The following is a 53,474-nucleotide window of genomic DNA, read 5'->3' as shown; positions in this document are numbered from 1 at the left end:
ATCGGCTACCTGGTCGGCACCCACCTGCACGGCGCCCCGGAGCAGCAGCCGGAGACGCCCCGGCCGGGCCACACCATGCCCGCGTCGACCACGCCCTGAGAGCACCCCACGCGCACGGCCCACGCCTCGCCGCATAGCCCAGCCGCACCACCTGCCGCGCCCGCCGACACCAGCACGACGTCGGCGGGGTGCAGCGCTGTCCACCGACGACTGGAGGAACTGCTCGTGCTCATTCCCCGCCCGCGCCGCCGGATCGCCCGGCCCCGCCCGCAGCGTCCCGGGCCCCGCTACCCGCACCGCCCCGACCGGCTGCCCGGCGCCTGGAACAGGTAATGCCGCGCCCCCGGAAGAAGCGGCCTCCCCGCGAGGTGAAGCGGGTGCCGCGCAGCGACGCAATCCTGCCGGAGCATGACCGCGGCGCTGTCCCGGAGGGCTTGGTCACCCGGCGCCAGTTACGGGACATGAACCTCAGTCCGGGCGGCAACGACGGTCCGGTCGCGATCCTGCGCTGCAAGTGGTGCTCGTACCGGCCGCAGTGGTCGTGCATTCACCCCACCCGCGGCTTCCTGCTCCGCGTCGACCTGGCCGTGCCCAAGCGTGTTCCGACGCTCGCTCAGGAATGGGCACTGGACCGGGCGATGGCCGCAAGATCCACCTGCCCCGAATGCAGGCGCCGGTACTGGTTCTGCCTCCCGCTGCGCACCCAGGGCTGCTGCGACCCCTGCGCCAGGGGCTTCGAGCCCAGCCCCGACACCTACCTCGCTTCCACGGCCCCGGTCATCCACCGGCTCGCCGCCTGATCAACGAACCCCTCGAAGGAGAGTCACCATGGCTCTGTTCACCCGCCCCGCCCCCACCGCCGCGCCCGAGACCTGGACGCCGGAGGGCACGCTCGTCTCTCAGCGCTATCGGGCGATGGAGGGCGCGACCGTCCTCGTCTACACCGCCGACGCCGACCGGGGCACCGCGCGCTACGCCGCGGCTTGCCTGGGCTGCACCTACCGCGAGGACCGGAACGCTTCCGGCAACGTGATGACGGAGCCGGACGCCGCCCAGGCCGCCAACGCGCACGCCACGGCCTGCCGGGCGGTGCCGCGCGGCATCCCCGCCCGGCCCACCGACGCCGCGGCCGCGAAGCTGATCCGCACCCGGCTGTGGGCACGCCGCTACGGCAAGGCCCCGCACCCGGTGCACATCTCCGACTTCAACGCGATCCGGATCGAGCTCCAGCGCCCCACCGACTGGATCAAGGCGCTGCTGACCGATCTCGCGCAGGCCGACCCCGGCTTCCTCACCGCGACGCCCGTCAGCTCCGGCAAGGGCACCCGCTTCACCGTCCAGCCCTTCGACCGGCCTTGACCGTGCGCGCCCGAACCGCCGCCCTGGTCGCGGCCGTCGTGCCCGTCACGGTCGCCGCGGCCGCGGTCGTGCTCAAGGCCAGCCACTGGGAGCTGTACGCCGACCGGCACCGCATCCACCTCGCCCCCGTCGCCCGCCGCTCCTGCCCCGACTGCCGGGGCGCGGGCGGCTGGTGGGTCGGTGGCGCGAACCCGGAGATGGAGCCGTGCGGCTGCTGGGCAGAGCGGCGCGAGCTGACGCTTCGGCTCCTGCCGCGCCCCACCGTCCCGTACGACGAACCCCCGTTCTGACGGATCCCCGTGCTGCCCCGACCAGCTGACAAGCGCTGGCCGGGGCGGTGCGGAGGACCGGACAGCCCGGTCGCTCCGAAAACCCCGAAGGAGCCGCACATGACCGAGACCCTCACCCCGCCCACCGTCGCCGCCGGCGCGGACTCACCGCTCGCCCTCCTCTTCGACATCGCCCTTGAGATCGGCGTGCAGGGCGAGGACGAACAGCGCGACAACGCCGAAACAGCCGCCCTGGACCACGTCTGGAACGCCTACCCCGACACCCTCGGCAAGGCCCTGGACGACGACGACTGGTCCGGCCGGCCCGCCGTGCCGGGCGCCGTGCTGGAGCCGAGCGCCGTCGCCTACCTGGACGGCGGCCTGTGGCTGCACCACTCCAGCGACGACGACCAGGAGCAGGACGTCCTCACCCTCATCGCGCCCTGCACCTGCGGAAACGGATACGTCGACACCGTCCTGGACGGCGAGCGCGACCTCCTGCAGGTCCTCACCGACCTGCGCGCCACCGGCGGCCGCTTCCCGCACGACAGCGGCTGGCCCGACTGCGACAGCCAGCGCCGTCTGCGCGCCTGGGGCGACGCCCGACCGTGACAGCGCGAAGGGGCGGCTGGCGCGCTCGTACCGCGCCAGCCGCCCCAACTCCCCTTCACTCTCTACGAGATCAGGAGAACTCCAGCATGCCCCGTCTGCCCCTCACCACCGAGCGCCTGGCCCTGTTCGGCACGCTGCTGGCCACCTTCGGCGAGCTGCACCCCGCCTGTGACCACTGGGTCCAGGGATCGAAAACGGCGTCGCGGAAGCGGCTGTACGGCGAGGACCTGGTCCACGCCGACGGCACCCCCGCCGACCCGGACTCCACCCGCCCGACCATGACCGCCAGCGCCCTCGGCAGGCGTGCCGTGGCCTGCCACGTCGCGTCCTACACCGCTGTGCAGCTCGGGGCGACCATCGCGATCACCCGCGCGTTCGGCTACCGCGTCACGCCCACCGCGCTGCTCGCCGGCGCGGCCATCAACGCCGGGACGCACGCCGCGATCGACCGCGGCGCGCTGCTGCTGTGGCTGGCGAAGAAGACCAACAAGACCGGCTACATCGAGCACTGCAAGGCCGCCCGCGTCGACGACGACGGCAAGGCCACCTCGGAGCTCACCGGGCCGGGCAGCGCGTGGATGGAGCTGGACGCGGCCCTGCACCGGGGCATCGGTGTCGGCGCCGCCGCCGTCACCACGTGGCTCACCACCCGCCCCGGCGGCCGCCGGTGACCGCGCAGACCCGTACGCGCATCGACCGCGTCCGTGCCTCCGCCGCGATCGCCCAGCTCGCCCTCCAGCAGATCGAGGACGACCTGAGCGCCGACGACGTCGACCCGGCGGAGCTCGCCGAGATCCTGCGCGAGTTGAGCGAGGACACCGACCCGCCCGGCGGGTTCATGGCGTCCGTCGCGCAGCTGCTCACCGCCGCCGCGAAGCGAGCCGAACGCATCGAGCCCGACCGCGACGGCGACGCCTCATGCCCGCTGCACGAGGCCGCCACCCTGATCACCGACAACGCCGGGCAGCGCCTCATCTGGGCTGCCAACTCCCTCCACCCGCAAGGAGACTTCGAATGACCGCGCCGATGCCGCAGTACCCGGAGCTGCCGGACAACGCCCTGATCGTGCTGATCGGTGCCTCTGGAGCGGGGAAGACGACGCTGGCCAGCACCTGGCCCGCCTCCCAGGTCCTCTCGCTCGATGGCCTGCGCGGCGTTATCAGCGACGATCCGGGCTGCCAGGACGCCACAGGCGACGCCGCTGACGTTCTCAAGCTCATCCTGGAACGCCGGATGGCCCGGAAGCTGAACACGGTGATCGACGCGACCAATCTCGAACAGCCGGTACGGGTCGACCTGGTCATGGCCGCGAAGCGGCACGGGATGCCGACCATCGCGGTCATCGTCGCGACGCCCCTCTCGCTCTGCATCGCCCGGCAGGACGGCCGCCCGGACAACCGGCGCGTGCCCGAGGACACCGTCCGCACCCAGCACAAGGCGATGGTCCACTCGGTCCAGTCGCTGCGGGCTGAGGGCTTCAACGAGACTTTCTTCGTTGGGGGCCTCAACCGGCTGGAGCCGTACCTGCGCCGCCTGAGCGAGGCCCGCAGCGCCGACCTTGGACTGGACGGCGGCGACGGCCTGGGCGACCTGCTCCTGGTCCGCCGCGTCTTCGGCCCCGAGATCCTGCCCCTGTGGCAGTGGAAGGACGGCTCCGACGTCGCGGGCGGCGACCGGGTCGCGGAGATCCGCCTCGGTCAGCTGTACCTCACCCTCGCCCTGCGCACCGACGTCGACGGAGAGGGCGACTACGGCTTCGACGTCATGGTGCCCTGCCCGTTCGACCCCGAGTGCGGCGGCTATGCGTGGGCGCCGGCCTGGAGCATCGGCTGCCTGCACCGCGCGCTCACCGGCCAGTTGGACAACCACGAGGACATCGTCTGCACCGTCCACGGCAGCTTCGACGACGTCGACCAGGAGGCCGACGACCACGCCGCACAGGCGCTGGAGGCCGCCCGCGGATGACCACCGAGCCCACTCTCGGATCTGCTTCCGGCTGGGACCAGGCCACCTACCGGTGCGGCCGGTGTGGAGCCACGTACACCGTCACCACGGAAGAGGCCTACCTCCAGGCCGTAGGCGTCCACACCGACGCACACGCCGTGTGGGACCGCCTCAACCCCATCGAGCGCGACGGCTTCGCCTCGATCCTCCGCACGATCCTGTCCGCGCCGGACCTCGGATTCGAATTCCTGGCCCTCGCCGACCGGCAGCACCGCACGGGAGGCGACACACAGTCAGTCCCGCCCCCGGCCGTACCCGGCAAGAACACCCCACAGCCCGACTCTTCGCCGTCGAACGCGACGGCCCGAGCTCCCGAGTAGGAGAACCCAGATGACCACCGCCACGATCACCGCCGACGACCTCATCCGCCGCTACGCCGCCGACACCGCCTACGTCGCAGAGAAGGACAAGGACCAGGCCACCGACATCGGCACCCTCGCCGATCAGCTCGGCACTGCGGCCCGCAACTTCTCATTGGCCGGCATCGACGGTCACGAAGACGTGAGGACCGCTTCGGCCTTCCTCCACGAGGCCCACCTCTCAACCGACGACAACGAGCGCACCGTGTTCCTGCGCAAGGCCGACAAACTCCTCGCGCCCGTCGTCCAGGAGATGACGCAGGAGTTCCGCGGCATGGTCGGCGACTGACCCCGCGGCGACGACCGAGCAGCACCGTCCACACGGCCGCCGGGCCCCAGGCGGCCCATCACCCTCCAGCTCGACTACCAAGGAGGCCTTGTGGCCGTTCCCGCCCAGCCCACCAAGAACACGTTCGCCGCGCTCAGCGCCTGCTTCACCCGGGATCTCGCCGCCCTCATCTCCGAGGACGCACCACACGACCCGTCGCCGAACGAGTTCATCGACCTGGTCGCACGCGTCCGTGACGTCCTCAACCCCGCCGGCGTGGACCTGGACGACGCAGTCGTCCACCTCACCGAGGCGCTGAACGGCCCCGGAGACGACCAGCGTGAGCTGCTGGCGCAGGCGCGCACCCATCTGCGCAACGCCGTCGAAGCCACTCGCTGACCCCGCGCGTTGAGCGCACTCTGTGCCGCCCCGGACCCCGCAATCGCCGGGGCCGGGGCGGTCGCAGTGGCCCCTCAACCACGAGATGAACGAAGGGAGATGGACGTCATGGGCCTGCCTTACTTCGAGGTCGACGTCCCGATAAGGAGCACCGTCCAGCCCGGCCTGAGCGGTGTGCACGTCTTCGCCGGCCCCGCCGACAGCCGCAGCGCCGCCGTACGGATCGCGCACGAGGTCTACGACGCGGCACGCGCCACGCAGGAGGCCGGACTCGAGATTCCCGGCAACCGGCCGGACGGCTGGGGAGCCCGCGGCTACCGGCCCGGCTGGGAGCTCGACTGGCCCGCCGCGACTGTCGGCCAATGGAACACCCCGTACAGCTTGAGCCGCCTCGCCGACGACGGTGACTTCGAGCTGTAGCTACACCCCGGGACGGACGACAAGGCGTCCAAACCAACCGCCCGCCCCGGGCCATCCATCCCGTACGAGACGAGAGGGAGATCCCAAGTATGGACTCCGTCCTGCGCGTTCAGGCCCGAATCGGGCAGCGCGCACTGTGGGGGCGAGCCACGTGAGCATCGCCACCCTGCCCGAGGGCGACTGGATCCGCGGCATCACGATCCGCCAGCCCTGGGCGACCTGCATCCTCGCCGGGAAGAACCCGGAGAACAGGCCCGTGAACTGGCCGTGGCAAGGCGGCTGGATCCTGATCCACGCCGGGCTGAAGCTGGAGCGCCCCGCCCTGCGCGACCCGCTGGTCGCCACCGCGATCCGAGGCCGCGAACTGCACCTGGGCGCGGTCATCGGCGTCGCCCGCCTCACCGGCTGCCACCCCGACCAGGGGCCCGAGAAATGCACCAGTCCCTGGGCGCAGCGCGGCGGGCACCACCTGGTCTTCGCCGACGTCCAGGAGCTCGCCCTGCCCGTGCCCGCCACGGGCGCGCTCCCGGCCTGGAAGCCGAAGCCGGACCTGCTGACGCACGTCTTCCAGCAGCTGCCCGACTTCCGGCCGTGACCCGCACGGGACGCAAGAAAGAGAAGCCACAGTTCGAGCCGGGCCTGATCCCGGCTCCCGGTGAACTTCTCGACTGGCGCGACAACCAGCACTTCGACCGCTGGCAGGACCGCTCCTGCGCACTGTGCGGCAGGCCCACGCCCATGCGCTCCCACTCCGGGGAGCCCGTGCACAAGGCGTGCGCCGAGGACTGGATCACCGCCAACCCCGTTGAGGCCCGCCTCGGGCGGTTCGCCTCCGACGCCAAGCCCAAGTCCAAGGGCCAAGGCGACGACCACGCCTGAACTCCCTCCATCTGGAGGCTCCTTTGAGCAGCACCCCACGCGAGGTCGACCACGCCCTCGCCTACCCCGAGCCGCCCGCGTCCCCGCTCTGGCATCGCCACGGCGCGAAGGCCCGGCCGCTCACCGACGCCCAGAAGAAGCGCAACCGCGAGCTCCTGGACCTCGCGCAACGCAAGCCCCGCACCACCGCCGCGTAGGAGGGCCGGTCATGTTCACCGACCAGAAAGAGGCCCTCGAAGCCGAGGCCCTCGAACTCACCCCCCTCGGCAGCGGACAGAGCGCTGCTGCCTCCCTGGTGGTCGCCCACCAGGCCCGCGACAAGGACGACCTCGCCGACCTCTTGGGCGCGCTCGGACTGCCCTGCGACGAAGACGACCTCGTACGCCTACTCCCCCACCTCACCACCCCCGACGACACCCCGACGCCCGGAGACCCGATGCCCGCCAACGCCTTCACCGCCACCGCCGCCTCCATGCTCAACAACGGCGACAGCCCCGAGCGCGTCCGCGACACCCTCGGACTGTCGGAGAGCGAACTCGCCGACGCCGTCCAGCACGCCGGAATCGCCGACGCCCTCCAGAACGCCGGACTGCCCGCCACCGACGCGGACACGCAGGACAGCACCGGCACCCCGGAGACGGACGTCCCGGCACCCGACAACACGATGGACGCCGACCAGATCGAGGCCCTGCTCGCGTGGGCGGAGAACCACCCGGCCGCCACCATCCGCAACCGGGCCGCCCGCGTCCGCAGCGACCTCACCGAGCTGACCGAACGCCGTACCGCCGACGCCGCACAACGCGCGGCAGAGCAGCGAGTCGCCAACGCCAGGGCCGAACTGGAGGCCGCGCAGGCACAGCTGCGCCAGGTGAAGACCGGCGGCCGCGCCGCCACCGAGGACCAGGCCACCACCACCGCCGTGGCCGCTGCCCCGGAGCCCAACGGCAAGCGCAGCTCGGAGGAACTGGCCGCGATCCGGACCTGGGCACGGGCCAACGGCCACCAGGTCGCCGACCGGGGCAACCCGGCCAAGAAGGTCATGGACGCGTACGACGCCGCCCACCGCACCACCAACCTGGCGGCGGCGAGCTGATGGACACCAAGCCCCTCACCATCGACGGCTTCCTCTACGCCGTCCCCACCCCCGGCACCTGCCCGGGAACTGCCCGGTTCGAGGTGATCTCCTCACCCACCGACGACCCCGAGGACGACACGGTGTTCTCCTGCACGACTGAAGAGCCCCGCATCGCCTATGCGCTCCTCACCGAGATACAGCCCGGCGACCTGCTGCACCTCTCCGGAACCCTGGTCCAGCCCTCCGACACAGGCGAAGCCGCGCAGCTCACCGTCGACGCCCTGGAGGTCCTGGCCACCGCACCGGCGCGGGCACTGCAGGAGATGGTCCTCGACAGGTACGGCGACTACGTCGTGGTGTTCGACGCCGACACCGACGCCGTGCCCGTCTTCACCGCCCTAGGGCAGTGGGTCGGCATCGCGGAGAACCCCGACGCCATCGGCACGCTGATCGAGATCCACGAGAGCGGGAACGGCGGTGACGCGTGATGACCACGACCACCGCGCAGTCCCGCACCGTCTTGGAGCGGTTCCCCGCCGGAGCACCCCGCGGTTCGTGGCCGGCGGAAGAGTACGCCGCCGCCCAACGAGCTCAGGGCACGGACGTCCAGGTCGTGATGGACCTCGTCGGTGACCAGTTCCTCGTGGTCACCGACGACACCCCACCCCAGTAACACCACCCCGAGCGCCGTGCCCGCCTTCCACACGGGTGCGGCGCTCCTTTGGCCTGCGACAAGGAGGAACCCTTCATGGCCGGCCCCCGTACGAACATCCCCGCAAGCACCCTTGAATCTCTTGCGGCAGAAGCGCCCGGCGACGACGGCCACCGCCAGATCATCCGGCTCGCGGTGAACACGGTCGCCGCCGCCCGCGGGTTCGCCGAACCCTGGCCCGTCGACCTGCCCGTCGACACCGCGCACCGGATCCGCAAGCTCCTCCAGGACCTCGACGGCATCACCACCTGGGGTGCGGCGGAACTCGGCAGCCTGCGCGAGCAGTTACTCGCCTCCGAGACCCGCAGCGCGTCCGGCACCTGGTACACCCCGCCCCAGATCGCCCACCCCCTGACCCGCGCCGCCCTGAGCACCATCACCGACCTGCACCTGGACGACGACCCCGCCGACGTCCTCAACCTTTCGGTGCTGGACCCGGCGTGCGGCGGCGGAGTGTTCCTCATCGCCGCAGCACGCATCCTCGCCTCCGCCTACGTCGGCCTGCTGTACGGCACCCACAATCCCGCCCGCCTCACCGTCCAGGCCGTCACGGCCGACGTCATGCGCTCCTGCGTCTACGGCATCGACACCGACCCGGTCGCTGTCGACCTCGCCAAGTCCGCGTGCTGGCTGGAGGCCGGCGGCTTCCCGCCGATCGGCTGGCTCGACAACAACATCATCGTCGGTGACGCGCTCGCCGGAGACGTCCCTCCCGCACTGGCGGGACGCCTCAACTCGCCTCGCCCGCTGGCGATCGTCGGCAACCCCCCGTACAAGGACAAGGCCAAAGGAGCCGCCCCCTGGATCGAGGCCCGCAGGCCCCGCCGGGGCCAGGCACGAGCCGCGGACGAACTGTGGCGGCCCAGCCTCGACGAGTTCCGCTATCCCGGGCGGGGCCGTCTGGAGTACGCCCTTTCCAACCTGCACGTCTACTTCTGGCGCTGGGCTCTGTGGCGTGTCTTCGAAACCCGCCTGCACACCGGCGTCGTCGCCTTCCTCTCCCCCGCCGCCTGGCTCGACTCCCAAGCCTTCGACGGCATGCGCGCCGCACTGCGCCGGACCGCCGACCAGGGACTGGTCATCGAACTGACACCGGAGGGGATGCAGCCGACCGTGCCGACCCGCGTGTTCCCCGGGGTCGCACAGCCGCTGTGCGCGGCGGTGTTCTCACGCAAGGCCGGACCCGACCCCAACCAGCCAGCCCAGGTGATGCACGCGACCGTCACCGGCACCCGCGAAGAGAAATTCCAGCAGTTCGACGACCTCCTCATGCCAGGCCGCCCTGCCAGCTGAACCACCCCTCATACCTGCGGGGCGGCCGTCGACACCGACTCCGGCCGCCCCGCAGCACCCCTTTGACCAGCCCCACCACCTATTCCGGCACGTCAGACCCAGGCATCCCACAGAAGAGGAATCACATGAGTGCCCGCGAATTCTGGAAGACCGTCTGCCACATCACTGCCCGCGGCATCGACGGATACGTACGCGACCGGGAGGCCGCACGCCGCCCGAAGATCGTTGTTCTGTGCGGATCCACCAGGTACTGGGAGCAGCTTCAAGAGGCCAACCTGTACGAGACTGCGGCCGGCCGGATCGTCCTCGCACCCGGCTGCAACATGAAGGCCACCCACCCGTTGTGGGCCGATCCGCAGCGGGCCGACCAGCTCAAGCAGGTGCTGGACACCCTGCACCTGCGGAAGATCGACATGGCGGACGAGGTCCTGGTCGTCAACCCGGGCGGCTACATCGGCGACAGCACCCGCCGTGAGATCGACTACGCCCGCAGCGTCGGCAAGCCCATCCGCTACACCCACACCACACCCGAGACGGCGCCCTGCCCGTGAGCGGCATGACCGGCCGGATGTACCTCGAACGAGGCCAGCCAGTCACCGTGGTCATCCCGTACTGCGCCCGCCGCGCTCCTGACGTCACCGGCAACTGGCTGCACTTCCAGTGGCCTGGTCGGCGACCGGCCGCCGGGCCGCGCAACGTGGCCATCCGCCGCGCCGACGGATCGATCGTCGTCCGGCCGTTCCGGGGCCTCACTCGGGGTGCTCCGGCCGACGGCGCGGTCATCGAACAGGACTAGCGCGCTGCCCTCACGGCCCGCTGACCACGCCCGGCCCGGCCGGGATCGCCCTTCATGCCTGCGGGGCAGCCGTCGACACCGACTCCGGCCGCAACGCAGCACCAGCCCCTCACCCGAAAGTGAGCCCCCATGACGGACACCACCAGCAGCCTCACCCGCCTGCGCACCCGGCTGCTGAGTGCCGCCTACGCCAACGCGGACATGTGGACGCAGCGTTCGGCGCTCCTCACCGACCAGGCCCTGGCCGCACTCGCCGACCGCGACCCGGCCGCCGCCGAAGACCTCGCCCACCGCCAGCAGTCCCCGGACTTCCTCAACGACACCCGGGTCCTGGGCGCGGCCATCCAAGCCGGAATCGACACCAGCCACTGGGAGGAACGGCGCGAGAAGCTCCGCGCCTACGCCCGGGAGGCCGACTGGCTGAATGCGGCGACCGACCCGGACACCGAGGCCAAACGGCTGTGGGCATCGCTGTACGACCACTACCCCGCCATCGCGCAAGCCCTCGCCGCCTTCCTCACCGGGCTGCCGCCCACCTGGCGCGAGGACCTCTTCACCCGCACCTACCTCTTCCCCGCCCCCAACGGCCCGGCCACGCCGCAGCTCCCCGGACCGGAGACCGCGCCCTACGACGAACAGAGCTGGGAGGACTGCCCGGCCTGCGCCGAAGCCCAGGACTCCTGCCGCTTCCACAAGGGCGTCAGCGCCGGCATGGACTACCAGGCCGACCTGATCAAGACCCTCCTGGCCGACCACCAGGCCACCGAGTACGTCCAGCAGCGCCACGCCGAACTCGAGGCGAGCGCTGCCCAGCCAGCGACGACCGACACGGACACCTCCACCCACCAGTGAACGCCCGGGGCGGCCGTCGACCTTGAGCCCGGCCGCCCCGGCGCCCCAACTCGCCCCGCTGAAACGGAGCTCCGCATGCCCAAGCCCGTCATCAAGCTGACGTCGTTCGGCTACCTCCACCTGCCCCGCGACACCGACGGCCGTCCCGTTCCGCCACAGGCCGACCGCATCGAGGACGTCCGCGACCGGCTCCGCGACCCAGCCGCCGCCCGCGACATCCTCGACCTGGACGGCCTCGACCCCCGCGTCCAGGACATCGTCCGCAACACCCCCGGCGCCCGCGAACTCCTCGCCAACCTCGCCGACTACGCTGACCTCCCCGCCGGCCCCCGCCACATCGCGATCGGATGCGCAGGCGGCAAGCACCGTGCATGCGCCCTCACGGAACTCCTGGCCCACGCGCTGAACGGCCGCGGCCGCCAAGTCGAAGTCGAGCACCTTCACCGCCACCTGCCGCGCGTGCTCACCACGCACGGCGGCACCCACACCACCACCCCCGAGCAGGAGCCCACCCGATGAAGCGCTTCTTCCGCCGCTGCGGCCACGCGCCCGGCGCCCTCTCCCCCGAGGACCAGGCCGTCGTCGACGCGTTCCGTGCGATGCTCGCCGCCCGCAAGAACCCGCAGCCCTGGACACCGGGCTGCAACCAGGACATCGCCGTACGGGTCGGCCCGTTCATCGAGCGCGCCCACCCCATCCCCGGCGACGACCACGGCCCCGACCTGATCGCCGTCACCCTGGTCCACCCCGACACCCCGCACGCCGCGGCCTACCTCCACGGCCACCAGCTCGGCTACACCGACCGCGGCTGGCTCCGCTGCGAGACAGCCGCGATCCTCGGCATCTGGCAGCCGGCCTACACGATGCTCACCCACGCCGCGGCGGACCTGCCCCTCCCCGACGACGTCGGCATGGCCCCCGCCCACTACGGCGTCCACGTCGAAGCCCGCCGCAGCGACAACACCGGCCACACGCTGCTCCGCCTCGGTCCCTACTTCCAGACCTGGCTCGCCTCCCGCGACGCCGACCGCCTCAACACCGAGTTGGCAGGCCGGGCGGCCACCGTGATCCCCGGCTTCACGGTCACTGCGAAGAACGCGCCGTTCCATGTCAGCGACCACGCTTCCTACCGCGACCCATACGAGACCGACGTCGCCGCGCTCCTGGCCGACGCCATCGCGGGGGCGAGCGCGTGACCACGACTCTGTACGAGATCACGACCAGCGAGGGCGACGACGGCACCATGCACCCCGCCGCACCGGTGACCGCCGCCGGCATCCCCAACCCCGACCACGGAGCCGTGCCAGCAACTTGGGCACCCTGATCTGTAGCGCCCGCCGCCAAGAAGGCCCGTACTCCCCGCGATCCATCGGCGGGGAGTACGGGCCTTTTTGTGTTTCAGGGCGCTGCGATCAGTTGGAGTGCGCCCGGCGTTCCTCACGGTCCCGAAGGAGCATCTCCAAGACCTTGTCGCGTTCTTCCGGTGGCATCTCCTGCAGGAGCAGGATCGCTGCCTCCGCCCCGTCGTGGTACGGGAACTCCTTCAGCGCGGTACGACCTTCCTGGCCCGCGCCAGCGTCCGTGTCCCGCTGCTCCGGGATGGTCTCCTCGGGCGCGCCATGCCTGTTGGTGGCGACCGGCGGTGCACCCTGCGCATTGACCGTTACCGCGCCGTTATTTTTCACGCCGTGAAAATCTGTGGTCTTAGCGACCGGTGTGTGCCGGGTTCGTGACCTGCGCTGTGACGCCTCGGCTCGCTCGTTCGCCTTGGCCTTCTGAGCTTCCGGCGGCAGCTTGCTCAGGTTGCGGACGTGCTCGGTCTTCCGCTCCCCTGTCATCAGGTCTTTCTGCAACTCAGGGGACAGTTTCAGAAGCGACAGCTTGCTTGAGAGCGTAGAAGCAGACATGGACAGCCGTTTGCATGCCTTCGTCTGTGAGCCTCCGTAGTAATCGACCAGTTGCTTCAGCGCATGGGCTTCCTCGAGGTCTGTCATGCCCTCGCGGTGGTAGTTCGCGATGAACGCGGACTCCAGCAGCTTCTCGTCAGTGCTCAGCCGTGCGTCGTCCACCCGTACGGGGATGGTGGCCAGGCCGACCTGGCGTGCAGCTTCCAGACGCCGGTGGCCGTCGATGACCACGTACTGGGAACCAGAAGCCAGATCATCGGTGCGGTCAGGTCGGCTGCGGACATATGCGTCGACAGTGCCCACCACAATCGGCAGGATGACACCGACCTCGCGTACCGACTCAACGGTGTTTTCCAGGTTGCGGAGATGATTGCGCGGGTTGTCCGGGTTGTCGCTGATCGCCGGGACCGGTAGGTCGGTCAGGGCCGAAGTGTCGGCCGGATCACCGCTGCGGATGGTCCGGTCGATGGCGGTCCGGCGGGCGCTGCGCTCGGACGTGCCCCGGAACGAAGCACCACGTCCCAGCTGATCCTTCTTGCTCACTTACCGGCTCCTGCCACGATCAGCCGCATGACGTTGGCCTGCTTGCTCTCCGGCACGTAGGACAACAGCGGTCTCTTGAGCCGGACGCTCTCGCGCTGCTCCTTGAGATCGTCCACCACGGCGATTACGTTCTGGTCCTCCACGTTGTGCCATTCCTCAAGCGACGACGTGGCGATGTAGCCGCGACGGCTGTCGAAGAGGTTCACCACGATGCCAAGTCGGTCGATCTCAAGATGCAGGTCGGCCTCCAGGTCACCGATCTGGTCGACGAGCATCTCGTAGGCGTCGGCGGAACTGTCCTCGGACTGCACGGGGATAAGCACCCCGGAACGTCCCACCTTCTCGTTCGGTCGCCTGCGCCCGTAGTAGAGGCCGGCGTCCATGCTGAGTCCGAGGCTGGGCGGAGAGTCGATGACGATGACGTCATAGTCGGCCTCAAGCGGGTGCAGGGCACGCTCGAGCGCTGACTCCTTCTGGAATCCCCGGGACTGAGCAGCCGTGAGCGCCAGCTTAGAGTCGAGCAGAAAACCCTCCCGGGTGCCCGGCAGGACGTGAAGCCGGCCTGCGAATCGGGGATCGTCGATAGTGACGACCAGATCCCTGATGTCTCCCTTGGGATCTCCGGTCATGTGCGTGACCAGACTGTCTTCCCCCACGGCAATGGGTGGGATGCCGAGCTGGTTGCTGAGGTGCAGCTGTGGGTCGTAGTCGACGAGGAGGACTCGCTGACCGCCCGCCATGTAGTCGGCGATGACCGCCAGAAGCTGCTCGCGAGTGCGGTTCAGCCGCTCAAGCTCGGTTTCGGTGAGAGCGCCCACGAAATTCTGGAGGCATTTGGCTCCGATACCTGCGGTCTCGGCGTGAGCCTCTGCGATGCCTGCGGAGATCGTGGTCTTGCCGACACCGCCCTTCTGATTGCACACGATGATCCGGCGCGGGGCGGTGGGAAGGCCGACCTGCTTAGGGGACGGGTTGTCCTCCAGCCAGGCCCGGATGCTCTGCGCGAGGCCCTGGATGAACGACAGATCGCGTTCGGTACAGGTCCCCTTGAAGTCGTCGTACAAGCCGGTCGGCAGCCACGTGGAGAACGACCTTGCGCCTGTGGTGTCTACCTCGGGGACGGGACTGCTACCGCTGCGCCAGTTGATGATGGCCGTGGTGGCGGCGTCCTGAATGTCCAAGCCGAGTTCGGCACAGCGGATCTTGAGTTCTTGCTGGAGGGCCGGAGGGAGCTTGGACGCCACCTTTTCCCGGTCCCCGTCAGGGTATGGAGAGGCCATGACGTCACCATACTGACTCTGCCGCGAACGGCGACGTCCGGTCTGTGAACTTTGACGCTGCTTCACTCGATCGATGTGCCCGATCTCGCCGTAGGTGAGCCAGTCCCGCTAGACCCGAGCCATCTGCCCTTGATGGCCCAGGTTGACTGAGACGCCGCAGGTCGGCGGCTCACCGCTTCGGGCGGATCCGCCCGAAGCGGTTCAGGTTGAGCGGGACGGTACGCGCCTGGCTGTCCCGCTCAACCTGAGGCATGCAGCTCAGGGAGCCGGTGTGCCTCACCGCGGGTCAAGGGCTGGTGAGGATCGAGTGGGTGCCAATGCGGCGCCAGATGACGTGCGGGGCGCCTGGAACTATCGGCCGGCCGTAAGACCACGTGGCGCGGCCGTTGCCGTCCCAGGTGAGTTCGAAGACGCCGGGCGCGCGCCGTACGCCCTTCACGCGGAGGCCGGTGCGGAATGGGCCGCCAGTGCGGAGGTCGTCGACGAAGGCGTTGACGGCCTGGCGGAACGCGTGGCGCTGTACGGGCGTGAGCCGGTGGTGGTCGGTGGTGAAGCGGGGCAGGGCTTCGTACGTCGGCACGTCGGTCCTCCGGGAAACACGAAGCCCCCGGGGTTGCCGGGGGCGGTGGGTGTCTTGCTCGGGGTGAGGGGAGTCGGTGACGTGGTGCGGGGCGGGACGTCGTTGGTCGTTGTGTGGGGGAGTGGTACGTGGGTGTGCGCTCTTTGGCGGTGGAGTCGGTTGTCTGTCGTTTGTTGGTGTGTGTGAGGCGTAGGCGGTTGTCCGCTGCGCAGCATTTGCATGGGCCGTGAGGCGGGCGCGGGAGTGCGTTCGGTGCCCGCCGTACGGGAGCGGCCGTGAAGTTCCGGTGAACCCTCCCGCCCCACGGGATCGGGTCTTTTTCGCAGGTCAGAGCCGGTGTTCCCTGCCTGGATGCTCAGTGTTGCGAAGGTTCAAAGGCGGAACGCGTGGCGGTACTTCGTGCGTGGGGTGGCCTTCGGCGACGGCCGCCGTCCGGCCCGCCAGGCGCTGAAGGACGCTCAGGAGATGGCCGGGCTCCCGCCCGGGGTGTGGATGGGGCGGGGGCTCGCTGCTCTCGGTCTCACCGCGGGTTCGGTCGTGACGGAACGGCAGCTGGAGCTGATGTACGGCGAGCTCCGGCATCCGGACGCCGACCGCATGGAGCGCAAGCTCCTGGACGACGGCGCCAGCCCGGAGACGGCACGGCTGGCCACCGTCCTCGGGCAGCCGATCGAAGAGATCGAGCAGCGCGGGCAGACCCCACTGCTCGCTGTCGAGTTCGTCTTCCGGGCGCAGGCGTCCCTGATCGTGCTGTGGGCGCTGGGAGACGACCACACCCGGCAGGTCATCGAGCGGGCGCATGAGCGGGCCATCGCCACCGTGCTGCGCTGGCTGGAGGATGAGGTCGCGGAGACCCGGTGGTCCTCCGGCCGCCAGCGCGCCAAGGCCCCCGCCCTGGTCGTTGCCGCGTTCCGTCACTTCGACAACCGGGACGGATTCCCCCTGCTCCATGAGCACTGCCTGATCCTGAACCGCGTGCAGCGCCCGGACGGCTCCTGGTACGCGATAGACACGGTCCGCCTCTATCAGCACGTGGTGGCGGCCGGGACGCTGTACACGCTCGCCATGACCACCGAGGTGTGCGAGGAACTGGGGCTGGCGACCGTGCCGCGCGAGGTGACGCCGGGACTGCGCCCGGTCATGGAAATAGCCGGCGTGGACCAGGAACTCATCGACTGGTCCTCCACCCGCCGCCGACGGATCGAGGACGAACTGGAGGGCCTCACCGCCCGGTACGTCGCCAAGCACGGGCGGCTGCCCGACGAACGTGCCCGCCACGGACTCGGCTGGTGGGCGGCGCAGGAGACCCGCCCGGACAAGAAGACCCCGCGCCCCCTGGCGCAGCTGCTGGCGTGGTGGCGCGCGTCCGCGCTCCTACGCTTCGGCAAACAGATGGTCGAAGGGCTCCTGGAGCGGTGCCGGGCGGCCGGTGCGGCGATCCGGGCCCGGGTGAGCCCGCGGGTGGACACCGCGCTCGCCGCCGTCGACGTCGCCGCGATCGTCTTCACCGTGCGCCGCACCTTCGCCCGCCGCCACGTCCTGGCCGAAGCCCGCCGACACCTCCTGGAGACCCTGCGCGGCCGCGCATTCGAGCCCGGCCTGGACGACTCCATCGCCGACCTGGCCCTGACCCGCCACAGCCGTCAGCTCACCGTGCCCCAGAAGGGCCGGCGGGCCCCGTCGCCGGACCAGCTCTCCTACACGGCCGACTTCGCCTGGCCCATCCGGTGGTGGATCGCCGGGACCGACGGCATGCCACCCCGGGAGTCGAGCAGGTACGAGCGGGCCAGGGTCGCCAGCCTCGCCCTGCGGAACGCGATCCGCGCCGCCCGCACCGCACCCCCGGCGCGGGACGAAGCCCCCGCCGCGCCCGCATCGGCCACCGGGCACACCGACGACCACAACCAAAACCACGACCAGGAGGCGGCCGCGCCGCACGCCGTCGACCACCCGGGCCGGGACGCCGCCCTCACCCCGGCACAGCGGGCCGACGCGATCCAGGCCCACCAGCAAGCCGCGATGCCCGAGTTGCTGGAGGGCCGCACGACCGACCCACTGGAAGGCCGCACGACCGACTCGGAGACGTGGATGAGCTCGCCGACGTACCTCGCCCGGATCGCCGCCCTCAAGCTCGAGTCCGACGCCCGTGGCCGCGCCGTCGCCGAACAGCAGCGCAAGCACTCCGGGCAGCCCGAGCTGTCGGAGCAGCCTGCCGCGGACGCGGCCGGTCCCGCCGACCAGCAGCAGCACAGGCCCCGGCCCGACCAGGGCAGTGGGCCGGGCCGTGGCCGCTGAAGGGGATACCAACCGGCCAGGGCGTGGCCGATCTCCGCCTTCACCCGCGCGCCCTGGCGGCCCGGACTGAGAATCAGGGGCGTTGGCACCCGGCACGGGAGGAACCCTTGACCGACCTGCACGAACCGCTGGAACCGCTCGACAGTTACCCCGACGAACTGCCCCCGCCCCGCCGACGCGGCGACGTCAACCTGGTGGGCCTGCTCAGCGTCGCCGACGACCTCGCCCGGAGCCTGGCGGCGCTGAGGATCCGGGTACAGCCCTACGACCCGAAGACCTCGCTCGTCAGCCCCGAGAAGGCACGGGAGAACACGGCGAAGGAAGTCGACCGGCTCCTGGGCACGGCCGTCCACCTCCAGCGCCACGCGCACGCCGCGATGCTCGGACGGTGCGTGCTCGGCGCGGACTCCAAGGAGGACTGCTCCACCGAGGGCGCCAACCTCCAGCTCAACGTCTGGGACGACAAGACGCGTCGGGACATCGTCGAAGACGGCACCACTGGCTGCGTCGCCCACACCGTCGAAGCCGCCCGCCGGGTCATGGCCGACCCCGCCAGCCGCAAGATCCTGCTCGCTTTCGTCCGCGACGACGAAGGCACAGCCGTCTCCCGCGCTCTTGGACTCGGACCGGAGGACACCGCGCAGTTCTTCGACCGAGGCCTGACCCTGCGTCCCGAGCACCGCGTCTCCTGACCCCACCGCCCAGCACCGCCCGCATTGGAGCGCCACGTTGACCTTCGAGCCAGTCGACCTGAACCTGACCGACCCGACCACGGGCTACCTGCACTTCGTCCTCTACACCGAGGCCCGCCTTGGCGTCGCTTCGTCGTCGCTGAATGCCGAGCTGGACATCGAGGCGTCCCAGACCGTGACACCTCACTTTCAGGAGTGGCTGAGCAGGCTGGAGCGCTGCGAGCCGAACGCGATGCACTGCACGCTCGTGGAGCCGACGAAGATCCCGTCCCTGTTCCACCCGTGCGTCACGGAGGACAAGAACAGCCCGGCGGCCGTCTCCGGATCGGGCTGTACCTGCCGCCGGGCCTTCTACGACCCCGAGTTCGGGCTGCCCGTCGTCGGCGCGCACTTCAAGCACGTGGGCACCGGCGGCACGGACCAGTGGAGCTACAAGACCTACGCCCCGCTCGAACTGCGCCCCGACGACATCTTCAGCAGCTTCCACACAGGCCGCGGCCTGTTCTGGGCCCGGACCGACAAGGGCGATCTGTCGATCCTGCCGCAGAAGCACGCCCTCGGTTACAACATCGGCTACAACGGCGGCGGCCCGCACGCCCTGGCCGCCTACCTCACCCAGCTCGCCAGAAACGACGGAGGGACCACGCCCGCCGGCACCCCGTACGAGGACGCGCACCCGGCGATCGTCGCCTGGACGCAGAGCAAGGCCGCGGATCGCGGCACGAACGAGCTGACGCTGAGCGACCTCCAGGCCATGCTGGAGAGCTGACCGCCGCCACACCCCGGACGCCCCACGGACCAGACCGCCGTGGGGCGTCCGCGTGTCCGCCACCCAGCACGCCGGGCCGGCGGCGCGCTCCGCCTCACGGGACGGAGCGCGAAGTCACCGGAGCACCCGCCGGGACGCGGACGACGCGCACGCCCTGGAGGCGGCCGGGGAGGCGAAGGTGCGGGGACCGACCCCTTTGAGCGCGGAGGCCCGCATGGTTGACCCGATCCCGCCGCACATCTCACCGGAACGACTGGAGCGCCTGAAGCAGCTCGCCGACGCGTCCCGGCTGCGCGTGGCGCTGTACCCGGCACCGAAGCCGGCGCCGGTCCGGCGCCGTTCACGGCAGTACCCCGGTGGCCGGCCGAACTCGTGGAGCACCGCGCGCCCGCGCCGCCGCCACCGGTGAGTGCGGGACATCCCCGGCGCCCAGTGCGCGCACCCGATGTCGGCGGTGAACTTCATCGCGCGCACCGACGATGACGATGAACTTCATCGGGCGCACCGGTGCGCGCACCGACGATGCCGTTCACTCCCGGACGTGCGCACCGGTGCGCATCGTGGTGCGCCGCATGCCCGGCCACCGCACCGCGGCGCGCGCACGGGAGGCGATGAGTGCGCGCACCGGTGCGGTCAAGTGCGGCGCACCACCACCTCGGCACGCCGCACCCGCGCACCCGACCCGGCCGCTGCGCACCCGTCCGACCTGAGCACCGCGCCCGCCCTTCGGTGCCGCCCGCACACCAATTTCGTGTGACCTGCCGCACAATCGAGGATCGGTCAAGGTAGCGGACAAGGGGTCGTGTGATATAGGAACCCGGCTCGATCAGCCCCCTTCCTGGCGGCGGCATCACGCACCACCCGGACCGCGCCGCGCGCCACGACGCGGGCCGCTGAATGGCCGGTGCGCGCACCGACCGCACCACCGCACCGACGATGCACGCACCGACCCGCACCGCGATGCGCACCACTGCACCGACGATGCGCACCACTGATGCGGGAGTGAACGACACCGCGGTGAATGAACGGCCCTCGGTGCGTGCCATCGCATCCGATGCCCGGACGGTTCACTCCCGTCCGATGCACGACATCGGCCGGGAGTGAACGACATCGGGGGCGGGGGAGTGCACAGCATCCGATGTCCACCGCCGGGACCAGGCCGGTGCGTCGTTCCTTGACCAGGTTCGCTACGTGCGACATCTCGCCCGAACAGGACAGCGCCCGGGGCGGGAGAAATCTCCGTCCCCGTGCCCTGCCCCGGCGTACCGCTCCGCTCCGGCCGCTGCTGAGTTCGGGGGCCCGGCGCCTACTGCGCCCGGCCGGTCGCCCTACGGTGCGTGCCCCTCTCCTGTGGACAGAGGACCAGCTCCGCGACAGGCACACCGCCGTGACGTCGGTCACGGACAAACCCGTCCGGTCGACCAACAGTCCAGGTCAAATCGGACAGCTCGGGGCCGGGAACGTCAGGTCGCGGACAAGGGGGGCCTTCTCACGGTGGCTTCGGCCCGCACGTCCTTGTGCGTGCGGGCCGGACCTGTCACCGATCCGGCCCTCACCGGCCGGGGAGATCCGAGGACGAGATGACCACCGCCCCCGTTCCGCCGACCCAGCCGACCCAGCCGACGCCGCCGACCCCGGCGGACACCGCCGCGACAGCCGGCCCCGCGGCGAGCCACACGGCAAGCCACGCTGTAAGCCCCGTAGCTTTTGGCCGCCGTCTGACGGTTGTTGCTGATCAGACCCCTTGTCGAGCGGCCACGGCCGATTGCAACTCCTCTATCTCCTCTATTAATAACTTCAAGGAGATAGCGTCCCGGCCGCAGAAGCCCGCCGCCCGGGCCGGAGCCGAGATCCGGGGCGACGTCCTCCTGGCGCTCGCCCAGCTGCGCCTGGCCACGCCCCACCAGCTCAAGGCCCTGCTGCTGCCGGACCATCAGGGCACCGACTACGTACGCCGCGCGCTGCGCAACCTGCACGCGGACTCTCTGGTCGGCCGGACCAACCGTGCCCAGCAGAGCTACTGGTACTGCACCCCCGCAGGCCTGGCCGAAGCGGCCGCATCCGGGCAGCTCCCGCCGAAGGCCGGACGGACCACCGGGCGGCGCGCGGCCGCGAAGACGGGCCTGCGCGAGCACGGCCTCGCCCTGGTCGACACCGTCGTCGCCTTCCACCAGGCGAAGGCGGCCGACCACACGGACTGGCGCCTCGAAGCCGCCCACCCCACCCCGGCCGGCTCCCTGGTCCCCGACGCTGTCGTCCTCCTGTGGAACGGCCTCAGCGCGTTCGTGGAGATCGACCGCACCATGTCGTACGCCCGGCTGGTCGCCAAGCTGGAGCGCTACGACGCCTACCGCAGCGCCCCGGCGACCGGACGCGGCAACGCCGCCCGTCTCCCGCGTGCCCACTGGCAGGAGACGTACAGTCCGTACCTCGAGGAGCGGGGCTTCCCGCCGCTGCTGTTCGTGTTCGCTCCCGCCCCGCGCCGCGCGGCCCCGGCCACCCGGGAAGCGGTCTTCCACCAGCGTGTCCAGCACGTCCACGGGTTGAACTACCGGATCATCGTGGCGACCACGACGCTGGCGCAGCTGACCCAGCACGGCCCCGTTGAGCCGGTGTGGCGAGTGGCCGGCCGCGGCGAGGGAGAGGAACGCCGCTCTCTGGCCGCTTTGCCGAAGGCACGGTGAGCACGGCGGGTCCGGCCCGGCCTGGGTGAACTCGGGCGCGGGCCGGACCCGCTGCCCCGCGGGGTGCTGTCAGTGGCGGCTGCGACGCTCGGGGGATGAACGGAGACGAGCAACTGCTGAACCGCCGTGTCTACGGCGCGGACCACGACGCCCCCAACCCCGGCCCGCTCCCGCACCGGACCTACGCCGAACTGGTCGGCGGGCCGCTGGACGGCCTGCTGCTGGACATCCACGGATGGCGGCCCGTGGAAGTCGACGACGGGGTGGCCCTGTCGACCGAGCTCGGGCGCTTCCCCGAGGGCCGTGTCCTGTACGACCCGCACCCCGGCGAACCCCGCACACCCGGCCCGGGTGTGAGCTGCCGTTTCTACTTCACCGGCGACACACCCTGACCGTCACCCGACCACGAGCCCGACCCGGCCCGGACCACGGCCCTGGGTGCCCCGGCCACAGGCCCGACCACGGCCGGTCAGCGGGCGTCACATCGCTACGCGCCCTCCGGGGCGGGAAGCTGGATTCCCCTGGTGCGCGAGACCCAGTGGATGCGCTGCCGTGACGGCAGCAGGCTGTAGTCCAGGGTGCGCAGCCCCGATCCCTCGGTCAGGTGCCACGGCGCGATCCTCCACAGGCCCTCCCGGTCGGGGACCGGCTCGACCGGGCAGCCGGTCAGCACCAGTTCCCAGCGATCCGTGCTCCCGTTGTCGCGGTCGTCCTCCGCCGTCACCGTGCCGAGCACCTTGTGTGGCAGCTCCTGCCCGGCCTGCTTCGCCGTGAAGTTCTCCGAGAGTTCCTTGATGGTGAATTCGCGCTGCAGGTAGACCTCGCGGCTTGTCTCGCCGGGTTCCAGGAGGATGACGCCGGCGGCAGTGGGCCGCCTGTCCTCATCGGCCACGACCAGGTCGCCGTCGAACCGTGCCTGCACGCGCCGGTCGCTGAGGTTCTCCAGGACCAGGACCTGCTGCAGAACGAGACGGTTGGATCCCTCCTGCTCCGCGGGGAAGTGCCAGGTGTGCCCCTGCGGCCAGGGATTGCACGGCATTCCGCTGCTGTTCCACGCCTGCGGATCCCACGGCGGGGGAGTGAGCTGGAGGGTGACTGCCGGGGCTTGGGAGTCGAGCCGGCTGCGGATGGCGTCGGCGGTCATGAGCTGGCTGACCTTCAGTGCTCCGTACGTGAGGTATCCCTGCCACGCGACGACGCCGAAGGCCAGGGTGGTGCTGATCGCGCCGAGGGCGTCCCAGAAGGTTTCTGACATGGCGGAGATTGTGGCCTCACCCGTACGGCCGCGCGCCAGCGGCTCCTGCCGGAGCTGCCGACCCCGGCCACGGCACGTAAGCGTGCTCTTCACCCCCGGCCGTCACCGGCTACGGCCTGCCCTCGGTCAGATGGCTGGCGGTGTTCTCGATCCACAGCAGCGTCCACTCGACTCCGGCCTGCCATCCGGGCTGCGCGTCGTTGTACCGGCCTTCGGCGTCGGCCCGGATGCTGGCCGCGAGGGTGCGCAGGTCCTTCTGCAGTCCCTGCCGCCGGGCCGTGTCCATGGCCTTGCGCATCTCGTCGGTGATGTCACCGGGTCGGAGCTCGCTCATCGCCCCACCTTGGACGACGGCCCCCGCTGATGGCCATACCGTGAGGTCACCGACCTGGTCGCTGCCTGGCCGAAAGTCCTGGCCAGCCGGTGATTGCTCATGGCAGGCTCTGCCCTCCCAGGCAGGAAGGGAAGTACGGCGATGCAGGGTTTTGCGAAGACGGAAGGCGAGCTGTGCCCGGACTGCAAGGCGGGGCCCGGCCCTGAGAACACCTGTGTCGGGGTCGGACTGCCCATCCAGATGTGGCACACGCCAGACTGCCCGACGTGGACCATCATGCAGATCAACATTGAGGCGGGCTCCCGGCGGATCAAGGAACAGGACGCGTGGGCCAAGGGCGTGTTCCCGGCCGCTCACGAGAGGCTGAAGGAGGCCGCTGCCTCCCTGCCGCCGGGCACCGCTGCCCAGCCCTTCGTCGACGCCTTGACCGAGCTTGCCCAGGCGCAGGCCGACACCACCGGGTTCGTTGTCCTGCACAAGTGGGCGGAGATCCTGGAGCGGCACTTTCCGCCGGGGCTCCCCGACCCCGACCACACCGCCGGCTAGGCACCCGCAGAGGCCGACCATGGCGGCGGGCACCCCGGCCACGGCCCCGACCACGGCAGGTCAGCGTGCTCGCGCACCGCGTCGGCCGCCCGCGCTCCCGGCGGTCCTCGAGGAAGCCTTCGGGGAGGGCGCCTCGGAAGCGTCCGTCTCGCCACGCGCCGCCCGGGCCTTGCTGACGGACTCCTGCAGCGCGGCCATCAGGTCCACCGGCTGCCCCGACACGGACACCAGCGCCGGGGCCTGCGGCGGCGGGCGGTCTTCCCTCTTGGCCTCGATCACCGAGTGCAGGGCCTCGGTGTACCCGTCGGTGAACTCCGGGCCGGTGAGGTCGCCGCGGGCCATGGCCTCGATCAGCGCAACGGCTTCGTCGATCTCGTCTTCCTCCAGATGGACCGGCGGCGGGACCACGGCGGCGGGGTCACGGATTTCGTCCGGCCACAGAAGACCGTGCAACGCGATCACGTCCCCGCGGACCCGCAGCAGACCGAGCCGCTCACGGCCATGCCACGCATACCGCGCGACTGCGACCCGCGAAGCCCGCTCCAGGGCACGGCGAAGCACCAGGTACGGCTTCGCCGCGACGGCCCCCTGAGGCTGGAGGTAGTACCCGGCACCGATGCGCAGCGGATCGACGGCGGCGGCCGGGATGAACGCGATCAGTTCGATGGCGCGCGCCGTGGGCAGCGGCAGGTCCCGCAGCTCTTCGTCCGTGACCGGGATGACCCGGCCGTCCGGCAGCTCGAAGCCGCGCCCTATCTCGCCGAAGCTGACCTCACGGTCCTCCTGCTCGCACCAGTAGCGGTTGCGCACCAGAGCGTTGTCGCAGGTGTGGATCCTCCGGAAGCGCACGCTGTGGTCCTCGGTCGCGCTCAGGACAGTGATCGGCACGCTGATGAGCCCGAACGACACGAAGCCGTTGAAGATACTCGCGGGGCATGGCACACCTCCAGGACCTCGAGCACTACCAGCCTAGGAGTCCCGCCGCGGCCCGGCACGAGCACGCCCTGGCGCCTGCCACGGGCCTACGTGTCAGGGGGTCTGGTGCAGGTCCAGGAAGAACCGCAGCCGCACGCCGGGCTCGTCAGGCTCCCGGGTCGTACGGTCCGCCGGCGCTACCGCGCACCGCCCGGCGAGTAGCTCCTGGATGGCGAACGCGGTCTTGTCATCGGCGGCCGCGACCTCCACCACAGCCAGGCCCGGCGCGGCCACGTGCGCGTCATTGATCTGCCTCACGTACAGCACGACGTGCCGACACCCGCGGAAGTTCTCCAGGCGCGGTGCCTTCACCCGACCGGGTACATGAGCGAACCGCGGTAGACGCGCGTGCTGACGCAGCGCCCGCCTGAGCCCCGCCGCTCCACAACCGGCGCCAGGCGCCGGGCGGGGCCGCCGCGCCGGGCCGACGACGGTGCGACGGCCAGGAGCCACGGCCCTGATCCGGGTTTCAGCGTCTACTCGTTCGGCTCCAGGAGCTGCCACTCGTGGGCCTTCCAGGCACCTCGGTAGTCACCGCCCGTCGGCAGGTCGACCACCGGCACCACGTGGTCGGCGTAGACGATGAAGGCCGCCACCGGACGTGCGGAGTCCCGGACCGGCCCCTGCTTGGCCTTGGACACCCGCCAGCCGTTGCCCGGTATTACTCCCAGCGGCTGTACATCCGGGAGTTGTTCAATCTCCCGGAACCCGTCCTGCTCCGCTGCCGGCACCATGCGGCCGGACTTCTCGTCCAGCAGCACCATCGCGGCGCCGTCCGACTCCCGCCATCCCACGACCGGCCGACTGATCACGTCGTCCTTCTCGGCATCCGGCGCGGGGTCCTTGAACCAGGCTGTGAAACGCAGATGTGAGTGCATCTCGCCATCCTCGTAGTGATCACCGTTCCCTGTCCGCCGTACGGAGATCACGGCCTCATCCGGGGGGAAGCCGTGAGAGCCGCTGGGATCAGTCCGGCGACTGCGCCCGGAAGCACCTGGTGCAAGTCCCTGCCGCACTACGCCTGTTCGACGGCCGCCGGTAGCGTGACGATCACAGACCTGCCGTGGATGAGGGGGAGTTCGTGGCTGCGCACATAGGGGACTTCTATGCCCGGGTGGAGAGCCGTCGGCACGCCTGGCCTGCGGGCCGGGATGACCTGCACTGGCATCTGCTCCATGACGCGGCCCTGGTGGAGGAACACCTTGTGGCCCCGTACCGGGAGCTGAGCCACCGCCCGGGCCTCGCGCCGGTTCCTGCCCCCTGGATCCACACCACGGTCATGCACGGCGGTCCGGTCGACCAGTACACGAACGCGGAGCTCACCACGATCGTCGACCGGGTCGGCGAGGCCTGCGCCGCGATCGAGCCGTTCGACCTGATTTACGACCGTCCCTCGGTCGGCACGGTCGCGGTGGAGTGCCCGGCGCGGCCCGGCGCACCGGCCCGCCGCCTGTGGGAGCTGACCACCGCCGTCGACGCCGGCGTCACCGGCGGCCGTTTCCCGAAGATTCCGGCCGGGGCCTACTATCCCCACGTCTCGCTCGCGTACGGGGTCGGCGGCCTCGAGCGGGCCGACCGCCGGGCGATGAAGGCGTGGCTGTCCGACCACCCCGGCGGCCCGGTCGTGCTGCGGGCCACCCACCTGTCGCTGGTCGCCCAGCGCCACGACCGCCGGCACATCACCTGGAGCCCGATCGCCGTCGTCCCGCTGGCTCAGGCCGCCACCGTCACCGCGGCGGCCTGAGCCAGAGGACAGACCCGCCCCGTGCGACTGCGGGCCAGGCGACGCCGCGCCCGCCGAACGCCTCGCCCGCTCACCGGCGTTGGTGAGAAACTCCAGCGAAGAACCCACGACCACGGCCGTTGAACAGGGGGCGCGACGCAGTGAGCAGCAGCGAGACGACCATGAAGGTGCCCGCCCACGCCGAGCGGTACCTCGCCCGGACCGGCCGCCACCCCTACACCGACTGCTGGCCGTGGGCCGAAGCCGCCCTGGCCTGGTCCCGGGCGAACGAGCAGAACCTCGGATGGAGCCTGCGCAACGCCTGCCTGGACGACGGCGACATCGAGCACGTCCCGGCCGCCGTCGCCGAGACGCTGCGCCTGAGCATGGTCCGCCACAACCGGCTGCCGGCAGACCTGGCCGTGGAAACCGCCCGCAACGAGCTGGGCTACTGGGCGGAGCCCTGGGCGACGAACGCGAGTTGTCCGGAGCCGGGAACGCCCGGATGGCCCGAGCCCACCGGCCCGTACGCCGACCGTTGGCGGGCGGCGTTTCTGTCCGGCGATCCCAGGCGCACCCGCCGACTGGCTACGGCGGCGGATCACGTGCTGCTCGGTCTGCTGTTCCACACCGCGAAAGCCATGGACCGGGGCACCGCCCTCCGGTACCGCACCAACACCTACAACTCCAGCTACACCGCCGTCGCCGACACCGCGCCCATCATCGGCATCACGACGCCGGTCACGGTCAGGGACCCGCTCGCCTACCAGGGCATCGACGGCCTGACGGCCGTGCCCGAGGCAGCCTGACCCAGAGGCGAACGCACCTGCGGTACCCGTTCCCCGGATGACGAGGACGGCGGTGGGGCAGACTGCGGCCATGGCCTATGACCCCCATGCCGTCCTCCCCGGCTTCGCCGACACCTACCGGGCCGCCCACGACGGCACTGATGCCTACAGCGACGCGTGGCCCTGGGCGGAAGCGATCGTCCGCTGGCACCAGGAGCAGGACCCTCCCGTGCTGGCCGACCGCGGCTTTCTGCTCGCGGGCGACCAGCAGGCCCGCGACCACCTGGTCGCCGCGGTCGCGGAATCCCTCCGGCTCACGATGGGATGGACCGGCGCCGCGATCGGCGACCTGGACCTGGACGCGCTCGCCTCCGAGCTGCGCAACCTGATCGAGGACGAAGACGAGAACGGGGACAGGCTCACGCCCGGCACCACCGGGTGGCCGGCCCCCACCGGACCGTACGCCGACCGCTGGCACGCCCTGATGCGCGTGCTCGACAGCGACCCGGAGCAGTGGGCCCGGGTACGCCGCTCGGTGTACCGCGCGTTCACCAGCCTGCTGTGGCACGCACGCCACTCGCCGCACCTCGCCGAAGGCTCGTACAGCACGGTGCAGGACTACCGGCTGCGGCAGGCACCGGGACGCAGGGGCGACTACCGCTCCCTGGCCGAAGTCGCCCCCTCCCTCGGGATGTCGCCCGTGCCCGTCCGCGATCCCCGCTGGTACCAGGGATACGGCCTCGTCACGGTGGCCGAAGCCAGCTGAACAAGCGGCCTGCCGCGCCCGCGCCGCCTGGGATACTCGCCGACATGACTGCCCTGCCGCCGCGTACGACGTGGGAGTACAGCCTGTCGGCTGCTGAGGAACTGGTGACGTGGCACCTGGCGCACAGCCAGGAGCCACCCCCGGACGGACGGGAGACGACGGTGCTCCTGGCGGCCGCCGTCCACGCGCTGGCGGCCGGTGCCGGTCTGAGCGGCCCGCAGGTCGCCTCCCTGCTCCTGGCCGCCCCCGCCGGTCAGGACAGCGTCCTCAACACGCTTCAGGGCCACGTCCTCTCCGCCCTGCAGGACTCTCCCGCCGACGCGCTCGGCAGCAGTGAGCGCGAGCAGCTGCTCGCCGCGTACGGCACCGGCGAGTTCACCGCCGTGCAGGAAGCCGCGCAGCGCGTGCTCCACCACCACGTCCAGGACGCCGACGGCCACGGGCAGCCGCACCCGACGATCCGCGACCGCGCGCACTCGATGGCGGACGCGCGCCACCAGCAGCTGCTGAAGGACCTCGCGCGCGTTCAGGTCGAGCCGTGGTGACGCCGGCGCAGGAGGCGGCCGGGCGGATCGTCACGGCCCTGGGATGGTCCGGCTCCGTCCGCACCGTGCCGGACGGCGCTGAGGCCCGCATCGTTCATGCCCCGCAGGCCTGGTGGCTCGCGGTTGCCGTGCACCAGGACGCGGGCGCCGTACAGGTCCGCACCGGCACCATCGCTGAGGACGGCACCCACCGTTCCCCGCACGCCCGCAGCCTGCCCGTACCGGCTGAGGACACCGACGCCCTGGTCCTCGCCGTTAACGCCGTCCGTGAGGACCAGGACGGCACGACATCCTGGGGCCGCCAGCACCTCGAGGTCGCCGGAACCGTCTGGCTGGTGTTCGACGGCGGACTCAGCCGCCTGCCCCTGGTCTGTCGCCGCTGCCAAGCCCGCACCGGCCACCGGCTGACCGCCGACCCCGCGGCCGGCCTCGCCATCCTGCGGTGCACCGCAGGGCACATCACCTGCGACCCGCGGCTGTCTCCCGACGGCATCACGGAGGCCATCGGCCACCACAGCAGCCTCGCTCCCTCCGACATCGACGTGCGCGGCTTCAGCACCCGATAGCGCTGACCGCACCAGGCGGGCCGCCGTCCGCTCTCGACCCCTGCGCGGCACCTTCAGAGCCGGAGCGTCGTTGAGCAGACATGACTGCGGAACTGAAGGCCAGCGGGCCAGAGCAGGGACACCGAATTCCTCGGGACAGGCGTTCACACGAGCTGCTCGTGGCCGTGATCAAATCCATGGGCGGGGCCCTGGTCCTGGAGGCGGAACACCTGCTGACGACGTCGACCCGCGCCCCCGGCGGCGACCTCCTGGACGTGGTCTTCGACTCACACGCCGACGGGACCATCCGGCTCTCTCTCGCACCGCCGGCCGCTGAGACCCCGGCGGAACACAGTCCGGGCGAGCACACCCCCCTCCGCTTCAAGGACTGCGGCCACCTCACAGCCGAGACCTGCGACGACGACTGTGACGAGATCAATACCGCGACCGCGATGAGTCGTTGAGCCGGTATGACGATCGACGAGAGCCGCCTGCAGCAGCTTGTGGCCGCTGGAATGGCCGGGGACTTCGAGACCCTTGAGCGGCTCCGGAGCGAGGACGTGGTCGCGGGCCGGCTGCCCGATGTCATCGCGGCGCTGGGGGAGCGCATGGACGATCTGCGCTGGCAGATTCAGATGGGCGAGACGTTCGTTGAGGCAACCCGGCGTGACCTGGCCGCCGCGCGGCTCGATGTCCTGCGGCACGGCCGCAACATCGACGCCTTGCTGGAGGAAGGCTGATCGGACAGCCGCTCGCGAGCCCGCTCGACTGCGCGATGCCACCGTACTGACGACGACGGCGCGCACCCCGGGGCGGTCACCACAGGGGTGACTGGACACCGGATATCCGGGCTGAGGTGGGATGTGGCGCGGTCTGTTCAGCGGTCGGCGAGGCAGAGGGCCGGCGTTCTGCGATCAGCCGCTCTGCCAGCTCCGCTTCCATGCGGCGCCCGCCCTTGACGTAGGCGCGAGCGCGCTGGCGCGTCTCGTCAGGCCATGACACCACCGACATGAGGTGCTCGATGACGATGCTGGCGGCCGTGAACGGGTCAGCGAGCAACGGGACGGCGACGTCGCTGCGTCGGGTGAGCTGAAGCGGTTCTTCACGGACCCGTACGACCGTCCAGGCGGGCCGGTGGCGTTCTACGGCTTCCGCCTTGGATCGGTCACGCTCATCGGCGTCGCGGTGCCAGTACGAGCCGTCGAACTCCACCACGACGGCCCGGTCTCCTTCCGACGGGAAGAGCATGTCGAGACGGAACCGTGCCTGCGGGGTACGGAGCGGGTACTGCTGCTCCCCGTTCGTCAGAACGTGCTGCAGCTCCGCGAACAGCTCCGTCTCCTGTCTGGAGACGCTGGTCCGCTTTCGGCAGCGCGGACAGCCTTGCCTGCCCATGAACACGTGAGCGACCTGCGCCGACCATGGCTCGTGCCCGGCGGGGCACAACCACCAGGCCGGAGCGTTGGAACCGGCGGTCACCGCGGCGGGCGTCAGCGCACCGTTCAGGTGTGGGTGCCACAGGGCGGCGATCCCGGGGCCTTCGTGAGCGAGGTCCCGATAGCGCACACGGCCAGAACAGGCCGGGCATTTCGCCAGGCCGCGGACCCGGTGGAACACCTTGGCCCGGAAATCGCCGGCGCACACCGTGCATCTCCACCAGGCCACGCGGTGAGACCCAGCGGTGACAGCACCGGCGGTCAGGGTGTCGTTGCGTACAGGGTGCCACTCCGCTGCCAACTCCGGCCTCGCGTCCGGCAGAGCCGGGGCGCGCCGCTTCCCCGCACAGTCCGGGCACCCGGATCCGGTGATGGCGCGGTGGCTCACCTTGGCTTCCCACCGGTGACCCACAGGGCAGCGCCATCCCAGCCGGATGCGCGAGTTGACCAACAGCTCCGCCACATCAGCCGGGGCGGCATCGAGGTCCACCTGCGCGAACAGCTCCGGCATGTCAGCCAGGAGCCCGGCAGGTTCATCGCGGCCGGCCCGGGCGCAGTCCGGACAGCCGGTGCCGCGGCTGCGGTTGCATATCCGCGCCTGGTACTCGTGTCCGGCCGGGCAGAGCCACCAGACCTTGCGCTGGGACCCCGGCCCGACTTCATCCGGCGAGACGTCGTTGCGCTGGTGCCACTCAGTCACCAGGTGCGGGGCGCGCTCACTGAGCGAGGTCCGCCCTCGCGGTACGTACCCGGCGCACTGCGGGCAGCCGCTGCCCGCAACCCGGGAATGCACCTGCGCTTGCCAGACATGCCCGGCGTCACACAGCCAGAACGCCTCCTTGTGGGAGCCGGGGCCGATCCGCGACAGGTCCAGGTCGGCGTTCAGGTCCGGATGCCACTGAGCGGCGATGGCCGGGTGCTCGGTGACCAGGAAACGGGTGCGACGTGTCATGGGCACGCACGGTAAGCCGCGCCACTGACACGCCCTCACATTCGTTGTAGCTCTGTGCCACTGTCGACGCCGTTGCCCAACCGCCCTTGAGCACCGTCCAGTTATGGGAGATCACTGGTGTACTCGCCCCCTCCTGACCCGGACACCGAACAGCGCATGCGTGCCCACCACGCACACGCCGCCATGGCCCTGGCCGTACAGGTGGAGCCGGGCGGGGAGTTCTGGGGGTGGGCCGGTCGCACCCTGGGTGCTCCGGCGCGTACGACTGCCGGCCAGCCGGTCTGGCTGCGGCTCGTGTCCACACGGACGGACAAGGCAGCCGGGAAGCTATGGGACGGCGCCGCCGACGCACAGCGCGCCTTCGGTGACCTCGACGGGCACCGGCCCGCCCTCCTGGGCGTCCACGACGTCGTCGACGACCACGCCGCCTACCGGGCGGAGCTGTCGGAGCGCGTCGATGAGCCGGTCCTGTCCGACGATCCGATCCTCCAGCACGACCCCAAGCTGCCGGATTCCTGGTGGACAGACCTCACCGAGGCGCTGGAGAAGGTGTCGGCCGCCGACACGGACCGCGTCGCCGTACGCCAGCAGTACATGGACCGGGCCGTCCCCGAGTTCGTCGGCATCCCGGCCCCGCCCGCGCCCGGCGTCAGCATCGCCCACGCGGACCTGCACTGGGCGAACCTCGCCGCGCCTCTGCGGATCCTTGATTGGGAGGCCTGGGGGCGAGCTCCGGTGGGCTTCGATGGCGCCACCCTCTATGCCTACTCGCTGCTCCGGCCGGACACCGCCGCCCGTGTCCGCACCGCCTTCCCCGTCTTGGGTACCCCGGCCGGCCTCGCTGCCGAAGCGACCGTGTGCGCCATGCTCCTGCAGACGGTGAGCCGCGGCGACAACCTCGCCCTCGATGGCCCACTCCGCAACTGGGCGCAGGAACTGCGCTGCCGCTGATCTGGAGAACGGGGCGGCCGGCGGGGCCGGATCCGCGCGGACGTGCGGGCAGCGTCTCGCGATCCGGGGCCCGGCGTAATCCCCCAATCGGTTTGCCTGCTTTCGCGTCGAAAAATATCTAAATCTTCCCGCCCTGTTTGCGGACTTTATCCACAGGAGAACCGTTTTAGCGTTGCCGTCCGGCGTGGGTGTCCGCTTCAGGCGGCACCGTCGCGCCTTACGCACACCCGGTACGAAGGGCGTTGGACGGCATGGCGCAGACGAAGTTCGACAGGCAGGTTGAGGAGACCACCGAAGCCCTCGCGTTCGGCATCGGCCGGTTCCTGGGCGGCCGGGACATGGACGGTGTGAAGCGGACCGACGCCACGTTCTGGCACCCCGGTACCCGCGTCCTGCCGAAGGTCGAAGGCAGTGTGGCCCGTTCGTCGTACCGGGCCGGGTGGCAGCGCCTCGCCCTCCGGATGACCTTCCTCAGCGCGGCCGGCTCGGGCGGCTGGTGGACGTGGGAGAACCAGGAGACCGCCCGGTTCTGGTGGGAGCACCGGGACGCCACCCTCCAGACGCTCCAGCCGGGCGGGATCGGCGCGGCCTCCGCCGCGGCCGTCGGCGGTCTGGCATACGGGCTGCTGACCCGTGAGCGGCGGGAGCTGATGCGCGAGTGGGTGACGCCGCTGCACCTGGCGCTCGCGCAGCCGCTGGGGATCGCGGAGCAGACCGACCCGCGCCGCTACCTCCACGTGCCGAAGAACTTCAGCGACGACGACGCGCAGATACGCGTCGACCTGCCGGTGCACCTGCGGTTCTCCCGCGACCTGGTCGCCGACCTCATCACCCAGAAACTCGCCCTGGAGGGCGTGACGTTCTCCTGGAACCCGGCCGGACGCAAGCCGCACCTGCTGGTGAAGAAGACCCGCAAGCCCCCGAAGAAGGCCGCCTTCAAGGACGCGTCCATACGCGACCTGGTCGCGAAAGCCCCGGAGTCCGCGCCGGTCATCGGCATCGGCACCGGCGGCAAGACCGTCAGCGTGGACCTGGACGCCGAATCGCCGCACATCCTGGTCAACGCGAGCACGGGTGGCGGCAAGTCGGTGACCCTGTGCTGCATCGCCTGCCAGATGCTCCGCCACGGCTCGCTCGTGTACATCCTCGACACCAAGCGGATTTCCCACCCGTGGGCGAACGGCATACCCGGCGTTACCTACTGCCGCGACATCGCCGACATCCACGACGCCCTGATCGAGCTCGGCATGGAAGGCCGGCGCCGGGTGCGCGTCGCCGACGAACTCGGCATCGGCGCCGACCCGGACGCCATCGGCCCGCGGCTGCTGATCCTCCTCGAAGAGGTCAACGCCACGATGAAGCAGCTGGCGCGCTACTGGGAGCGGATCCGTGAGTCTGGCGACCCGAAGGTCTCCCCGGCCATCGACGCGCTCAACGAGATCCTCTACATGGGCCGCCAGGTCCGCATGCACGTGCTCCTGGTCGCCCAGTCCGCCACCGCCCGCGCTCTGGGAGGCCCGGAGGTTCGCGAGCAGTTTGCCACCCGCATCCTCGCCCGCTACAGCGTGAACGCCTGGCGCATGCTCGCCCCCGAGGTCCACCCGGCGCCGAAGTCCACCAAGCACCCCGGCCGTGCCCAGGTCGTCATCGGCGGCACCGCCCGGGAGACGCAGGTGCTGTTCTTCACCGACGCCGAAGCCCGCGAGTGGGCCACCAGCCGACCGCCGTCCCGGGGGAAGAAGACGCCCGCCGTCCCGGCGACGCCTGCCCCTGTGCAGCTCCCGGGGCCCGCTGAGGACCCGCAGGCCACCCAGACGCAGCCTTCCTCCACCGGCCCGGAGGCGCCGACACAGGACGCCCTGCCCGCGCAGCGGGCTACCGCCGCCGACCCGGCCGACATCACCGCAACGGCAACCCCGCCGGCGAATCCGGCCCCGGTCAACGACCAGGCGGTGGGACTGCGGCAGGCCCACGAAGAGCACCTGCCGGAGATCACCGTCGCCGCCCTGCGCTACGCCCGTGCCAACGACCGCAGCTTCCCGGCCCCGGCGGGCAAGCGCGGCGCCGAACTCCTCTACCGGGTCGGCGATCTGAAGCGCTGGGCACGCAACCGGCCCCGCTCTGCCGTCGGTTCCACCGACCTGGACTGACAGCCCCGCAGGCCGCCGACGTCCGCGGCCCGGCTGTCTGGCCCCGGCCACCACTGATCCCCGCCTGGAGAACACCCGGTTCACCAGGCACCGCACAGAAAAGGAACACGCACCATGTTCAAGACGACCGCGAAGACCACACTCCCCGACCTGCTGCGCCTGACCGACCCCGGCATCCGCGAGCGGCTTCAGACGCTGCCCGCCTCCGAGGTCCTCATCGGTCTCGGCACCGACGGGCAGCCGGTGTCCGTCGACCTGGACACCGAATCGCCGCACGTCCTGGCCTGCACCGCCGGTGGCGGCGGCACCACGACCCTCCTGCGCACCCTCACCGCCCAGCTCCTGCGCCACGGCGCCCACGCCCTGGTCCTCGACCGCAAGCGGGTCTCCCACCGGTGGGCGAAGGGACTGCCGGCGGTGACGTACCGCGCCGACCTCGCCGACATCCACGACGCCCTGGTCGCACTCGCGGCCGAACTCAAGCGCCGTATCGACCACGCCGACCAGCACGGTGACGCCGACGACCTGCCGCGCCTGGCGGTGGTGTTCGAGGGAGCCGACCACACCCTGCGCAAGCTCACCCGCCACTGGGACACGGTCCGCCAGGAGGACGACCCGAAGACGTCCCCGGCCGTCGACGCCCTCCACGAGCTCCTCTTCGCGGGCCGCCAGGCACGCATCCACGTCCTCTTCGACGGCTACCCCACCGCCGGCACCCTTGGCCCGGGAGGGCACGAGCAGTTCTCCACCGTGCTCCTGGGGCGAGTTCCCACCAGCACCTTCACCCGCCTCGCCCCGCACATCGGCCCCGCCCCGAAGGCCAGCACGCACCGCGGGCGCTTCCATGCCGTGCAGGGCTTCACGGCCGACCAGACGCAGGTGCTGTTCTTGACTGACGCCGAAGCCGCCGCGTGGGTCACCGCCACGGCGGCCGGGGAGATCTGACCCGGCCCGGACAGACCACGGGCCCCAGGGAATCAGCGATGACATCCCTGGGGCCCGGCTCGGGGGTCACACCGGTCAACGACGCTGGTTCGAGTAGGTATCGTCCGAGGGCTGCTCGCCAGCAGTTTTTCGGGGTGTGGGGGCAGCCTGACACAGCGGGTGCGGGTGCCGCCCTTCGGGCCGCGGGCGGCCCTGCGGGTGGATTGCGGGCGTCCTTCGGACGCGTTCACCGCAATCCAGTCCGCGCAAGCGCGGACCGCTCCTGGCCTGCTCGCTGACGCTCGCGCACCGGCCAGGAGTGAAGTCCCCTGCTCGCTTTCGCTCGCGCACCGGGGACTTCAGCACCCGCACCCGCTGTGTCCCGCTTCCCCCACACCCCGCATCCGCGGGAACCCCCAGGGAGGCAGCCATGACGGCCTACACCATCCAGGCATTCCCGAACAACGCCACGCACAACGACATGCAGGACGTACGAGAGGTGTTCTGCGACGTCGGCCTGGAGGAGTTCGGCTCGCCGGTCCTGGCCGGCAGGCTCGACCTCGACCCGCTGTTCTACCGCGGCGGGCTCACGGAGGTGAGCCTCTGCCTGGACCCCCACGGACTGCGTCACCTCGGCTACGTGACCAGCGGGCCCCAGGCCGTGCAGCTGCTGCAGCAGGCGGTTGAACAGGACATCGACAGCGGAGCGTTTGCCACCTGCGTCGGCTACCGCCACGCCGCCCTGCAACGCAAGCGCCACACGCCGGCCAGATGACCATGACGCGTGTGCCGGGGCTTGGCAGCCGACTCCTGGCCGCCAAGCCCCAGCACGCGCGTATTGGACGGCCCTGCGGGCCGGGCCGCCCCTGAAGTGGCCTTCGGCCACGGGCGACCAGAAAAGGAAACCGGCCCATTGAAGTGCCCTTCGGGCACAGGCCGTACTTCCCGCCCTCCGGGCGGGGCGCTACGCGCCGGGCCCTTCAAAAGGCGCTACGCGCCTGGGCCCGCCCCTGCGGGGCAAAGGAGCGCGCTGCGCGCGCACGAGGCACGGCTCCACCGAGACCGCCGACCTGGCCTGATCCATCCTCAGCGCATGAGCTCTGACGGCGAAGCCGCACTACCGCGGCCGCCGGATGGGTAGCGTCGTTCAGCCGTAGATCGATCACAGGGGAGGACCGGCCATGAAGTGGAGCCCGACGGGGTGGGGCGCGAAGATCGTTGAGGGGGAGCGGGAATATTCGCTGCCCGTGGAGAAGTGGGGGCCGAAGGACGAAGCGATGGTGGCGATGGTCGACAGCCCCAAGCTGGTCCCCGTCACGAAGGTGCCGGGGTTCAAGGAACTGGTGCCGTACCACCGGGTGGTCTCGGTCCTGCCGGCCACGCCCGGGTGGAGGGTGCAGGCCGATCAGTTCGGACCCTTCGCGCCGTACACCGCGCCCATTGCCGCTTGGGTCATGGACGGGGAAGGCAAGTTCTGGCCCGTCATCGGCGTGAGCGAGCCCGAGGACGGGGGACCGCACCGGCCGTCGCCGGACGGTGAATACACGGTCCGCCCGCACCTCAGCAGCGGTAACAAGATCATCGCCCCGGACGCCTGACCACGCTGTCCGCTCACCGGTTCTGGGTCGAAGACGGACCTGCGGGGGAGGCCCCGGTCGTGCTCGGTCTCACCCGCTTCGGCAGCGCGTGAGACCGGGGCAGGTTCGGCCACGCGCGCAGACGACGACGGCCCGCTCCGGGTGGGAGCGGGCCGCAAGCTGGTGGTGTTGGTTCAGGCCGGGTGCGTGCGGTTGAGCAGCATCACGGCATACAGCGGGGAGTCCGGGAACGGCTGGCGCTCGCCGATCTTCTTGTATCCCCAGCCCTCGTACAGCGCCTGGAGCCGGGGCCGCTTGGTGTCCACCGTGAGCACGGCCAGGGCTTCTGGCCGGTCGGCGAGCAGCGCGGTGTGCAGCCGTTTGCCGAGTCCCTGCTTGCGCCATTTCGGCCTGAGCATCAGTTCCGAGACGGAGAACGTCGACGGGTCGGCCGGCTCTTCGGCCAGGTACTCGCGCCACCATTCGCGGCCCGGCTCGCCCGGCGCCCCGTAGGTGAACCCGATGGGCTCACCGTCCTCGTAGGCGATCACGCACGCGAATCCTTCACGGCCTCCCCAGTGGTCCACGAACCAGGGGAAGCGCTGTACGAACTCTTCGTGCCGCCGCTCGAAGTAGGCGTCGGCATGGACGTCAAGCAGGGTCTGCCGGATGTCGGGCAGGTCGTTGTGTCCGTAGCGGCGCAGGTCGATGGCGGGTGCCGTGGTCACGCGGGGCTCCATTCGGATCGGTAACGGTCGGCCCACTCGCGCGCCACGGTGGTGGAGGGCGCGAGCGTGAGGAGATCACGGTAGAAGTCGCCCAGCTGGACGCGCAGTCGGCCGGGCAGGGGGCTGCCGGACATCAGGGTGAAGGCGTCCTCGGTCGTGGCGCAGGCCTGTTCGGCGTCGCCCTGGTGGAGCTGGGCGATGGCGAGGTCCACGGTGGTCATGGCGCGGTTGCGCCGGTAGGGGGCCGGTAGCGCGGACAGGGCGCGGTGCGAGGCTGCTTCCGCTTCCGCGCTCTGTCCGAGACGGCTGCGGACGATCCCGGTCAGGGCGTGCAGTTCCGCGGGCCCGTAGAAGGCGATCCAGGACGGGCGGGGGCGTGCCTCGGTTCGCGTCAGGGCCTCTTCGGCGTATCCGATCGAGCGGATGGCGGCCTGCCGGTCGTCCCGGTAGGCGTGCCCGATTGCGGCCCGGGCGTGCGCGAGGGATCCGAACAGCGGATCGCGGCGCGTGATCGCGCAGGACTGAGCCGCCTGTGCCGCTGCGACACCTTCGGCGTAGTGACCGAGCTGGTGCGCAAGGATCGAGGTGGAGTTCCACACTCGCATGATTGCCACGGGGTCCTGCGACAGCCCGGCCAGCCTCAGCGCCTCGTTCACGTGGCTGCGGGCGCGATCGAGCTGGCGGGCGTCGATGCACGACCAGGCGGCGGCCGTGGTGTAGTCGGCGGCGACACCGAACAGCCGCTGCCGGATCGTCTGTGAGGCGGCGTGGTCCTGGAGGCCGACAGTCTCGGCTGCGCCGGCGAGCGCGGCGCGCTCGAGGGCGGCGTGTCCGCCGCGCTTCTGATCGAGCACGGTGAGCCGGTCCAGGCCGTCCCGCAGGCGGAGCACATCGGAGGTGCCCACCGTGGTGGGACGGGTGCCGGCGGCTGGCAGGGCGGTGGCTGCGAGCGCGGATGTGGCGGCGGTGCAAAAGCGGCGGCGGAGCATGACTGAGGGGTCCTCGTAGGGCGGGGCGGGCGTGCCGGGGGGATAGAAGCCGAGGCAGACGGGTGTGCAGCCGAATACTGCCGTGAGGGCGTCTCGCTGGCGCTCGTGCGGCCAGCGGGTTTTTCCGGTTACCCAGTTGCGGACCGTGCGGTCACCGACGGTCCCTTTGTGACCGGCCGCCTTCAGCTCATCGTTCACCCTGTCGGCCAACGTGCCCTGTTTGAAAGCGTGTTCGGTCATGTGGGCCTGCAACCGGAAATTTCCTTCCACGCACTCACCGTAGCCGCGTGATCATGCAGCGTGGACGGGTTGCGAGGATCCCACCCCCAGAAATTTCCGGTCACCGCGAGTAGCAACCAGCCCACTTTTCCTCACCGTTGACCTCGCTCCGGCGTTGGACTGGACACGCGCCCCGGTGAACGCCCAAGGCGCCGGCGGCCGTCTCTCGTTCCCCCGTGGGAGATGGCCGCCACAAGCAGCTTCCCGACCGCGAGCGCGAGGCACCCCGATATGACGACGCGCAGCACGCCGCCCAAGCCAGTTGCCGGCGCCTACGTCGACGCCCCGGCGATCCACCGCGAGCGGCTGAGCACACAGCAGCTCGCAGGCCGCTCGTGCTGCTGGTGCAGCGGAACCCCCGACCCCAGGTTCCCGGTGCCGATACTGCGCGACGACGCCCTGTACGCCTGCACCCCGTGCGCGTCCATGTACGGCGTCGCGGCCGTGGACGTCGACCAGTGACCCGCGCCGGCACCGACGACTTCCCGGCCGGGCTGGACGACTGGACCGCCCGCGACTGGGCGGACTACCGGGCCCGCATCGAAGACGGCGAGGGCAGCGTGAGGGCGATCGACGCCATCCAGCGCCGCCGTCGCCAGGCACAGAGCGAGACGTCGCAGGAGAGCGCCCGGTGACCGGCGCAACGGTGCCCCGCACAGCGTGGGCGGGTGACCTCGTACTGACAGGCCCCGAAGACAGCCATCTCCCAACCGTCCGACGAAGGGAATCTCCATGACGTACGGCAGCGACACCTACGGCGACCGCACCGCCGACGAATACGACGCCCTCTACAGCGACTTCGTGCCGCCGCCCGCGCAGATCCGATTACTGGCCAAGCTGGCAGGTGCCACGCCCGCCGTGGAGATCGGCTCCGGCACCGGGCGGGTCACCCTGCCGCTGGCCGAGCACGTTCCGGTCCTCGCGGTCGACGCGTCCGAGGAGATGACCCGCCAGCTGGCGAAGAAGACCGCCACCCTGCCCATCACCCCGATCACCGCAGACGCCGCCCACTACGTGGCCGGCCAGCGCGTCGATCTCGTATGCGCCCTGTTCAACACGTTCTTCCTGCTGGCCTCCGAGACAACCCAGCGGGCGTTCCTGCACAACGCGGCCCGCATGCTCACCGACACCGGCACGCTCCTGATCGAGACCTTCGTCCCGCGGCCCGGCCAGCGCCTGCCCGACGGACCGCATCCGGGAGTGTTCCCCGAGGGGCGCAGCGTGGTTGCGCTCAAGCGGCGGACCGTGGACACCGTGGTGGTCTTCGCCGCCGAAAACCACGACGACGAGCAGGAGTTCCACTACTCCGAGATCGTCCTGCGCGACGGAGAGCCGGTGCGCGTGCTGCCCGGCCAGATGCGCTACTGGCGGCCCGAGCAGATCGACGCGCTCGCCGGTGAGGCGGGGCTGCTGCTGCGGGAGCGGTGGGAGGACTGGGACCGCACCCCGTACGACACGGACACCAGCGCCCGCCACATCTCCCTGTACCGGCTCGCCGGACAGAGCCAGTAGCCAACACGACGGCCGCCGCACCCCGGGCACAGCGGGGTGCGGCGGCCGTCGTGCGCCGTCTGTCAGGCAGACAGGCCGTTTCGCATGGCTGCCTGGGCTGCGAGATCGCGGCAGAAGCCCCCGAAGTCCAGGCCGGCCTCCGCGAGCGCCATGGGATAGGTGCTGGTCTCGGTCATCCCGGGGGCGACGTTCGTCTCCAGGACGAAGACCTCCCCGTCCTCGGTGACGATCGCGTCCGTGCGCGACAGGTCCAGCAGCCCCAGCGCCTCGTGAGCGGCGACGGCCACCCGGGCGGCCTCCTGCGCCACTTCGGCGGACAGACGGGCCGGACAGTGGAACTCGACCGCGCCGGGCGTGTAGCGGGCGGTGTAGTCGTACAGGCCGTCCGCGACGATCTCCACCACGGGCAGCGCGCGCGGCCCGTCACCGAGATCGGCCACTGCCACGGCGATCTCCGTGCCCGTCACACGCCGCTCGATCAGCGCCTCATCGTGGTACGCGAAGCAGGCCATCAGGGCCTGCGGCAGGTCCTCCGCCAACTCCACCCGGCTCACGCCGAACGCGCTGCCGCACGCACGCGGCTTGACGAACAGCTCAAGACCCAGCCATTCCACCACCTGGGCCGTCAGCGCGGCCGCGCCCAGGTCGTGGAACGCCTGCTTCGGCAGCGTCACCGACTCAGGTGTCTTCAGCCCGGCCTGTTCCAGGATCGCCTTGGCGGTGGTCTTGTCGAACGCCGTACGGCACGCCTGCGGGCGGGCGCCGACATAGGGCACCCCGGCCAGCTCCAGGACCTCCTTTATGGTCCCGTCCTCCCCGGCGATGCCGTGCAGGACAGGGAAGACCACGCCCGGCGGGTCCTGTGCCAGTGCGGGCAGCAGGTCCTTGCCGACGTCGCGGAGTTCCACCTCGACCCCGGCCCGGCGCAGCGCGTCGGCCACCCTCGCCCCGGAGCGCAATGACACCTCGCGCTCCGGTGACAGACCCCCGGCGATGACGATGACGTTCAGGTCGCTCATGCTGATTCCGTTCCTCTGGCTGTCGGGGCGTCAGGAGTGGTCCGGGCCCGGGGTCTGCGGGCCTTGGCTGTGCGGGTGCGCGGTGGTGCCGAAGGTCTCCCACAGCTCCAGCTCGGTGCCGATCACCTCAGCCAGGGTCCCTACGCCCTCCCGGATGCGCTCCGGCGGCGGATAGCAGTACGACAGACGCATGGCCCGTCGGCCGGCGCCGTCGGCATAGAAGCCAGTGCCGGGCACGTAAGCCACCCTCGCCTGGACCGCCCGGGGCAGCATGGCCTTGGAGTCCAGCCCCTCAGGCAGCGTCACCCATACGAAGAAACCACCGCCCGGCCGCGTCCACGACACCCCCGCCGGCATGCGCTGCTCCAGGGCATCGAGCATCGCATCACGCCGCTCCCGGTACATCTCCCGGAACGCCTTCAGCTGCTCCTGCCACGGCTGGGTGCGCAGGTACCGGTCCACGGCGAGCTGGGCGAAAGCGGAGTGGGACAGCATCGCGCTCTCGGCAGCCAGCACCAGCTTGTCCCGCACCGCGGACGGCGCCAGCGCCCAGCCCACCCGCAGCCCCGGCGCCAGAGTCTTGGAGAACGACCCCAGATAGACAACGTCCGCGGGGGCATCAGCGCGCAGGGCCCGCATCGGCTCACCCTCCAGGTGCAGCAGGCCGTAGGGGTTGTCCTCCAGCACCAGCACCTTGGCCCGGCGGCACACCTCCAGGACGCGTAAACGCCGCTCAGCAGCCAGCGTGACACCGGCCGGGTTCTGGAAGGTGGGCACCGTGTAGAACAGCTTCGCCGGCCGCCCGGCGCGCTCCAGCCGGGCGAACGTCTCCGCCAACGCCTCGGGCAGCACCCCCCGCTCATCCATGGCCACGTGGACGGCACGGGCCTGGTACGCGGCGAACGTCCCCAAGGCGGTGACGTAGGTCGGGCCCTCGGTGACCACCGTGTCGCCCGGATCGAGGAACACGCGCGCGACCAGGTCCAGCGCCTGCTGCGAACCGACAGTGACCACCACGTCATCCGGGTGAGCGTCGATGCCCTCTTCGGCCATCACCGTGCAGATCGTCTCTCGCAGACTCGGATCTCCCTGGGCGGACCCGTACTGCAGCGCGACCTGCCCTCGCTCCGTCACCAGGTCGGCCATCAGCGCGGCCACGGCATCGATGGGCAGGGCACTCACGTTGGGCATCCCGCCAGCCAGCGACACGATCTCAGGGCGCGACGCCACCGCGAACAGGGCCCGCACCTCGGACGCGACCATCCCCGCCGCCCGCTGCGCGTAGTGGCCGAGCCATGGATCGGCACCCCACCGGGATGGTTCATCAGGCTGCATTCGCGCGCTCCCTGTCCGTCACCACTGGAGGTCACAGACACTACTGGCCCGCGCTCGACCACCGCGCCCGTATGAAACGCCGGTAACCGACGTTGCCCGGGCTCGCGCCCGGCTTTACGGGCGCTGTACCAACGGCCCGGGGCGTCGGGGGTGGGGGGCTTATTTGGTATCGGTGTAGTCCAAAAAGTCGGCGACGGCGGGGATGCCGCGGCGGCGGGCGAGTTTCTTGCGGAGGTCTTCCAGGGTGCTGGTGCCGCGTGCGGAGGTGACGCCGCCCATCCGGTCGACCGCCTCGTGGGCGGTGGCCACGGCGGCGTCGACGTCGCCGAGACCGAGGTGGGCTTCGGCGAGGCGGGCGAGGTAGATGGCGTGGCCGCGCGGGAAGGCGTCGCCGTTGTACGCCTCCTGGCTGGTGTGCGCGTCGGAGGCGTCCAGGAAGTGGCCGACAGCCCGTTTGGGGTGACCGAGATTCAGGGCGGAGCTGCCGATGAGCTGGTGGGCTTCCCCGAGGTTGTACCAGTAGACGCACGGGAGGTCGTCCTCGATGGGCCCGGCGTGCTGGTAGGCGTCCAGGGCTGCGTTGGCGGAGCGGTCGGCGGACCGGGTGTCGCCGGCGTGCGCGTGGGCGCGGCAGGCGCGGGCGTGCAGCATGGAGATCAGGCGGGGTGAGCCGATCCTCGGTGCCTGGGACAGGGCGGCCTCGATGAGGTCGACCGCGCCCCGGGGGTCGCCGGTCGAGTAGTGCTGGATGGCCCAGAACGCGAGGGTGTTGGCTGCGATCACGGGATCGTCGGCGCTGGCTGCGGCCCGCAGGGCTGTGGAGTAGTGGCGTTCGGCGGCGGCGGCCTTCCCGCTGTCGTAGGCCGTCCAGCCCGCACTGCGGGACGCTTCCGCCGCGACCCCGAAGAGACGGCGTTCGACGCCTTCGCCGAAGGACGCGTTTTTGAGGGTGGCGGTGATCAGCCGGAGTTCGGAGCGGGCCGCGTCGTAGACGTCGCCGGAGCCCACGGTGTCGTCGAGGCGGCGCAGGCTGTCGAGTCGGCGCTCGAAGTGGTCGGGGACGTCGGCGCCGATGTGGCGGCCGGCGGTGGGGGCGGCTCCGGCTGGGGCGGCGGCGGACCATTGCGCCACGGTGGTGCCCAGGGTGACGGACGTCGTGATCAGAAATTGCCTGCGGTCCACCGGACCTCCTGTGATCTCCAGTGCATGCACCGCGCCCGTGGTCGTCCACGGGAGGGTGAAGAGGGTGTGGTCCGGCAGGGCAAGAAGGAGCCAGCCCGGCCAGCCGTGGGCGTGGATCGCCTCGGGCGGGATGTTTTCGAGTGCGGCCATGGCGAGCTGGGTGTGGTAGTTGGGCGCGTAGATGCCCGCGATCCAGCGGGACGCCTTCTCCTTGCGGTACGCCAGCTGCCCGTATCCCATGCGCTGGTGCTGGTCGGCGACCCGGCACAGGTATGCCTCCGCGTTCTGGCCGCGCAGGGTCAGCAGGTAGGCCAGCGGGTGGCGTAAGGCGGCCTCGGCGTCAGCGGTCACGGACGACCCTCCCTTTCGCGGGCACGGGCGCCTCCAGTCTTCCGGCTCCCGGCGGGCGGGGGAAGGCCGCCCGGGGTGAACGGCAACCGGCGGCAACCACCCGCAACGGGCGGCAACGCCACTGGTCTAGGAGGCAGTTCACGCCTGCGGTGTCCTTGCACGGCTGCCCGTCAGGGCCGCGTCCGACGACGTGTCAGGAGGACCCCGATGGTGACCACGCTCCCCGCCGCCGCGGCGGCGCAGACCGGCCCCGGGCGGGCGGAGGTGCTCGACCAGGTCGCCCGGCTGATCGACCTGGAGGAGACGATGGTTGAGCAGATGCGGGCCGAAGCGCTCGGGGCGCCGACGCGCGGTGTCGTCGCGTACGGCGAGTACCAGTCCGGCGGCTGGTGGACCACGTCGCTGATGAACCACTCCGACTCTGGTGACCCGCACGACGTCGTCATCGGCGACGGACGACCACGCCCCACCTCCTTACTGGAGGCCATGCCCGCGACCGCGCGGTTCCTCGACTCGCTGGGGCTGGACTTCATGTACGTGCGCCTGGCCCGCCTGGAGCCCCACTCCTACCTGTGGGAACACCGCGACTACGCCGAACTGCGCGACACCGGCCGCCACCGCCTGCACATCCCGCTAGTCACCAACCCCTCCGCCGTCCTGGTCACCGCAGGGGCCCGGGTCCACATGGCGGCCGGGGCGCTGTGGAGGCTGACGCCCTCACAGGCGCACGGGGTGTGCAACACGACGGGCCCGGACCGGCTCCACCTGATCGCCGACGTGTACGCGGACGACGCCTATGAGGCGCTCGCCGCACGCCCGCACCTGCGCGACGGGGACGCGACGGACCTGCCGGAGATGACGGCGGCCGACCGGGCCGCGCTGATGGGGCGGGCCGGACAGCTCGCGGAACTCGGCTTCACCGACGCGGCGGAACAGACGCTCCTGCGCGCCTTCTACACCTACGCCCTGCCGGAGGGCGGCGCGTACGACCTGATCGCCGAACTCCACACGGGCCGCGGCCAGGACGCCGACGCGCGCCGGTGGCGCGAGGCGAAGGCGCACCTGCTCGCCCGCCCCTGACCCGGACCGATCCCCTTCACCCGAAAGGCAGGACACTGATGTCCACCTCGGTATCTCCACCGAGCGAGCTGACCGCGCTCGAGGAACTCGCGCACGCCCACCGGCCGGTGCAGCTCGCCGTCCTGGGCGACCTGGTCCACGCCCTGTCGGCCACCACGGCCGTCACCCACCTGCTGGTCCGCGGCTCGCTCGCCACCGGGACCGCTGACCGGCTCTCCGACGTCGACCTGGTCGTCGCCGTCCGCGACGACCGGCTGCCTGCCCTGATGGGGAACTTGGACGCGCTGATGTCCACCACGTTCGGCACGCTGCTGCCCGGCTGGCGGGACACCATCGTCGGCAACCTGGGCGGCGCCGGGTTCGTCTACCTACTGCCCCACGACGGCCATCTGCTCCAGCTCGACCTGTACCTGTGCCCGACCAGCGCGGTCGACGCGCTGCGCCGCAGGATCGGCCCCCGCCTGCTGTGGCAGGGCCCCGGCGCCGACGAACCCGCCGACGCCAGCACCCAGCAGCGCACGGCACAGGAACTCGCCCGGGCCGCACAGACGCCGGCGGACTGCGGCCAGCTCCTGGTCCAGGCGATGGTGCTGCACGCGATGCTCCGCAAGCGCCTGGCCCGGGGCCAGCAGTACATCGCCTACGGCCTCCTGCACGACCTGAACGCCACCTGCCGGGACGTCATCCGCACCGCGCTGGTCCCGCACTCCCGGCACCACGGCTGGTACCACCTGCACGACGAAGTCGGCCGCACCGCCACCGGCCGGGAGTGCCTGACCGAGCTGACCGAGGCGCTGACCAGCCCGCCGGTCCCCACCGTGGCGCAGGCCGACGACGCCCTGGACCGCATCGTGCGCCTCGCGCAGCGGATCGCCCCGCACGCCGCCGACTCGCTGACCGACCAGATCACCGCGTACCGCGCCTACCAGCAGCACGAGGAAGGACTGGCATGAACAGCACCGACCACGCCACGGATCTGACCGTGGCCCTGTTCGCCGGGGTCGTCCCGCCGGACGGCGAGGAACCGTTAGCGGAGGCGGCCGGCGCCGCCCTGGCCCGCGCCGGGTACGCCCTGCGGCACGGCGGCTACAACGGGCTGATGGAGGCCGCCGCGCGCGGCGCCGCCCGCCACGGCGTGCCGGTCACCGCGATCACGCTGGCCGACCGACCCGACTGGGGAGCGCTCAACCCGCACGTCACCACCACCGTGCACTCCCCGACCATGGGCAGTCGGCTGCACGCCTACCTCGATGACGCGGACCTGGTCGTGGCGATGGGCGGAGGGGTCGGCACGCTGCACGAACTGACCGCCGCCTTGTACTACGCCACCACGATCCGCTCCGTCCCCGTACGGCTGCTCGGGCCTGCCGCGTGCCGCCTGAGCGCGTTCCTGAGGGCGGAGGGATGGCTGACCGAGAGCCCGACCCGGCCGCTGGGCTTCCTGCGGGAACTCCCCGACATGGAAGCGCTCGCCGCCGACCTCAAGGCCCTGGACGCCGGGCGGTGCGAGCCATGACTCCGTCCACGTCTACCGCCCTCTTCGCGGAGAAGATCGCCACCGTCGCCTACCGGCCGGGCCCGTACCAGCTCCCCGACGGCGGCACGCTCGACAGCTACTTCGACCCCTACCGGCTGGCCGGCGACCCTCAGATGCTGACGGAGACCGCGGCCGCGCTCGCGGATCTGCTGCCCGACGGCACCGAGGCCCTGGCCGGTCCGGCGCTGGCCGGGGTCCCGCTGGTCACGGCGGTGTCCCTGCACACCGGTCTGCCCGCCGCCTTCCTGCGCCCGGCACCGAAGGGCCACGGCACGTGGCAGCAGATCGAGGGCGCCGACCTGGGAGGCCGGCGGACCGTCCTGCTGGACGACACCGCCCGCAGCGGCACCAGCCTCCTGCGCAGCGCCCGCCTGCTGCGCATCGGCGGCGCGCTGGTCGGCACGGCCGTGTGCGTCCTGGACCGGGACGCGGGCGCCACCGCCCTGCTCGCCGACCACCACCTGGTCCTGCGCGCCCTGGTCCGAGACCCGGACGGTGCCCGGTGACGGACTCCCGCCAAGCGGCACTGTTCGACCTGGACGGAGTGCTGCTGGACAGCGCCGACGCGGTGCGCTCCACCCTCGCGGCGGTCGCCACCTGCGCTCTCGGGCGCCGCGTGACGCCGGGCGACCTTCCGCCCGGCGCGCTGCGCCGCCCCCGCATCGAGGTCTTGGCGCTCCTGGACGTCGCCGATCCCGACGACGCGTGCGACCGCTGGTGGGACGGCGCCATGTCGGCCAACCCCGTGAAGCCGTTCCCCTGCGTGCTCTCCGGCCTGCTGGCCCTGCGCGCGCAGGGCACGGCCACCGGCGCGGTCACCCTCCAGGACCCCGACCGCCTGCGGTGGCTGCTGCCGCCGACGGTGGCCGAACTACTGGACGTCGTCATCACCCGCCAGGACACCCGGCCCAAACCGGCCCCGGACGGACTGCACGCCGCCCTGAGTCAGCTGGACGTCCCACCAGAACGCGCGGTGTACGTCGGGGACAGCCCCACCGACATGACCGCGGCCCGCGCCGCCGGAGTCGTCGCGCTCGGAGCGGTCTGGGGCTGGCACCCTCCCGCAGCCCTGCGCGCCGCCGGGGCCGATCACCTCCTGCCCGAGCCCGCCAGCATCGGACCGTCCCTGATGCACCACCTGCCCCTAATCGGCAGCACGTGACCCGACCGGCCCACTACAGTGGAGGGGCGCCCCTACAGGCGCCCCTTTGCACTTCTGATCCAGAGGACACAGGCGAATGCGCGTGATGCGGCGACGAGCACCCGGCGTCGAGCTGGAGCACTGAGGACCCCGTTCCTCAGCCCGACTCGCGGTCCGGCTCGGCGCGCACCCCATCACCCCGCCACCCGTTTCCTGAACCTCTGAGAGCTACCCCGATGCCTGTACCGCCCACCAGCGGCCGTCTGCAATGGACCGACGTCCCCACGCCCCTGCGCGCCCGCCTCGAAGACGCCCTCGGCTCATCCGTCACCGACACGGTCACTCCCGCAGGCGGCTTCGGCCACCAGCTCGCTGCCGCGCTCACCTTGGAGAGCGGCCGACGGGTCTTCGTCAAAGCGGCCCCCGACGACGACCCGCTGACCGCTGCCAACGTCCACGAGGCCGACGTCCTGGACGCGCTGCCGCCCGGCGCTCCGGTCCCGAACCTACTGGGCATCCATCGCGGGGCCGACTGGACGGCCGTCGTCATCGCCCACCTGGACGGACCGCACCCCGACTTCTCTCCGCAGTCCGGTGATGCCGAACAGACGTGGGCGCTGCTGGACAAGCTCACCTCCAGCCCGGCCCCGGCCTCCTACGCCGCCGCGGTGAGCACCATGCCCTCAACAGCGGCCAGTCTGCACGGCTGGGACGAACTGCTTGCCGATCCGTCGGCCGACCTCGCCCCCGCCGCCCGCGACCGCCTTCCACAGCTCACCGAACTCGAAGCCGCCTGGCCCGCCCTCGCGCACGGCGACCGCATCGTCCACGGCGACCTGCGGGCCGACAACATGGTCCGCGACCACCACCTTGGCGTGACCTTCGTGGACTGGGCACACGCCACCACCGGCCCGGCCTGCGTCGACGCCGCCTCCCTCGCCCCGCAACTCATCCTCGCCGGACACGCACCCGCAGACGTCGCCCGGCTGCTCCGCGACCACCCCGCCACTGCCAGGAACTCCGACACCACCACCGCGTTCCTCGCCGCGCTCACCGGCCACTGGCACCGCAACGCCCGCAAGCCCGCACCCCCCGGCGCCCCCGGACTGCGCGCCTACCAACACCGAGCCGCGGCCGCCGGCCTCGCGCTCCTCGGCTACCGCCTGAACTGATGAAGCGGCAGATGCCCGCTCTCGCCTGAAGGGGGAGCAGCCCAAGATTCCCAGGGGCTACACGCACACCAGTGCGATGCCGCCGACTCCGGGCCCACGGCATCGCACTGGAGTGCGTGTAGCCCCTGGGGCGGTGCCGCTGACCCCGGGTCAGCGGAAGACCCCGGGCCGCACAGCGTGCCCGGGGTCCTGTCTGCCAGCGTCACATCGCCCCCAACTTCGGTCCATGGGCGGCGGCGTGACCTGGTGCACTCACAAGTCGTCGGGTGCGCTGCCCACCCATGCGATCGACTGGCCCTCGCTGTTGCGGCCCCAGTGCGGTTCCTCCAGCGAGGTCTCGTGACCGTCGGGCAGGACGCAGACCCGTCCCCAGCGGCCGTGTTTGCCCGCACAGATCCCGGTGAGCCCGGCCAAGTCGCCGTCGCGCACGGCCCGGTCGTAGCGGTCCTGGAACGGCTGGAGGCGGGCGCACAGCTCCATGCCGAACTGCGTCTCCGCCGCCTCGACCCGCGCCCTCGCCTCCTGCACCCCAGGGTCGGACAACACGAACGAGATGACCTTCTCCGCCTCCGCGAAGGCGCTGTTGCGGACGTGCCGCCGCACGGCCTCCTGCACACGCCGCTCTTCCTCGGGTACGGGCATCACGCGACGCCTTCCTCTACCGCAGCCGCCCACTCCAGCCCAAGGCCGGCCAGCGCACGCAGCTTGTCGACGGTCAGCTTGGCCCGACGGCTCTTACTGTTGCTGAGGAACACCCCCAGCTTCACCTCCGACCCGTCCGGCAACGCCTCTACATGGGCCCTAGGGACCGTCACAGACCCCGTACGCGCCTTGTACTGCACCAGGGCCGCAACGCCCCTCTCGAATGCGCTCACGGGCGCCGTGGACGGCTCCGCGGACACGACCGGCTCCACCGCAGCCGGGGCCGGGGCCAGCGGGACGACGCCGACGCCCTCCAGGCGCTCGCGCTGACCCTCCGCCAGGTCCGCCCACACCTCGGGCTTTTGCTGCCGGGCCAGCCACTTCCCCACATCCATCCCGTGGACCGTGAACCCCGGCAGAACCTCCGCCGGGCCGTCCTCGTCACGCACCAGCTCGCGCAGCGCGGCGAAATGCCTCTGCCACTCCGCCGGCCACTCCGGGTTCCAGTCCTCATCGACCGCCAGGAGCGCGGCCTCCCACTCCGGCTTGTCGGCGAGCGCACCCGGCCGCCGCAAATTGGAGAGCCACTGTCCTACCGGCTTGTCCAGGGCCACGGCGGACCTCGGAGCACAGAGGGTCCAGTGGTCTTCGTAGTACACCCGGGCCGCCGCCAGGTTCTCCTGGAACCGCTCATCGGCGACCGACCAGACCATGCCCAGCTTCTCCAGCCGCTGCGCCCGCTTGCCGGTCATCTGCCCGGCCCCGTACGCCCGTCGCTGTTCCGACACCCATGTCCCCAGCGGAAACATCCCCTCCCGGTGTTCATAGGGCACGCGGGCATGAAGCTCGCGCTCCGAGAAGTTCTTGAGCGCCTGCCAGCCCCTCGCCCAGTCCTGCCGCTCCGTGTCGATGACGTTGAAGGAAACCCAGTCCGCGACCATCACCGGGTCACGCGGAGCCGCAAAACGAAGCAGCAGACGCGATTCTTCCTCACCCTTCTCGGGCGCCGTGCCGATGTTCGTCGACGGCTCCACCATGGCCTTCTGAGGCTCCTGGGGGATCGCCAACAGCTCCACGGCCTCTTCATCGTGAGCCCGAAGACCTTCGAGAACCCTCACCAGAGGGCGGTAAGACCCGGAGGTGAACATATCCTCGGGCTCTTCTCCCGGCTGCAAGAAAATCGGCACAATCAGAGAAGCCAACTTGCCCTCTCCGGGCTTCTGCCGAAGAGCGCGCCCAATGGCCTGCACGATATCGTGCGGCGCTCCCTTGGGATCCAAAAGGGCCACGGAATCCACGGCGCGAATATCAACGCCCTCACCCAATACGCGGCAATTCGAGAGAATCGCACGCAGCGCCGTAGACCCGAACTTGCCCAGAACTCCCCGCCGGCGCTCAGGCACGTGCTCCCCGCACAGCCAGTCAGCCCAGATCTCCGCCGGGTACCGCTCCGGCTGATCCTCGTGCAACCGGGCCGCCACGCGCTCCAGGCCCTCCGCGTAAGCCTGAGCCTCTATGGTCCGGTGGTGGAAGGTGATGCACGTCTGCAAGGAATGCCTGGCCATGGTGTGCAGGAGCGCCGCCTGGAGCGCCCCGAGGCGCTGCCCGCGCACCTCCTCGCTGCGCCGGTCCTCGCCCATCAGCCGCTCAGGCGTGACGACCGGGTCCTGCAGCTCCAGCACGATGATCTGATACCGCGCCAGCAGCCCCCTGGACACGGCCGACGCCAGCGACAGCTTGTACAGGACGGGCCCGAAGACTTCCTCATCGTCCATGGAGGCCGCCATCTCCTGCGGCAGCGGGTCCCGCACGCCCTCGGCAACCTCCCAGTTCGGGGGCCGCTCCTGCCAGATCCGCGGCGTCGCCGTCAGATACAGCCGGCGCGCCGCCGGGATGACGTCCTGGTCGTGCACGGCCGCCCAGGCCTTACCCATCGAACCGCTGGTCCGGTGCGCCTCATCGACACACACCAGGTCCATCGCAGCGAGCTTCTGCCCGTACACGCCCTCGAAGGCCTCCGCCAGGACCCCGAGGCTGGCGTACGTGGCGAAGATGATGACCTGCCCGGTGCCGTGCCACAGCGCCAATTGCACGGGGTTGGTGGTGGACCGGACTTTCAGCGCCCACAATTCCGGGTCGTCCTGGAGCGAGCACACCGCGACCGCAGGCCCCTTGTGCCCGGCCGCATTCCACGCCTGAACCGTCTGGCTCAGCAAATCCAGCGTCGGCACCAGAACGAGAATGCGCCCCTTGGGTGCGAGCCGCTTTGCCGCCGAAGCCGCGATGATGGTCTTTCCCGTCCCGCACGCGGCGTGCACCTGACCGCGCAGACCATTGGCGGGGATTCCACCCGGCGGGATATCGAGGCCGCGCACAATGGCGGCAACGGCCTCAATCTGGTGTTCACGCAGTTTCACGGCCATTCCCGTGTTCTCCTTTTCGCGGAATGCTGCCCGCAATCTGAAAGGGAATCCCGGAGGGTGAGGGGTCCGGGGTGGTGTTGCTGTCTGTCCCCAGACTCTACACAGCCAGCCCCTGTGATGCATCACCCTTGCGACAGGTTCGCCCTCCCGGATGACACTTGGCTGATTCTCCCCCATGACGCCGGGTCAGAGTGTATGCTGACGGGGTGTCGTCAGATTGACCGTTCGGGCAGTTGAGAGCAGGGGAGGGGTTCGGGTGGAGCGTAAGCGGAGCCCGTCACTGCGATGGGGCCGGCACTTGTCGGGCCGACGATCCGTCACAGCCGTTGCGGGGGTGGTGGCCTAGAACCCCAGGAGCTACACAGGCCCGCGCGTGATGCACCTTCCCCTGTTGCCAGCCGCGGCGACCGCGCTTGCGCGGGTGCCCTCAATTCGCGCTTGCGCGAATTGACTTCCTTTCGGAATTCCGTTTACGGAATTCCATTCCGGCGCTTGCGCCGGAATTCGAATTGCGCTTGCGCAATTCGCGCTCTATGCCCCGGCTTGCCGGGGCATATCCCGCTCCGCGGG

General features: G+C 71.0%; 70 protein-coding genes (1 of these 70 running past the window's edge). 54 read left to right on the top strand and 16 right to left on the bottom strand.

All coding sequences use genetic code 11. The annotated features are described in order from the left end of the window. The 25 genes from C4B68_RS40295 to C4B68_RS44265 form a co-directional block, all read left to right on the top strand. Positions 1-99: the 3' portion of a hypothetical protein gene (locus tag C4B68_RS40295; protein ID WP_099505191.1), read on the top strand. It extends 105 nt beyond the left edge of the window; 99 of the gene's 204 nt are visible here — the last part of the coding sequence; its start codon lies beyond the left edge, outside the window; the stop codon is at positions 97-99. Positions 100-377: 278 nt separating this feature from the next. Then, positions 378-800, top strand: a complete 423-nt coding sequence (locus tag C4B68_RS40290) for an RRQRL motif-containing zinc-binding protein (protein WP_373682263.1) — start codon at positions 378-380, stop codon at positions 798-800. A gap of 28 nt (positions 801-828) precedes the next feature. After that, on the top strand, positions 829-1,359 hold the full coding sequence (locus tag C4B68_RS40285) for a hypothetical protein (protein WP_099505193.1): 531 nt from the start codon (positions 829-831) through the stop codon (positions 1,357-1,359). 2 nt (positions 1,360-1,361) lie between these two features. Then, positions 1,362-1,649 carry a hypothetical protein gene (locus C4B68_RS40280; RefSeq protein WP_099505194.1) on the top strand — a complete coding sequence of 96 codons (288 nt, stop codon included), beginning with the start codon at positions 1,362-1,364 and terminating at the stop codon, positions 1,647-1,649. A 99-nt stretch (positions 1,650-1,748) separates the two neighbouring features. Beyond that, positions 1,749-2,240 (top strand): hypothetical protein, encoded by a 492-nt coding sequence (locus C4B68_RS40275; RefSeq protein ID WP_099505195.1) that lies wholly within the window; start codon positions 1,749-1,751, stop codon positions 2,238-2,240. An 86-nt stretch (positions 2,241-2,326) separates the two neighbouring features. Continuing rightward, the gene (locus tag C4B68_RS40270) at positions 2,327-2,911 is read left to right on the top strand and encodes a hypothetical protein (protein WP_099505196.1); all 585 of its coding nucleotides are present in this window, start codon (positions 2,327-2,329) and stop codon (positions 2,909-2,911) included. Continuing rightward, positions 2,908-3,258: a hypothetical protein gene (locus C4B68_RS42610; protein ID WP_180289353.1), complete on the top strand. Its 351-nt coding sequence runs from the start codon at positions 2,908-2,910 to the stop codon at positions 3,256-3,258. Before C4B68_RS40270 ends, C4B68_RS42610 begins: the two co-directional genes overlap by 4 nt. Beyond that, complete coding sequence (locus C4B68_RS40260; protein ID WP_099505197.1) at positions 3,255-4,205, top strand: ATP-binding protein; 951 nt, start codon at positions 3,255-3,257, stop codon at positions 4,203-4,205. The genes C4B68_RS42610 and C4B68_RS40260 overlap by 4 nt, the downstream gene beginning before the upstream one ends. Continuing rightward, on the top strand, positions 4,202-4,564 hold the full coding sequence (locus tag C4B68_RS40255) for a hypothetical protein (protein ID WP_240634787.1): 363 nt from the start codon (positions 4,202-4,204) through the stop codon (positions 4,562-4,564). The genes C4B68_RS40260 and C4B68_RS40255 overlap by 4 nt, the downstream gene beginning before the upstream one ends. A 10-nt stretch (positions 4,565-4,574) precedes the next feature. Then, positions 4,575-4,892 (top strand): hypothetical protein, encoded by a 318-nt coding sequence (locus C4B68_RS40250; RefSeq protein ID WP_099505198.1) that lies wholly within the window; start codon positions 4,575-4,577, stop codon positions 4,890-4,892. Positions 4,893-4,982: 90 nt separating this feature from the next. After that, positions 4,983-5,270, top strand: coding sequence for a hypothetical protein (locus C4B68_RS40245; protein ID WP_099505199.1), 288 nt, complete (start codon positions 4,983-4,985; stop codon positions 5,268-5,270). Positions 5,271-5,378: 108 nt separating this feature from the next. After that, positions 5,379-5,690, top strand: coding sequence for a hypothetical protein (locus tag C4B68_RS40240; protein ID WP_099505254.1), 312 nt, complete (start codon positions 5,379-5,381; stop codon positions 5,688-5,690). A 151-nt stretch (positions 5,691-5,841) separates the two neighbouring features. Continuing rightward, positions 5,842-6,285 (top strand): ASCH domain-containing protein, encoded by a 444-nt coding sequence (locus C4B68_RS40235; RefSeq protein WP_099505200.1) that lies wholly within the window; start codon positions 5,842-5,844, stop codon positions 6,283-6,285. Continuing rightward, positions 6,282-6,569, top strand: a complete 288-nt coding sequence (locus tag C4B68_RS40230; protein WP_099505201.1) for a hypothetical protein — start codon at positions 6,282-6,284, stop codon at positions 6,567-6,569. Before C4B68_RS40235 ends, C4B68_RS40230 begins: the two co-directional genes overlap by 4 nt. Before the next feature lie 23 nt (positions 6,570-6,592). Further along, positions 6,593-6,766 carry a hypothetical protein gene (locus C4B68_RS42300; protein ID WP_167459352.1) on the top strand — a complete coding sequence of 58 codons (174 nt, stop codon included), beginning with the start codon at positions 6,593-6,595 and terminating at the stop codon, positions 6,764-6,766. 11 nt (positions 6,767-6,777) lie between these two features. Next, positions 6,778-7,662: an Lsr2 family DNA-binding protein gene (locus tag C4B68_RS40225; protein ID WP_099505202.1), complete on the top strand. Its 885-nt coding sequence runs from the start codon at positions 6,778-6,780 to the stop codon at positions 7,660-7,662. Next, the gene (locus tag C4B68_RS40220) at positions 7,662-8,132 is read left to right on the top strand and encodes a hypothetical protein (protein ID WP_099505203.1); all 471 of its coding nucleotides are present in this window, start codon (positions 7,662-7,664) and stop codon (positions 8,130-8,132) included. The genes C4B68_RS40225 and C4B68_RS40220 overlap by 1 nt, the downstream gene beginning before the upstream one ends. Continuing rightward, the gene (locus C4B68_RS40215; RefSeq protein WP_099505204.1) at positions 8,132-8,317 is read left to right on the top strand and encodes a hypothetical protein; all 186 of its coding nucleotides are present in this window, start codon (positions 8,132-8,134) and stop codon (positions 8,315-8,317) included. Before C4B68_RS40220 ends, C4B68_RS40215 begins: the two co-directional genes overlap by 1 nt. 75 nt (positions 8,318-8,392) lie before the next feature. After that, positions 8,393-9,649, top strand: a complete 1,257-nt coding sequence (locus C4B68_RS40210; protein WP_107475416.1) for an N-6 DNA methylase — start codon at positions 8,393-8,395, stop codon at positions 9,647-9,649. A 125-nt stretch (positions 9,650-9,774) separates the two neighbouring features. Next, positions 9,775-10,200, top strand: coding sequence for a hypothetical protein (locus C4B68_RS40205; protein ID WP_240634786.1), 426 nt, complete (start codon positions 9,775-9,777; stop codon positions 10,198-10,200). Then, complete coding sequence (locus C4B68_RS40200; RefSeq protein WP_143674434.1) at positions 10,197-10,445, top strand: hypothetical protein; 249 nt, start codon at positions 10,197-10,199, stop codon at positions 10,443-10,445. The genes C4B68_RS40205 and C4B68_RS40200 overlap by 4 nt, the downstream gene beginning before the upstream one ends. Positions 10,446-10,574: 129 nt before the next feature. After that, positions 10,575-11,297, top strand: coding sequence for a hypothetical protein (locus tag C4B68_RS40195; protein ID WP_099505207.1), 723 nt, complete (start codon positions 10,575-10,577; stop codon positions 11,295-11,297). A gap of 75 nt (positions 11,298-11,372) precedes the next feature. Beyond that, a complete protein-coding gene (locus tag C4B68_RS40190; protein WP_099505208.1) occupies positions 11,373-11,816 on the top strand; it encodes a RapZ C-terminal domain-containing protein in 444 nt (147 codons plus the stop codon). Next, the gene (locus C4B68_RS40185) at positions 11,813-12,493 is read left to right on the top strand and encodes a hypothetical protein (protein WP_099505209.1); all 681 of its coding nucleotides are present in this window, start codon (positions 11,813-11,815) and stop codon (positions 12,491-12,493) included. The genes C4B68_RS40190 and C4B68_RS40185 overlap by 4 nt, the downstream gene beginning before the upstream one ends. Next, positions 12,490-12,621 (top strand): hypothetical protein, encoded by a 132-nt coding sequence (locus tag C4B68_RS44265; protein ID WP_257217482.1) that lies wholly within the window; start codon positions 12,490-12,492, stop codon positions 12,619-12,621. The genes C4B68_RS40185 and C4B68_RS44265 overlap by 4 nt, the downstream gene beginning before the upstream one ends. A gap of 88 nt (positions 12,622-12,709) precedes the next feature. On the opposite strand, the gene C4B68_RS40180 is transcribed toward C4B68_RS44265, so the two are convergent. The 3 genes from C4B68_RS40180 to C4B68_RS40170 form a co-directional block, all read right to left on the bottom strand. Next, entirely contained in the window at positions 12,710-13,747 is a 1,038-nt protein-coding gene (locus tag C4B68_RS40180) for a ParB/RepB/Spo0J family partition protein (protein ID WP_099505210.1), read from the bottom strand. Beyond that, positions 13,744-15,027 carry a ParA family protein gene (locus C4B68_RS40175; RefSeq protein ID WP_180289354.1) on the bottom strand — a complete coding sequence of 428 codons (1,284 nt, stop codon included), beginning with the start codon at positions 15,025-15,027 and terminating at the stop codon, positions 13,744-13,746. The genes C4B68_RS40180 and C4B68_RS40175 overlap by 4 nt, the downstream gene beginning before the upstream one ends. Positions 15,028-15,313: 286 nt before the next feature. After that, complete coding sequence (locus tag C4B68_RS40170) at positions 15,314-15,607, bottom strand: hypothetical protein (RefSeq protein ID WP_099505212.1); 294 nt, start codon at positions 15,605-15,607, stop codon at positions 15,314-15,316. Positions 15,608-15,958: 351 nt separating this feature from the next. On the opposite strand from C4B68_RS40170, the gene mobF reads away from it, so the two are divergent. The 7 genes from mobF to C4B68_RS40130 all read left to right on the top strand — a co-directional run bounded on the left by mobF (position 15,959) and on the right by C4B68_RS40130 (position 22,439). Continuing rightward, positions 15,959-17,902, top strand: coding sequence for a MobF family relaxase (mobF, locus tag C4B68_RS40165; protein WP_099505256.1), 1,944 nt, complete (start codon positions 15,959-15,961; stop codon positions 17,900-17,902). 107 nt (positions 17,903-18,009) lie between these two features. Beyond that, entirely contained in the window at positions 18,010-18,594 is a 585-nt protein-coding gene (locus C4B68_RS40160) for a hypothetical protein (protein WP_099505213.1), read from the top strand. 37 nt (positions 18,595-18,631) lie between these two features. Continuing rightward, positions 18,632-19,363 (top strand): hypothetical protein, encoded by a 732-nt coding sequence (locus C4B68_RS40155; RefSeq protein WP_240634785.1) that lies wholly within the window; start codon positions 18,632-18,634, stop codon positions 19,361-19,363. Positions 19,364-19,415: 52 nt separating this feature from the next. Beyond that, positions 19,416-19,772, top strand: a complete 357-nt coding sequence (locus tag C4B68_RS43970; RefSeq protein WP_240634784.1) for a hypothetical protein — start codon at positions 19,416-19,418, stop codon at positions 19,770-19,772. A gap of 76 nt (positions 19,773-19,848) precedes the next feature. Next, positions 19,849-20,073 carry a hypothetical protein gene (locus C4B68_RS40145; RefSeq protein WP_143674436.1) on the top strand — a complete coding sequence of 75 codons (225 nt, stop codon included), beginning with the start codon at positions 19,849-19,851 and terminating at the stop codon, positions 20,071-20,073. An 870-nt stretch (positions 20,074-20,943) separates the two neighbouring features. After that, the gene (locus tag C4B68_RS40135) at positions 20,944-22,047 is read left to right on the top strand and encodes a replication-relaxation family protein (protein WP_099505216.1); all 1,104 of its coding nucleotides are present in this window, start codon (positions 20,944-20,946) and stop codon (positions 22,045-22,047) included. Between the two features lie 95 nt (positions 22,048-22,142). Next, on the top strand, positions 22,143-22,439 hold the full coding sequence (locus C4B68_RS40130; RefSeq protein ID WP_099505217.1) for a hypothetical protein: 297 nt from the start codon (positions 22,143-22,145) through the stop codon (positions 22,437-22,439). A 95-nt stretch (positions 22,440-22,534) separates the two neighbouring features. On the opposite strand, the gene C4B68_RS40125 is transcribed toward C4B68_RS40130, so the two are convergent. Next, positions 22,535-23,302, bottom strand: a complete 768-nt coding sequence (locus tag C4B68_RS40125) for a hypothetical protein (protein WP_099505218.1) — start codon at positions 23,300-23,302, stop codon at positions 22,535-22,537. 109 nt (positions 23,303-23,411) lie between these two features. Continuing rightward, positions 23,412-23,636: a hypothetical protein gene (locus tag C4B68_RS40120; protein ID WP_099505219.1), complete on the bottom strand. Its 225-nt coding sequence runs from the start codon at positions 23,634-23,636 to the stop codon at positions 23,412-23,414. A 141-nt stretch (positions 23,637-23,777) separates the two neighbouring features. Here C4B68_RS40120 and C4B68_RS42295 point away from each other — a divergent pair, with 141 nt between their 5' ends. Continuing rightward, complete coding sequence (locus tag C4B68_RS42295) at positions 23,778-24,182, top strand: hypothetical protein (RefSeq protein WP_167459351.1); 405 nt, start codon at positions 23,778-23,780, stop codon at positions 24,180-24,182. 60 nt (positions 24,183-24,242) lie between these two features. Here the strand turns inward: C4B68_RS42295 and ku are convergent, their stop codons facing one another. The 3 genes from ku to C4B68_RS40100 all read right to left on the bottom strand — a co-directional run bounded on the left by ku (position 24,243) and on the right by C4B68_RS40100 (position 26,035). After that, positions 24,243-25,091 (bottom strand): non-homologous end joining protein Ku, encoded by an 849-nt coding sequence (ku, locus tag C4B68_RS40110; RefSeq protein WP_240634783.1) that lies wholly within the window; start codon positions 25,089-25,091, stop codon positions 24,243-24,245. A gap of 120 nt (positions 25,092-25,211) precedes the next feature. After that, positions 25,212-25,415 carry a DUF6207 family protein gene (locus tag C4B68_RS40105; protein ID WP_099505260.1) on the bottom strand — a complete coding sequence of 68 codons (204 nt, stop codon included), beginning with the start codon at positions 25,413-25,415 and terminating at the stop codon, positions 25,212-25,214. Positions 25,416-25,633: 218 nt separating this feature from the next. Then, the gene (locus C4B68_RS40100) at positions 25,634-26,035 is read right to left on the bottom strand and encodes a hypothetical protein (protein ID WP_143674437.1); all 402 of its coding nucleotides are present in this window, start codon (positions 26,033-26,035) and stop codon (positions 25,634-25,636) included. Between the two features lie 203 nt (positions 26,036-26,238). Here C4B68_RS40100 and C4B68_RS40095 point away from each other — a divergent pair, with 203 nt between their 5' ends. The 7 genes from C4B68_RS40095 to C4B68_RS40065 all read left to right on the top strand — a co-directional run bounded on the left by C4B68_RS40095 (position 26,239) and on the right by C4B68_RS40065 (position 30,264). Continuing rightward, a complete protein-coding gene (locus tag C4B68_RS40095; protein WP_099505261.1) occupies positions 26,239-26,901 on the top strand; it encodes a 2'-5' RNA ligase family protein in 663 nt (220 codons plus the stop codon). 140 nt (positions 26,902-27,041) lie between these two features. Further along, a complete protein-coding gene (locus tag C4B68_RS40090) occupies positions 27,042-27,689 on the top strand; it encodes a hypothetical protein (RefSeq protein WP_099505221.1) in 648 nt (215 codons plus the stop codon). 70 nt (positions 27,690-27,759) lie between these two features. After that, entirely contained in the window at positions 27,760-28,434 is a 675-nt protein-coding gene (locus tag C4B68_RS40085) for a hypothetical protein (RefSeq protein WP_099505222.1), read from the top strand. 44 nt (positions 28,435-28,478) lie between these two features. Beyond that, positions 28,479-28,979 carry a hypothetical protein gene (locus C4B68_RS40080; protein WP_099505223.1) on the top strand — a complete coding sequence of 167 codons (501 nt, stop codon included), beginning with the start codon at positions 28,479-28,481 and terminating at the stop codon, positions 28,977-28,979. After that, on the top strand, positions 28,976-29,545 hold the full coding sequence (locus C4B68_RS40075; protein ID WP_143674438.1) for a hypothetical protein: 570 nt from the start codon (positions 28,976-28,978) through the stop codon (positions 29,543-29,545). Before C4B68_RS40080 ends, C4B68_RS40075 begins: the two co-directional genes overlap by 4 nt. A 158-nt stretch (positions 29,546-29,703) precedes the next feature. After that, positions 29,704-29,988 carry a hypothetical protein gene (locus C4B68_RS40070; protein WP_099505225.1) on the top strand — a complete coding sequence of 95 codons (285 nt, stop codon included), beginning with the start codon at positions 29,704-29,706 and terminating at the stop codon, positions 29,986-29,988. 6 nt (positions 29,989-29,994) lie between these two features. Continuing rightward, positions 29,995-30,264, top strand: coding sequence for a hypothetical protein (locus tag C4B68_RS40065; protein WP_099505226.1), 270 nt, complete (start codon positions 29,995-29,997; stop codon positions 30,262-30,264). 76 nt (positions 30,265-30,340) lie between these two features. On the opposite strand, the gene C4B68_RS40060 is transcribed toward C4B68_RS40065, so the two are convergent. Next, positions 30,341-31,912, bottom strand: coding sequence for a zinc-ribbon domain-containing protein (locus C4B68_RS40060; protein ID WP_104880078.1), 1,572 nt, complete (start codon positions 31,910-31,912; stop codon positions 30,341-30,343). A gap of 117 nt (positions 31,913-32,029) precedes the next feature. Between C4B68_RS40060 and C4B68_RS40055 the strand changes: the two genes are divergently transcribed. The 5 genes from C4B68_RS40055 to C4B68_RS40035 all read left to right on the top strand — a co-directional run bounded on the left by C4B68_RS40055 (position 32,030) and on the right by C4B68_RS40035 (position 37,535). Next, positions 32,030-32,863 (top strand): hypothetical protein, encoded by an 834-nt coding sequence (locus C4B68_RS40055; RefSeq protein ID WP_099505228.1) that lies wholly within the window; start codon positions 32,030-32,032, stop codon positions 32,861-32,863. A 251-nt stretch (positions 32,864-33,114) separates the two neighbouring features. Then, on the top strand, positions 33,115-35,013 hold the full coding sequence (locus C4B68_RS42605) for an ATP-binding protein (protein ID WP_180289355.1): 1,899 nt from the start codon (positions 33,115-33,117) through the stop codon (positions 35,011-35,013). A gap of 114 nt (positions 35,014-35,127) precedes the next feature. Further along, on the top strand, positions 35,128-35,958 hold the full coding sequence (locus C4B68_RS40045) for a hypothetical protein (RefSeq protein ID WP_099505229.1): 831 nt from the start codon (positions 35,128-35,130) through the stop codon (positions 35,956-35,958). A gap of 409 nt (positions 35,959-36,367) precedes the next feature. Then, on the top strand, positions 36,368-36,712 hold the full coding sequence (locus tag C4B68_RS40040) for a hypothetical protein (RefSeq protein ID WP_099505230.1): 345 nt from the start codon (positions 36,368-36,370) through the stop codon (positions 36,710-36,712). Positions 36,713-37,118: 406 nt separating this feature from the next. Beyond that, positions 37,119-37,535: a hypothetical protein gene (locus C4B68_RS40035; protein ID WP_099505231.1), complete on the top strand. Its 417-nt coding sequence runs from the start codon at positions 37,119-37,121 to the stop codon at positions 37,533-37,535. Positions 37,536-37,708: 173 nt separating this feature from the next. Here C4B68_RS40035 and C4B68_RS40030 read toward each other — a convergent pair whose 3' ends face one another. Both C4B68_RS40030 and C4B68_RS40025 read right to left on the bottom strand, forming a co-directional pair. Further along, positions 37,709-38,254 carry a GNAT family N-acetyltransferase gene (locus tag C4B68_RS40030; protein WP_099505232.1) on the bottom strand — a complete coding sequence of 182 codons (546 nt, stop codon included), beginning with the start codon at positions 38,252-38,254 and terminating at the stop codon, positions 37,709-37,711. Further along, complete coding sequence (locus C4B68_RS40025) at positions 38,239-39,501, bottom strand: NsdA family TPR-like regulatory protein (protein WP_240634782.1); 1,263 nt, start codon at positions 39,499-39,501, stop codon at positions 38,239-38,241. The genes C4B68_RS40030 and C4B68_RS40025 overlap by 16 nt, the downstream gene beginning before the upstream one ends. 240 nt (positions 39,502-39,741) lie before the next feature. Between C4B68_RS40025 and C4B68_RS40020 the strand changes: the two genes are divergently transcribed. The 3 genes from C4B68_RS40020 (at position 39,742) to C4B68_RS40015 (ending at position 41,022) form a co-directional block, all read left to right on the top strand. Beyond that, positions 39,742-39,972, top strand: coding sequence for a hypothetical protein (locus C4B68_RS40020; RefSeq protein WP_099505233.1), 231 nt, complete (start codon positions 39,742-39,744; stop codon positions 39,970-39,972). Beyond that, the gene (locus C4B68_RS42290) at positions 39,969-40,145 is read left to right on the top strand and encodes a hypothetical protein (protein ID WP_167459350.1); all 177 of its coding nucleotides are present in this window, start codon (positions 39,969-39,971) and stop codon (positions 40,143-40,145) included. The genes C4B68_RS40020 and C4B68_RS42290 overlap by 4 nt, the downstream gene beginning before the upstream one ends. Before the next feature lie 97 nt (positions 40,146-40,242). Beyond that, positions 40,243-41,022 carry a class I SAM-dependent methyltransferase gene (locus C4B68_RS40015; protein ID WP_099505234.1) on the top strand — a complete coding sequence of 260 codons (780 nt, stop codon included), beginning with the start codon at positions 40,243-40,245 and terminating at the stop codon, positions 41,020-41,022. Between the two features lie 62 nt (positions 41,023-41,084). Here C4B68_RS40015 and C4B68_RS40010 read toward each other — a convergent pair whose 3' ends face one another. The 3 genes from C4B68_RS40010 to C4B68_RS40000 all read right to left on the bottom strand — a co-directional run bounded on the left by C4B68_RS40010 (position 41,085) and on the right by C4B68_RS40000 (position 44,909). Continuing rightward, a complete protein-coding gene (locus C4B68_RS40010) occupies positions 41,085-42,041 on the bottom strand; it encodes a D-alanine--D-alanine ligase family protein (RefSeq protein WP_099505235.1) in 957 nt (318 codons plus the stop codon). 30 nt (positions 42,042-42,071) lie between these two features. Next, complete coding sequence (locus C4B68_RS40005; protein WP_099505236.1) at positions 42,072-43,376, bottom strand: aminotransferase-like domain-containing protein; 1,305 nt, start codon at positions 43,374-43,376, stop codon at positions 42,072-42,074. A 159-nt stretch (positions 43,377-43,535) separates the two neighbouring features. After that, positions 43,536-44,909 carry an NsdA family TPR-like regulatory protein gene (locus C4B68_RS40000; RefSeq protein ID WP_240634781.1) on the bottom strand — a complete coding sequence of 458 codons (1,374 nt, stop codon included), beginning with the start codon at positions 44,907-44,909 and terminating at the stop codon, positions 43,536-43,538. Between the two features lie 207 nt (positions 44,910-45,116). Between C4B68_RS40000 and C4B68_RS39995 the strand changes: the two genes are divergently transcribed. The 6 genes from C4B68_RS39995 (at position 45,117) to C4B68_RS39970 (ending at position 49,839) form a co-directional block, all read left to right on the top strand. Next, positions 45,117-45,989 carry an aspartyl/asparaginyl beta-hydroxylase domain-containing protein gene (locus C4B68_RS39995; protein WP_099505237.1) on the top strand — a complete coding sequence of 291 codons (873 nt, stop codon included), beginning with the start codon at positions 45,117-45,119 and terminating at the stop codon, positions 45,987-45,989. 38 nt (positions 45,990-46,027) lie between these two features. After that, on the top strand, positions 46,028-46,942 hold the full coding sequence (locus tag C4B68_RS39990; RefSeq protein WP_099505238.1) for a nucleotidyltransferase domain-containing protein: 915 nt from the start codon (positions 46,028-46,030) through the stop codon (positions 46,940-46,942). Continuing rightward, the gene (locus C4B68_RS39985) at positions 46,939-47,505 is read left to right on the top strand and encodes an SLOG cluster 4 domain-containing protein (protein WP_099505239.1); all 567 of its coding nucleotides are present in this window, start codon (positions 46,939-46,941) and stop codon (positions 47,503-47,505) included. The genes C4B68_RS39990 and C4B68_RS39985 overlap by 4 nt, the downstream gene beginning before the upstream one ends. Then, positions 47,502-48,032 carry an orotate phosphoribosyltransferase gene (locus C4B68_RS39980; RefSeq protein ID WP_099505240.1) on the top strand — a complete coding sequence of 177 codons (531 nt, stop codon included), beginning with the start codon at positions 47,502-47,504 and terminating at the stop codon, positions 48,030-48,032. Before C4B68_RS39985 ends, C4B68_RS39980 begins: the two co-directional genes overlap by 4 nt. Beyond that, positions 48,029-48,688 carry an HAD family hydrolase gene (locus tag C4B68_RS39975; RefSeq protein WP_099505241.1) on the top strand — a complete coding sequence of 220 codons (660 nt, stop codon included), beginning with the start codon at positions 48,029-48,031 and terminating at the stop codon, positions 48,686-48,688. The genes C4B68_RS39980 and C4B68_RS39975 overlap by 4 nt, the downstream gene beginning before the upstream one ends. 215 nt (positions 48,689-48,903) lie before the next feature. After that, entirely contained in the window at positions 48,904-49,839 is a 936-nt protein-coding gene (locus tag C4B68_RS39970) for a phosphotransferase family protein (protein ID WP_099505242.1), read from the top strand. 252 nt (positions 49,840-50,091) lie between these two features. On the opposite strand, the gene C4B68_RS39965 is transcribed toward C4B68_RS39970, so the two are convergent. Together C4B68_RS39965 and C4B68_RS39960 are read right to left on the bottom strand one after the other, a co-directional pair. Further along, on the bottom strand, positions 50,092-50,481 hold the full coding sequence (locus C4B68_RS39965) for a hypothetical protein (protein WP_099505243.1): 390 nt from the start codon (positions 50,479-50,481) through the stop codon (positions 50,092-50,094). Further along, positions 50,481-52,904, bottom strand: a complete 2,424-nt coding sequence (locus C4B68_RS39960) for a DEAD/DEAH box helicase (RefSeq protein WP_099505244.1) — start codon at positions 52,902-52,904, stop codon at positions 50,481-50,483. Before C4B68_RS39960 ends, C4B68_RS39965 begins: the two co-directional genes overlap by 1 nt. Positions 52,905-53,474 lie beyond the last annotated feature (570 nt).

It is taken from the genome of Streptomyces dengpaensis (assembly GCF_002946835.1).
GTDB lineage: Bacteria > Actinomycetota > Actinomycetes > Streptomycetales > Streptomycetaceae > Streptomyces > Streptomyces dengpaensis.
The sequence above is the reverse complement of the archived record's forward strand: the minus strand, read 5'-3'. Positions and strand labels throughout refer to the sequence as shown.

Excerpts from the sequence above, each read along its gene's own strand:
- C4B68_RS40285 (WP_099505193.1), top strand. The coding sequence starts at position 829 with ATGGCTCTGTTCACCCGCCCCGCCCCCACCGCCGCGCCCGAGACCTGG.
- C4B68_RS40275 (WP_099505195.1), top strand. The coding sequence starts at position 1,749 with ATGACCGAGACCCTCACCCCGCCCACCGTCGCCGCCGGCGCGGACTCA.
- C4B68_RS40270 (WP_099505196.1), top strand. The coding sequence starts at position 2,327 with ATGCCCCGTCTGCCCCTCACCACCGAGCGCCTGGCCCTGTTCGGCACG.
- C4B68_RS40260 (WP_099505197.1), top strand. The coding sequence starts at position 3,255 with ATGACCGCGCCGATGCCGCAGTACCCGGAGCTGCCGGACAACGCCCTG.
- C4B68_RS40255 (WP_240634787.1), top strand. The coding sequence starts at position 4,202 with ATGACCACCGAGCCCACTCTCGGATCTGCTTCCGGCTGGGACCAGGCC.
- C4B68_RS40250 (WP_099505198.1), top strand. The coding sequence starts at position 4,575 with ATGACCACCGCCACGATCACCGCCGACGACCTCATCCGCCGCTACGCC.
- C4B68_RS40240 (WP_099505254.1), top strand. The coding sequence starts at position 5,379 with ATGGGCCTGCCTTACTTCGAGGTCGACGTCCCGATAAGGAGCACCGTC.
- C4B68_RS40225 (WP_099505202.1), top strand. The coding sequence starts at position 6,778 with ATGTTCACCGACCAGAAAGAGGCCCTCGAAGCCGAGGCCCTCGAACTC.
- C4B68_RS40220 (WP_099505203.1), top strand. The coding sequence starts at position 7,662 with ATGGACACCAAGCCCCTCACCATCGACGGCTTCCTCTACGCCGTCCCC.
- C4B68_RS40215 (WP_099505204.1), top strand. The coding sequence starts at position 8,132 with ATGACCACGACCACCGCGCAGTCCCGCACCGTCTTGGAGCGGTTCCCC.
- C4B68_RS40210 (WP_107475416.1), top strand. The coding sequence starts at position 8,393 with ATGGCCGGCCCCCGTACGAACATCCCCGCAAGCACCCTTGAATCTCTT.
- C4B68_RS40205 (WP_240634786.1), top strand. The coding sequence starts at position 9,775 with ATGAGTGCCCGCGAATTCTGGAAGACCGTCTGCCACATCACTGCCCGC.
- C4B68_RS40195 (WP_099505207.1), top strand. The coding sequence starts at position 10,575 with ATGACGGACACCACCAGCAGCCTCACCCGCCTGCGCACCCGGCTGCTG.
- C4B68_RS40190 (WP_099505208.1), top strand. The coding sequence starts at position 11,373 with ATGCCCAAGCCCGTCATCAAGCTGACGTCGTTCGGCTACCTCCACCTG.
- C4B68_RS40185 (WP_099505209.1), top strand. The coding sequence starts at position 11,813 with ATGAAGCGCTTCTTCCGCCGCTGCGGCCACGCGCCCGGCGCCCTCTCC.
- C4B68_RS40175 (WP_180289354.1), bottom strand. The coding sequence starts at position 15,027 with ATGGCCTCTCCATACCCTGACGGGGACCGGGAAAAGGTGGCGTCCAAG.
- mobF (WP_099505256.1), top strand. The coding sequence starts at position 15,959 with ATGCTCAGTGTTGCGAAGGTTCAAAGGCGGAACGCGTGGCGGTACTTC.
- C4B68_RS40145 (WP_143674436.1), top strand. The coding sequence starts at position 19,849 with ATGAACTTCATCGGGCGCACCGGTGCGCGCACCGACGATGCCGTTCAC.
- C4B68_RS40135 (WP_099505216.1), top strand. The coding sequence starts at position 20,944 with ATGACCACCGCCCCCGTTCCGCCGACCCAGCCGACCCAGCCGACGCCG.
- C4B68_RS40130 (WP_099505217.1), top strand. The coding sequence starts at position 22,143 with ATGAACGGAGACGAGCAACTGCTGAACCGCCGTGTCTACGGCGCGGAC.
- C4B68_RS40125 (WP_099505218.1), bottom strand. The coding sequence starts at position 23,302 with ATGTCAGAAACCTTCTGGGACGCCCTCGGCGCGATCAGCACCACCCTG.
- C4B68_RS40120 (WP_099505219.1), bottom strand. The coding sequence starts at position 23,636 with ATGAGCGAGCTCCGACCCGGTGACATCACCGACGAGATGCGCAAGGCC.
- C4B68_RS42295 (WP_167459351.1), top strand. The coding sequence starts at position 23,778 with ATGCAGGGTTTTGCGAAGACGGAAGGCGAGCTGTGCCCGGACTGCAAG.
- C4B68_RS40100 (WP_143674437.1), bottom strand. The coding sequence starts at position 26,035 with ATGCACTCACATCTGCGTTTCACAGCCTGGTTCAAGGACCCCGCGCCG.
- C4B68_RS40085 (WP_099505222.1), top strand. The coding sequence starts at position 27,760 with ATGGCCTATGACCCCCATGCCGTCCTCCCCGGCTTCGCCGACACCTAC.
- C4B68_RS40080 (WP_099505223.1), top strand. The coding sequence starts at position 28,479 with ATGACTGCCCTGCCGCCGCGTACGACGTGGGAGTACAGCCTGTCGGCT.
- C4B68_RS40065 (WP_099505226.1), top strand. The coding sequence starts at position 29,995 with ATGACGATCGACGAGAGCCGCCTGCAGCAGCTTGTGGCCGCTGGAATG.
- C4B68_RS40060 (WP_104880078.1), bottom strand. The coding sequence starts at position 31,912 with ATGACACGTCGCACCCGTTTCCTGGTCACCGAGCACCCGGCCATCGCC.
- C4B68_RS42605 (WP_180289355.1), top strand. The coding sequence starts at position 33,115 with ATGGCGCAGACGAAGTTCGACAGGCAGGTTGAGGAGACCACCGAAGCC.
- C4B68_RS40045 (WP_099505229.1), top strand. The coding sequence starts at position 35,128 with ATGTTCAAGACGACCGCGAAGACCACACTCCCCGACCTGCTGCGCCTG.
- C4B68_RS40040 (WP_099505230.1), top strand. The coding sequence starts at position 36,368 with ATGACGGCCTACACCATCCAGGCATTCCCGAACAACGCCACGCACAAC.
- C4B68_RS40035 (WP_099505231.1), top strand. The coding sequence starts at position 37,119 with ATGAAGTGGAGCCCGACGGGGTGGGGCGCGAAGATCGTTGAGGGGGAG.
- C4B68_RS40030 (WP_099505232.1), bottom strand. The coding sequence starts at position 38,254 with ATGGAGCCCCGCGTGACCACGGCACCCGCCATCGACCTGCGCCGCTAC.
- C4B68_RS40020 (WP_099505233.1), top strand. The coding sequence starts at position 39,742 with ATGACGACGCGCAGCACGCCGCCCAAGCCAGTTGCCGGCGCCTACGTC.
- C4B68_RS40015 (WP_099505234.1), top strand. The coding sequence starts at position 40,243 with ATGACGTACGGCAGCGACACCTACGGCGACCGCACCGCCGACGAATAC.
- C4B68_RS40010 (WP_099505235.1), bottom strand. The coding sequence starts at position 42,041 with ATGAGCGACCTGAACGTCATCGTCATCGCCGGGGGTCTGTCACCGGAG.
- C4B68_RS40005 (WP_099505236.1), bottom strand. The coding sequence starts at position 43,376 with ATGCAGCCTGATGAACCATCCCGGTGGGGTGCCGATCCATGGCTCGGC.
- C4B68_RS39995 (WP_099505237.1), top strand. The coding sequence starts at position 45,117 with ATGGTGACCACGCTCCCCGCCGCCGCGGCGGCGCAGACCGGCCCCGGG.
- C4B68_RS39990 (WP_099505238.1), top strand. The coding sequence starts at position 46,028 with ATGTCCACCTCGGTATCTCCACCGAGCGAGCTGACCGCGCTCGAGGAA.
- C4B68_RS39985 (WP_099505239.1), top strand. The coding sequence starts at position 46,939 with ATGAACAGCACCGACCACGCCACGGATCTGACCGTGGCCCTGTTCGCC.
- C4B68_RS39980 (WP_099505240.1), top strand. The coding sequence starts at position 47,502 with ATGACTCCGTCCACGTCTACCGCCCTCTTCGCGGAGAAGATCGCCACC.
- C4B68_RS39970 (WP_099505242.1), top strand. The coding sequence starts at position 48,904 with ATGCCTGTACCGCCCACCAGCGGCCGTCTGCAATGGACCGACGTCCCC.
- C4B68_RS39965 (WP_099505243.1), bottom strand. The coding sequence starts at position 50,481 with ATGCCCGTACCCGAGGAAGAGCGGCGTGTGCAGGAGGCCGTGCGGCGG.
- C4B68_RS39960 (WP_099505244.1), bottom strand. The coding sequence starts at position 52,904 with ATGGCCGTGAAACTGCGTGAACACCAGATTGAGGCCGTTGCCGCCATT.